Genomic DNA, 57671 nt, shown 5'->3' with positions numbered 1-57671 from the left:
GGTTTCCTCGGTCGATGATAGGCGGGCCGGACGGCGGGGACAAGAAAGTAGTACCGGGCTGCAGGAGAACTGCAACATCTGTAGCTGGGGGCTGCGGCCCCGGAAGCGGCACGAAGATATTCCGGCTTCGAAGAGGCCGGCTACGGAAGATGCTGAGCGCGATCGTGAGGAGGGCTGAATCTGCCCGACGGATCAGCGGTGATTGGCAAACGCTGCATAAATGAGAACGCCGGCAATGAGCGTCCACAATAACGTCAACGTCGGGAATCCAAAGCGATGCCCGAGATTGAGCGTCGTCGGGCTCAATAACCCGTTCCAATACTGGGGAACCCAGATCCGCGAATCGCGCTTGCTGAAGTAAGCCTTGAACGGACCGACTCCGGCCCAATTATCTGGGTTATGCCATTCCGCCTTGTTGATTTCGCGTTGGGGTTGATCCATGTTGCAACTCTAGCATTTGGCGGGAAAAGGTCCGAACTAGCTTTGCAACGGGGGATTTATTCGCGATATGCTAAGGGGGAGCCGAAGAGGTTGCCGGTTGCTAACACTCGATTAACTGTGAAATGCGAGGGGCGAATATGAAAACACTGCCGGCTTGGATGTTGGCGACGGTTGCGCTGTTGCTGATCAAACCGTGCCTCGCGGCGCCCCCCGAGGTGAAGTGGATACCGCGGATCGACCTCGGGCAGCGGTTGGCTGCTGACGAGAAGCGGGATCTGATGATCGTCTTTACCGGGGAAACCTGGTGTCACTATTGCACCTTGCTGGACCGGCAGGTATTTCAACAACCAGAGTTTGCCGAGGCGAAGCAGGATTTCGTCCTGGTGCGATTGAACTTTCTGGGGGGCGATCTCGATAAGTTGCCCGACGTGCAACGGCAGCAGCAAGAACAATACGAGAAATGGAAATCGCAATATCTCATCGACGGCGTGCCGGTGGTCGTACTGGCTGACCAGCAGGCGCGACCGTTTGCTTACCTGGGCTATGAGGATGAAATCACGGCGGAATCGTTTCTGGCGGAAGCTCGACAAGCAGTGGCCGCGCGAAAGAAGCGCGACGAGTTCCTGGCCGCGGCCGAGGGGGCCAAGAGCGATGGCGATCGGGCGAAACATCTGAGCGATGCACTCCAGGCGATCGCGCCTTCGCTGAGCGCGCTCGATGAACGGAAGAACGACCCGTTGTTGGTGTTTTACGCCGACATTGTCGAGCGGATACGCCAGCTTGATCCCGACAATGCAGCCGGTGTGCGCGCGATTTATGATGCCCGCGTCGCGGCGCTCGCGACGTGGCGCGAAAAGAATGAAATTTGGACGCAGCTCGAAAAAGATCGCGATGCCAAAGACTACACCGGCGCGATCGCCCGGATCGAGAGGGCGCTGTCGAGCACGGAGGACGCGTCGGAACGTTGGCGTCTGGAACTTGTACGGCAGAAGCATCTGGAATGGGATCGGCAGTACGAGCGGGCGCTCCTGAACAGTCGGCGGTTGCTCGATGATCCGAATCTAACCGCCGAAAACCGCCAGTGGTTGTTGACGCGTGAGGCCCACGATCTGATCAACTCGAATCGAATCGACGAGTATTTGTTGCAGTGGCAGAAACGCTTCGACGCGGCAGGGGGCGATGAGAATTCTCGCATTAAGCTGCTTGGCGAGCGGGCTCGTTACTTGCGGGGGCGGCCGGAAATCTCGAAATCCGTGATTGCCTGGCAGGCATTTTATGACGGAGCCAAGGCCGGCAGCGATGATTGGCTGACAGCCACGTTCTTTCTGGCCAGCGAACAGGTTCGAGCAGGAGAGTTGGAGCAAGCAGTTCGCCTGTGGAACGAGTTGTTCGATTTCTGCCAGGCGCTCGATCCGCCGGCGGGATCGCACGTGATGCTCTCGATCGCCGAAGCGCAGCAGGCCGCCGGTCTGTATGAGGCGGCGCAGGAGTCGTTGACCAAGGCCGAATCGTCGCTAGCGGCCGAGGCGCCGCAGTTCGAAGATCCACGCGATTTGGAGCGTTTGAACGCCCGCGTGGCGAAGTTGCGCAAACTTTTGCCGTAGCGATTCGTGATCGCCGCTTGGCTCCTCGATGCGTTGCGAACCGGCCGCGTCGCGTCCCTGTCTACAGGGTATGCCGAGTGGCGATTGACAACCGGGGCCAAGGATTTTACGATTGCCCTTTGCTTTCTCGCGGGCTGCAAGCAGGCTGCGGCGTAGAGTTTGCGGCGAATCGGTCGGATGACCGGATCGTTGCAACCGGCAGCAGTTGCGGTCTCGATCGTGGTCGGCAGGTTCACGAGGCCGGCCTGAGCTACGATTACGATGCCCGATGAGGAACGTTTTGGACAGGTAGCTCAGTTGGTAGAGCAGTGGACTGAAAATCCACGTGTCGGGAGTTCAACTCTCCCCCTGTCCACTGAGGCTGTGCAAGGACTTACGTCGATTCGCTTCTTCGCACGAAAAAGCAAATCCAACATAAATCCAACATTACGCACCGGAAGCTGTCTTCAGCTCCGGAACGAAGAGAGCGGCCACAGCAGGATTCACCTGCCTGCTCATCGCGATGTACCGCTGAGTGGTCGTATAACTCTTATGACGCATTAGCAACTGCGATGCGTCAACAGTCATGTTGGCCGCGTTCATTGTTGCGAAGGCTCTCCGCAGATCGTGGAAGCCGTAGTGCGCCTTTCCATCCGGCTTGACTTTGGCTGCCGTCTGCAGGCGGTAGAACTCGACCCATAGCGTTCGCTGGTCGTGTGGCCAAGCGAAGATCAGCCGAGAGAATCCCGCTAGCGGTTTAAGGTGATCGACAACGATCGGATGCAGGAGCGTCAGCGAGTCTCGCCGCCCCTTATTGTCTGCGGCCCTGTTCAAAGCAGTGGCGTTCTCGAAGTTGACGTCTTCACGACGAAGCTTCAGAAGTTCCGAGATTCGCCAGCCGGTCATATAGGCCATGACGAGCAGGCCACGCCACCAATCGGCAGCAGCGACACCCGGCAAGTCTAGCATTGGTCCGTCGTCGCACGCCGCGTAGAGCTTCGCGAAGGTCTCAGGATCGACGTATGTTGGCAACTTGACCGGCTCGCGAAGCAGTCGCACCTTTGGCCGCTTCGGTAGCCAGCCCCATTCGTTCGCGATATTCCGTGTAGCGCGGATGGTGCGCAGCTCCCGGTTGACGGTTGCTGGCGAGACCGCTGGCGCGTCTTCCCGCTTCGTTCGCTTTTCAAGTCGGCGCGCAGCCGCGTAATCGGCAATACGATCGGTCGTCAAAGAGACGAGCTTGCCAGGCCTCACGATCCGCTCGAAATGCTTCAGCGAAGTTTGGGTTGTGCGCTTCGTGTTGGGCTCCATCGCCGCGAGGATCTTCGCGTCGAACGCCTTGCGGAAGTCCTTCCAGGTTCGCCGGCTGTTCTGCACGTACGACCCTGCCTCTAATTGGCCCTCGGTGCGTCGTGCGAATCGCTCGGCCGCCGTCTTACTTCCGACGATCTTTCGCCGCTGCTTTCCGTCTGCGTACCAGCCCACGGACCAGGGGCATTTATCGCCCAGTTCGGCGAGTTGTCGCTTGTCTTGGAACAGCCAGGCTTTCAAAAATCGTCACCCTTTCTCAGCCGCTCAGCGGCCGCGCACTTAACCCTGTACAATGAACTCATGCACCACCACCACAAGCCTGTCCCCGCGTCACGCTCCGCCACACAACCTCTCTGCCCGGTCTGTCACCTACCGTCGTATTCGCGCGGCGGAGTTCATCCCCAGTGCTCAGAAAAAGTAAACGGCCAAGGTCCTGAAAAGGTCGTGGACGTCCCAGCTGAGCCCCTTGCCAAGAAACGCTTCAATGTTCGCTGACTTATTTGAACGCTGGTTTCCTCATGCCCTGATCGCCGGGGTGGTGATTGCCTGCCTAATTGGCGTGACGCTCGTCGCGATGCTCTGACGTCGCTCTCAGACGTGGCACTTAACCGACGGCCACATTGAATTTCTCGCCCTCCGCCCATAGCCGCGCCGCCAAACCGCGCGCCTCCTGCACCGTCCGCCGTTCGGCGGCCAAGTTCGTCCAGGTCCCTCCGCCCGGCTCGATCACCGCGCCGAATACCCAGTACTTCTCGCCACCGTGCCTGGCGTTGTGTTTGACGACCACTTCGAAGTCTTCACGCTTCGCACGAAGCACGATCTGCCCGTCGTGGTGCGGAAGGTTGGCTAGGTTGTTGATTAGGACGGTCATGCAATGCCCTCTGCGCAAAAAATGACCCGACGGGGCGCCGAATTCTGGTACGCCCCGTCGGGCTGCTAGTACTCTCTCGGAAGAGCGGATCCGCATTCCACAGAATTCGCCGCATGGCTTCTAGAATCATTTTTCGGACCATTCAGGAATAAAAGGCGGATGTCGCCGCTAGAGTTGTGCGCTGCAACGATTTATCGCTTTTCAAAAACTCCCCAACTGGCGCCGCCCGGACGGCGCAAGCGGGGTTGATTGAAACTGCCTAGCGATCACTTACGGCTTGCGTCCTGGAGACTGCCCAGGCTTGGCGCCGAACAAATTGTCGCTGAATTTGGCGGACTCGATCCCTCAATGGCCATATATCCTTTGAGTCCCCATTTGGACTTCGCACGATCATTACTCCACGATTCCCCTAAGTCTCGAAAGACGGCACTCGTGGACAAGAAGACCGAGGCGCTGATCGCGATAGGGTCCGTGTCGTTCGTTGTTGCGGTCGGACTCATTTGTTTTTTCGTCATGCTCCTAACGTAAAAGCCCCTGCTGCCCCGCAGGGGAATCGAACCGATCGGCCAGCCGCAATGCCAGCCTTGTGAAACTCGCTGGCCAGCTTCTGCACGAACCGCAACGATTCAGCCACCTCTTCCGGCGAGGCATCGTCACCGTTCAACCGCATCGACGTCCGGGTGAACTCGAACGAACAGCCGGTGCTGCCATCCGCATTGCGGAAAAGCTTAAAACTCACGCAGTCTGCACGCTCGAGCAGGGAATCCATCACGTTGTTTTTGGCGATGCAAATCATTCTGCACCCCCTTCTTCGTTATCCCAGGGCTGGCCATCACGCTCAGCACGGATCGCAGCAGCACGCGCTGCAATTTCTTCCTGTGTCGGATCGCCCGCCGTTGTGCCGAGGCGTTTTTCGCGCTTCCAGATCTTGGAGACGCCATTAACGGACACCAGTTGCAGATCGTTGGCACGGCGCAGTTGAGCGAAGCCGCCTTGCAGACCGATCGACGTAGCGACGTCGCAGATCTTCGACCCAAGCCAGCGCGGATTGACCGCCTTGTCGCCGAATAGGCAACGACCGACAGGCAATCGGCGAATCGCGGCCACAGCTTCGGTGGGAAGAGCATGGACCGCAACCTGATCGTCAGGCGACGGGGGCGTTCGCAGAACTATCGGACGGGAGGGAACGGAAGCCATGATGGCAACCATTCTGTGCGCTGACTAGACGCACAATAAACGGAGCCCCAGAGAGCGCATTCGCCAACGCGCGGAAGTCACGCCGCGCTGCTAATGCGCAGCCCGAAGGCCACGCGGTTCGCAAGATGCAACTCTCTGGGGTTCCCTTTTGACTTGGTGTTTGTTGGAAACACAAAAGACGCGACTTTTGCGGGTTGATTGACTAGATCGCCCCTGATCCTCGTTGGTAGCGTCGGGTGACTCCGACGGTGCGAGCATTCTGCCATCAACGCCCCTCGGTTTTCAACGAAACCTGACTCCCCTGGTCATCGAGCGATTTTGCGGGCATCATTCCGCATAACCCACGTTCCACTCCGTTCGTGGGCCAGGGTCGCCGGTACGCATCGCCCGCCGTGTATGCTGCCGGCGGCCCGTTTGTGGTTCGAAGCCCGCGGGCAGCGGATCAGCGTTAGGCGCGACCAGCAAGCACGAAATTAATCATCGCGTGCATGGCTTCCAGCGTTGGTCCTACCAGCTTGCGAATTCTCGGGGAGGACATCGCGCACGAGAATTCGACTTGCCCCGCTATTCGTCGGCCGCTGATCTTAATCCCGCGATACTCTTCGACCAGCTTTGGCGATTCGTCCGGTTCTGGGAGAGATTGCCCGGACTCAAGATCTTTGGGCATGCGAGTAACCCAGCTAGAGGGAGATCGCCCTTCGACATCGTAAACAACATCGCCCCTATAACAACAGAGTGCTAGGGCATACATGACGACAATTACAGCCTGAAAGGCGGATTCTCTCGTGTACGGCATATTTCGACCTCGCCACACCGCCCCCTTCCGCGTTCCAGCGGGCTTGCATGACTCTCGGGTCGAGGGGTGCGTCAGGGCGTTAGACAGGCTGCTGGGTGTTCGTATTGTTGCAACACGCACTAAGGCCGTTTACACTTTCGGTCATCGACCTCTTCAAACCCTGGTAAAGCTAGCCACATATCTCTCGCGTTCTGCGACTCGGCTAGCATCGTTTAACCAAGGGGTAAACCATGTTTCGAATTGGTATCATCGTCGCGCTTTCTTGTACTGCATCTTTAGCGACCGTAGCGAAGGCTGTCCCCATCGAGTTTATCCAAACGGGCAGCGGATCAGGGACGCTCGATGGTATTCCGTTCGCCAACTCTGCATTTATCATCAAGTCATTCGGCGACACTGATAACCGCGTGCTGTTTGGCAGTGCCTTTTCGATCAACAACGGACAATCCACTTTCGACATCGATGGCCTCGGGTCGCTGACCCTCATTACTGGCACGCGAACATTTCTTGACCCGAATAACGGCTTGGTCGGCTATTCGCTGATCGATAATGAGGGGCCTGACTTGTTTGATGGCCCCACGAACGCGGCGCTTGAGTCCTGGGCCATGCTCGATTCGATTGGCCTTGTCACCGGCACTGGCAGATTATTGCAGTGGTCGCAATCGGAAACGGGCGTCTCAGTGCAAACTGACCGCGGCGCGCTGTTTTTTAACAACGGTACCCCCGCTGCCACATTTCAGGCTGTCCTTCTCCCAGAGCCCTCCACCCTCATCCTCGCCGCGCTCGGCGGTTTGGCTTTGGCGGCGATGCGGGGGAGAAAATGAGTGCTCTCTGCAGGCCGGGCGAACGCGCTGCGCAGGCGACCCGCAGTTGAACAACGGCTATGCCGATCGGCATATCTCACGTCAAGTGCATTGTGCTTTCGAGTTCGGCCCGCGTCACAAGCCCTCGGTCAAGCAGATGAAAATCGTTTGCAATTCGCGGAGCGCAGTTAACGTCGACGGATTCCGTGATTGCCGTGTCGTTACGGTTTCCTATTGTTAAAGGCGTCTTTAGGAACACGCATCTTATGTATCGCACTTACTCGTGGTTAATCCTAGCCGGTGGTATTGGAATACTCGTCGCTACCTCGAACTCGGTACAAGCGGTCACAACAGCTTTGTCTTTGGTAGCAGACCCAGGAAATGCGGCCGACGGTAATGGGCACGGCGCCGTCGATCACTCCTACTACATTGGAACTTATGATGTGACGGTCAGTCAGTATGTAGAATTCCTTAAATGCCAAGGATCCCACCGGCGCGAATACGCTTGGACTCACCAATGGCGATATGCAGTCCACGCCTAACGGCTACGTTAGATTCAACGCTGCCAATCCAGCGGGAAGCAAATACAGCTTCGTCAATGGCGCGGGCAATTTGCCGGAAGATGACGTGACGTTTTTCGATGCTCTTCGCTATGTGAATTGGCTCAATAACGGACAAGGAAACGGAGACACCGAGACCGGTGCCTATACGCTCCTTGGCGGTACCCCGATTCCCAGCAACGGTAACACCGTCGCGAGAAATCCAAGAGCCACGATCTTCCTTCCTTCGTTGGATGAATGGTACAAGGCCGCCTATTACGACGCGGCAACGCACGCGTACTTTCAATATGCCACGTCGAGCAATACCGCCCCCGTAGCGGACCTGCCCACCTCCAACATGAACTCGGCGAATTATAATCACGTGGCACGCGGGCCCACGGACGTGGGGGCTTATACTGGCACGACGAGCCCCTGCGGTGCTTATGACATGAGCGGCAATTTGAGGCAATGGAACGAAACTCCCTACGAGCAACTCTTTCGAGGAGTTGCCGGCGGATCATGGGCGACGGGTGCAAATGACCTATCGTCGTCAGGGTATTTTTTCGACACTCCGAACACGACTGGCAATCTCACCGGTTTCCGTGTAGCAATGATCCCCGAGCCCGCCACGCTCGTCCTCGCCGCACTCGGCGCCTTGGCGTTGCTGGCGATGCGGCGGCGGAGGTGATAACCGTCGCCAGTTTCAGTGTAAGCCTCGTATCATGGCGCACATGCCGATGCAGAGCGTTAGTCCCGAGAATATGAAGCGGTGATCCGGCAATCGATATGGGAAAATCCTACCGGCCGCGAAGCGATCGATGAGTGGTGTCGCATGACGGGTTATCCAAGGGATCACGGCCGAATGGCGGTCGGTAAGCTACTTGAAAGAATGCGGGAGGAAGGCTACCAGGAGCGGAAGCCATGAAGGGCTGGCCGTGGACGCCCGCGGTGATCGCCAAATCAACTGGCGCATCGTCCCGACGCTGACGCACGACGATGCTCGAGGGCGCATGGAATACCTGGGGCCAGAGAATGAAACGGTGATTCGACAATTGATCCTTGATGGGAAACTCCGCGAGGCCGTTGACGAGTATTGCCGGCTCACGTGGCGTCTGCCATCTCGCAGGACTGAGGCCGCGAAGGAGGTCCTTCGGAGAGCTGTGGCGCTACTTGACGAACCAGATCAGTCACTGGATTCGTTGTCATGATCGACGCCCAGCCCACCCTCCGACGATGGTTCCGCTTCGCCGCTGGTCTTTTCGCCTTATTTACGATCGGAACCGTGACCGTCCTGCTTGCTAGTGTTGCACTCCTCGGTGCCATCACACTGCGATATGCCAAACAACCATTCGATCCCCAGCGCCGGCCATAAAAGCACCGCCGACGGAAGCGGAGATTGCCGCCGAGGTTGAACAACTAATAGCGGCAGTCAAGGTAAAACGTCAAGGGTCTTTTGTCGACGGTTTTCGTCCTGCCGCTGCGCGCCGGCTCGGCGAAATCGGCCCTCAAGCTCGCGATGCTCTTCCTTGCCTCAGGAAGCTAGCTCTCGACAAGGACCCGGACGTACGATCAGCCGCGAACTATGCGATTTCAAGGATCGACAGGCCGGCAATGGCGGCATCCTCGATTCGTCATGACGGAGTCGCGCGCGTCGCATGTCAAATTCGCCGCGCGGCCGAATTAGGCCGTCGACATCACGCTGAAGGCCTTGCCATGTCCACTCTTTAAGGCGACGGGATGCGTCGAGGAATACTTGCAAAGCAGAAATCAGCCGAGCGTTCTTGGCGATGAGAAGTTCTCCATGTAAGGCCGAGCCGGAGACCGGCGGCACTGAGGTACATGAAGGAGACCGCGGCGCCGCCAGGCTCCAATTTCGCGGGGATCAGCCGCAGGCCCGACGCTGCATTTTACCGGTGCCCCCTACTTCCGGGGAGCGCGCAAAAAGCCGCCCCATAGTGAGGGGGCCGCGAAGCGCTATTGGCGACTTGCCGGCGATGAAAATCCAACATAAATCCAACACAGCCCTACTATCCCACGCTACTTGGCCCGACAGTCCGTCTGAGTCTCACTCGGGAAAACAGAGGGTCTTCTTCGGTACATGTAGCTGGGCATCGGGTCGAACACACACTGAAAATCCACGTGTCGGGAGTTCAACTCTCCCCCTGTCCACTCTTGCTGCGTAACGTGTTGCGTCGGTTCGCCTTGTCGAGCAAAACTGCGAATCGAGCATGAATTCAAAACTGCGCGCCGGAAGTTGTCTTCACTTCCGGCAGGGCGCTGCTGCGGCGGGGTTTCCCCTGCCTATTCATGGCGATGTACCTCTGAGCCGTCGCATCGCTCCTGTGCCGCCTCGATAGCGCAGCGCCTGTTGCCTAGGAAAAGCCAAGGCTTTTCCTGCATTTCTTGCTTGGCCATCGGTCAATCGGCCGCTGGCGATTAATTTCTTGCAAGGTCATTTGCCGCGTTTTTGCTCTTGGAGAATAATTGGCGGTTTCAGAAATTCGCAGGCAAGTAGGCGAGTGGGAAGGTGTGTTTGATGCGCAGACGGGTCCGACACAAAACGCTGCATAAGCAGACGGCAATCGATCGAATCGGGTGTAGGTATACTTCGCCATCTTGTGCTTCTCGCGGCGTATCCTGGCGCTGTCTTTCGTATGCTCGACGACCGTGCGGCTTGAGAGGGAAATCCAAGGGCGATGCTGAGATGACCCCCGCAGTGTTCGGCGCTCAGAATGATCGCTGGATCCCGTTTATCGTGATTGCCCTGTTCGGTTTCGCTACCGCCCTGGGCATCCTCGTCGCGCAAAGTGCTTAAAGTCGGCTGAAATGCTCCGCTTGATTGCCGCGGAAGTTGATGGCGGCTAATCTTGAACGCCGGCTGTGGTGAGTGCTTAGCCGGGGACGCTCGGTTTGGTCACGCTGTCGTGTGGCACTATTCCGTGCGTCCGTCACGAGCCGCCACGTCTGCCGCATCCGAACGGGCTTGCATGACTACCGGTCATTGGCGTGCCGGGGCGTCTATTAGGGCGAGGCGCATTTTTTTGCAATGCTCCGGCGGCGCGATTAACCTATTAGCGGATTGAAGAATTCTCCCCGGGGCGCGCTAGTGGTCCTTCTCTAAAGCCGAATATTCTGCGATCGCAGTTTGGCTTTCTACACATCGTTCACTGCATTGCCGGATCATTACAACCGGTTCGTTGCAGGGTGCCATCCACTAGCATCCACAAGGCCACTCTCTTGAATACTATGCGCGCTGCCACGATTTGTATCGCACTCATTGCCGTTATTCCGTCGACAACGATGGCCGTTACTCTCAACGCCGGCGACATTGTCGTCGCTACGGGAATCGGTCCAGCGTCAGCCAAGGATCACGGACTGGTACTCGTCGACCCTGCGACCGGAAACCGCACGATAATTTCTGACAACAGCACGGGAACCGGTCCTACATTCAACACAACCGAGGGGGTCGCCATCGAGCCTGACGGCGATTTACTCGTTACGGATCTGACCGCGGGCGGATTGGGATCTCGAGTGATTCGCGTCAATCCAACCACGGGGGACCGAACGGTAATTTCCGGTCCCGGAACCGGCGCGGGCGTGAGGCCCGACAGATGGTACGGTATCGTCGAGTTGAACGGAACGATTCTTGTCGCAAACTCTTATTCACAGGATACGGCAGCAATTCTCTCAATTGATCCTGCGACCGGAAATCGCACCGCTCTGTCGGGAGACGGCGTTGGCACAGGGCCGTCGTTCTTAAGCCCAGTAGGACTCGTCGTACAGGGAAATCACCTTCTACTCAGCGATTACTACGGTTTGGTTTTCCAAGTCGACTTGGCGACCGGCAATCGGTCGCGCGTTGGCGCGGGAGACTTCCCCGCATATCCCGAAGCTGCGGCCGGTCTGGCCGTGAGTTCAAACGGTACGATACTGGTCTCGGGTCAGGTGTATGACAACTTTCCGAACAACTATCCCGGCGTTTTCACGCAGGATCCGACAACGCACTTTTATTCAATTGTCTCGGGATACAACGTAGGTACCGGCCCGACGATGGGCAATCTGGGGCCAACAGGGATCGCAACGGCCGCCAGTGGAACGATCCTGCTGGATGAGTCAACTCTGAACGCGGTCCTGTCAATCGACCCGATCACCGGCAATCGCACGATTCTTTAGGATGCCACGCACGGCATCGGACCGACCATTACCAGCCCACAGGGCATCCTAGTCGTGACAAGTGTTCCCGAGCCTTCCGCGCTCGTCCTGGCCGCACTCGGTGGACTGGCGTTACTGGCAATGCGACCTCGATCGAACTAATGTTCTGCCGGCGAACAACCGATAATACGGGATGGAGTCCGCCTGCTCCGCAAATACTCCAGGCCGCAGGAAGCACTCCGCCGTCTGCGGCCTTTTTTATGCGCCGAGAAGAAATCCGAGGATCGCATGCCCTTTGGTCTTGATATGAGGGCTATTAATCGTGTCAGCGGACCAGCGTGGAAGGCCATCAAGCCGCACTTCGATGTTGTGAACGCGGCGCTTCTGGGAGTCTCGCCGACTTCGCAGGGCGAATTGACGAGGATCTACATCAAATACACCACCGCCGAGACGGGAAGCCAGCCGTTCGCTGTGATGTGGGTCAGATCCTCGAGCGAACTCGTGATTGGGCTCGCGCTCCCGCCCGACTTTCCTGTCGGGCAAATTAGAGCGCCACTGAGACCGATCGCTTATAGTGGTCTGACAACATACTTCTGCTTATCTGCCGTAGATTCACTGCCTGCCGGGATTGAAACTTGGTCGGCGGCGGCATACGCCAACTGTCTGTCGGCTTGCGAGTCGCTGCGCGCCGAGTCAGTGCTGAACCAGCCGGTCGCAGCCGACTGAGCCGCGTGTTCGCCGAGCCCTAGGCAGCGACCGTTGGCCATGGAATAAAGGAACGACGTGAGCATCATTAGGTGGCTGAAGAGCTTGGTGTCACGTCGCGGAAAGGCCCTCTCCTACTATCGCGCCGGAATGGCGAAGGCGAATCAGCGCAACTATGCAGGCGCCATCGCGGATTACTCGGCCGCGATTCAGGTGCCTGATGTTCCAGCCGACGTGAAAGCCATGGCGACCTACAATCGAGCGCTCGCGTATTCCTCGATACATAACGATGTAAAAGCCGCTGAGGACCTGGCGGCCGTCCTTGAGATGCCCGGGCTGTCGCAATCCATTAAGCGAGAGGCCCAGGAACGTCGCGAACGAATCCGACGGCGCGACGAGAAGTGAGAATAACCGCCGCATAGCAGAGCGGCCTGGGCTTAGGCGTCGCCGAGCGCGATCGTTGATTGGTTCCTGCAATCGACGATTTTTGCCTGACACTTCTATGCGTGGTGCGACTAGCTTGGCGGGCTGGCGCTTGTGACGATGCGTCGGTCGAGATGAGAACGGCCAATCATCAACTTAACCGGCAGTACGAGCTAGGTAAGTTGATAGTTGGCGGCGTGGAGTGTGTTTTGATAGGAATTGGTCTGCCGAATGGCGAATTCTTCCACCTCTCCTTGTCGGCCCGTACCGCGATAGTTCTTGGTGGGTTCACACTCGCGATTATGTTTGTACGAGAGCTGAAGTCGAATCTTGCTGCGCATCCAGCGGACGACCATGTAGAAGGTCCGCGCATGGCGCCCCCGGCTTCCAAGACGCGTTACCCGTAGTCGTCGCTTGGCAGTTCGTCAAAGAGTTCGGCCGGGTTCTTTGACCGAGCGTGGATTGGCCTCGCGCAACCCCACTGCTGGGCAAGCCAGCAGTGGCACACCCGCGAGGTGGGCGTGCATGCGCGACGGCAACCACGAGAAAGTCCGCAGCAAGCGCAGACCGCCGCCGCGGCTATCTAGATTGGATTGGGTCCGACGACTTTGGGAACGCGTTCAGGTCGTGAACTGGAACGTATTCAAGTGGAGTCGTGCGAGGACTTCCTCGACGGCGTTCGACCAGATATCGCGGATGGCTTCGTCGGTAAGCTGGACAAGGAGGGCCGATTTGTGCAATTCCTCGGTGAACTTCTTCAAATTGCGGAAGGTGGCCGGCGCCATGGCAACGGAGATGACCTTTTCCTGCTCTTCCATCCAAATGAAGACCGTGACTCGCTGCTCCAATACGACCTTGTCGAGTGAGCTTGCCATCTCTGATTTACCCTGAAAAGTTGCCGGTTTGATTGTCCTAAGGCGTGCGAGCTGAAATATAGACTCTAACCGAGAAGCGAAAAGAGTCCATACGGGCTTTGCCCGGGGGGGCCGGAGCCGGGGCCCGAGTTTTTCGACGGCGACGCGATGGATCGGGGGAACCGTTAGGGTTGTGCAGGCGTTTGCGCGTTGAGCCGGTCGAGGAAGTCTTGCGCGGCACGGCGGCCGGGCCAGCCCGGCGGGGCATGCAACAGGGCCTGCTGGAAGTCGTTCTTGGCGGCGGCCGTTTCGCCCCGATCGGCACGAATCACACCGCGCAACAAAAGGGGCGTCGGGGCATCGGCTTTGATCTTTAGAGCCTCCTCGAGATCGGACTCGGCCGCCGCGGTTTCGTCGCGCGCCATGCGCAGCGAGGCCCGCTTGACGAAGGCGATGGCGTAGCGCCGGTCCAGCTCGATGGCCTGATTCAGCTTGGCTTCGCCCGCCTGGGAGTCGCCCGCGTTGATCAACTGTTCGGCCTCGGCGATGAGCCGTGCTGCGACGAAGACAGAAGGCGGGTTCCGATACCGCGCGATTTCGACCGGCAGCCAATCGATGGGAATCTGTTGATCCCACATGACGTGCGCCGCGGGCAGAAGCATATTCGCCACCACGACGCACGGCAGCAGCAAACGAAGTCGCGCCGGCCGCTGCCATTCCCACAGAAAGATGCCCAGGAGTAGTACGGGGCACAGGGTCATCAATGTCCGCGAAATATCCTGGGCGATGAACAGGCTCGTCAGCGCCGTAATAGTCGTGAGAAGGCCGAAAAGTGTTCCCCCGAGCCAGCCCAGGCGACGGATCGCGAGTGCGCAGCCCAGCACCACGAATACCCACCCGGCGCGAAAGCCGGACCAGAGCCCAGCGGCGTATCGAGATAGCGGGACGAGCGGCGCTTCGGCCCAATGATTCCGCACGTAAGCGCGCGTCTGGGGATCTTCGTTAAGCCAGGCGAGGGCGCGGATCAGCAGATAGGGGAACGTCGCCAAAGCCACGACCAACAGAATAAGGACGGCCTGTCGGCGCCCGCTGGGACCGTTCCCTGCGAACATCGCGGCGCGCACGCCAAGGCAGATCGGTAGCGCCAGGATAAATCGTTCGTCGATCCAGGGGGCGGCGAGGCAGGCGGCGCCGACACCCCAATAGCCCGGCACGAAGGCGACCGCCAATTCGGCCAGCACACACCAGGAATCGAAATAAAGAAGCCAGCCCGTGGAAACGAAAAACCAGGGGAGCATCGCGAACAGCAGGGTCGCGAGCAGGGTGGCACTTACGCTATGCAATCTCGTATAGGTCAGCCAGGCAACCAACCACAGCACGAGAACACAACCGACCGGCGGCATCGACAAAAGTAGCCAGCGCGGCAGCTTGAGATAATGCCACATCATGGGGAACAGCGCTCGCCAGCGAATCACGGTGTGCAGCTTGGCTGGTATCGGCGCCCAGGGGTCTTCGACTTGCGCGAGTGTCGCCTTTGCGCGGCCATACTGCGGGCTTTCGAGCACACCGACCAGATCGAGCCCCACCCAATACGAGAAGCGGGGCGTGAATCGCAGCAGCACACCGGAAAAAACTACGAGCGCCAGGGCCAGGCACCAAGCGGCGGAACGCAGCGTCGAATTGGTCGGGGCGGCCGCGACCGGGCCAGCCGAGGCTGCTGTGTTCTTCTCGCTGTGGATCGGGGGCTTGGGCATGTACCAACCTGGTCGCGGACCCTGCTCGGATCGATGTTGTCGCCCAACGAATCTCGGGGCGCCGAATTGTTGTTTATTGTAAAAGCTTACCTGCTCGACGGAGGCACTTCACGGGGCATGAATTCCTTGCAATGGGTGGGCAGCGACATTACCTTCTAATGCACTGGCCGGTGCGGTAATCCGCCTGGTACGCATGGTCCGAGGTTAAGCTACTGCGACTCTCTTAAGCCGAATCACGCCACGCTGCCTCTATGGCGGCGATGCCGCGTCTTTCTGTCGGCACACTCCTTCTTCTTTTTTTGATGGCGTCGCTGCATGCGCTGCGCGATGGACGCCAAGAGATAGGCAACCACGGGGGAAGTTCACTATGTTTAGCCGAAGCTATCGCATCAGTCCGTTGCGCGGTGTCAGCGTATGTCTGTTGGCTTTTCTCATTGCAAGCTGTGCCGCCGCCACGGCTCGGGCTCAGATCGATTTCTACCGGTTCTTCAAAACCGACAATTATCAGCAGACGAGCGATGCACAGCCCACGGTTGCAGAATCGTTTGTAGGAAACGTCGACATCTTGTTCGACGACGGTTTGAACTTGACGCCAGCGCAAGTCAGTTCGACGAGTCCGTTATCACCGATGCCGCTCGGCCTGGTTGCGCCAGGCAACCTTCGCTTCTCGCAGTTGTATGCGAGTGCCGCAGCCCGAGACGTCGATTTTCCAGCCGGCACGTCGTACGACTATCAGGTTACCGACGGTCCAGTGGGGCCGGTGGATGCCGTACTGAATGTGCCGGTTAAGGACTTGTTCGCGCCACAGGTGCCGTACTTCACGGGCACCACGTACGATCAACTGCAGGGGCTGAATCCCACCAACGATTTCACGCTCCCCTTCAATGGATATGCGACGCCTGACGGCATCAACACTCCGTTGATTTTCATCGGGATCAATCGCGTCTCGGACGGGCAAAGTGTGTATGGGAATTCCGGCCCGAGCACATCGACGTCGTTCACGATTCCGGGTAACACGCTCGAACCGGGCACGCAGTACGACGTGAGCCTGGTCTATAGCGCGCGGATCGATACAGCGCGGGCGGGTTTTGGCGGGGCCACTTCCGAAGTGGGTTTCGACCTTCACACGGACCTGATCTTTACGACTGCCGTGCCCGAGCCGGCGACGTGGCTGCTGGCCGTGATGGGAGGGGCGGGATTCTTAGGCTGGCGACAGCGCTCTGGTTGCGGTTCCCAGCGGCACGGGTAAACGCCCTGATTTCATTGCAGGCGGGCAAACCATCCGCCGCGTACCAGCGGCCTGCTGGAAAAAGTTGTCAGGAAATGGTCCCCGGCGGTGCATTGATTGCAGAGCCGGAGTTGCGAGAAAACGGGGTTCGCAACAGCGCCAGGTTCCCTGCGATCGATAGGGGGAGTATTTCTCATGAATCGAGCCACCAGAGTGCTGTTTGCCGCGACGCTGGTTGTCCTAGTTGCCGGGCTGTCAGAAACGGCACAAGGGGCGATCGCCTTCGACAACAGCGCGGGGGTGCCGGGTGTGGGGCTGCAGAATTGGGCCGGAAATTTGGGGCTGGACTTCATCGTGAACAGTCCGGTCACGGTGACCCAGTTGGGAGTTTTCGACAACGGTGATCCGTCGCAACTGGACGGCGTTGCCGGCGCTGGCGTGACGGTCGGGATTTTCGACGTGACGTCAGGTTTGCTCGTCGCGCCGGGCCTGGTGATCAATCCCTCGACGCCGGGAACGCAGGTCAACGGCGACTACATGGTCGACGTGGCGCCGTTCAATCTCGCGCCAGGCCTTTACAGCATCGTGACGCTCGACGACCGGAACTACAACACGGGGTTTGGCGGGGGCGTGGAAGCCACGCTGAACGACGGTGGCGGATTATTGAACTTCAGTGCGAATCCGACGCTCACCGCGCGCTGGGATGGTTCGGGCACGTTTGGCTTCCCAACGTCCAACGTGGCGAATCCCCAGGGGGCCGATTCCGGGCAAGCCGTGCCTGTGCCACGATTCGACGCCGGCACGTTTGCCTTTCAGGCTACGGTCCCCGAGGCGAGCCCGGCCCTCATTTGGACCCTGCTCGGCGGAATGGGCTGCTGCGCGACCTGGTTGCGGGGCAAACGGCGGGGCTAGACGCGGGTCTGGCCGGGGTTCGCAATCCTAGGGCGGGACGGTGACGCCCCGGCCTCGAAGTGTCCAGCGACAGACCACGCTTCCCGGAACAGCAAATTCTTGGGGTAGCGGCTGCCGCGCGTGCGTATCATAGAGGTATGGGATCGACAAACCTGCCTCCTCGCCGCGATCTTACCGTCTGGCTACGGCAGAAACGCTGGGTGGCGCTGGCCATTGTCCTGCAATGTGCTCTGGCTGTTGGCGTGGTGCTGCTGATGGGATATTTATTCCCAGCGCACTGAGCTGCAGACGTGAGTCGCGGCGATGCGAAAGTGATTAAGAGGCGCCGTTGCGCATGCGAAGGAGCGCCTGTTCGGCTTGCGCGCGGGGAGGCCAATTCGGCGGCGCGTGTTCCAGGGCACGCTCCAAGTCAGCGATGCTGGCCCGGCGGTCGCGGCTATTGTTCGGGAACAAGGCCCGCATCAAGAGCGCGTCGTACGAGTCGGGATTCACGCGCAGCACGGCGTCGATGTCTTTTCGGGCGCTCGAAACATCGCCGAGCCAGGCACTGGCGGCGGCGCGCTGGATGTGCGGCGCGAGCCAATGGCTCTCCAAGCGAATGGCTTGCGAGTACTCACCGCGCGCTTCGTCGGCGCGCCCTTCGCTGAGCAACTGGTTGCCGCGACGGAAATGTTCTGGGGCGAAGACCCAGCCGGGCGGGTCGTTGTAATAGCCGACCTCGTGCGCGAGCGAGTGAATCGGGAATGTGCGTGTCCAGACGACGTGGGAAGCCGGCAACGACAGGTTCGCGATCAGCACCGCTGTTAACGCCTGGGGGCCATAGGCTCCTAACAAGTTCGTCAATTGCCACGCGCCCAGCAGCATGACCGGCGCCAGCACCATCAGCGTGCGCGACATGTCGGCCACGATCATCAGGCTGGCAAGTGCGGTGAGCGCGCTCACCGTGGCCAGGCCGACAGCCATCGCTCTGCGACCGCTAAGCCAGACGGCCACGATCGCGGCCGCGAACAGAACCCAGGCCGCGCGGAAGCCGCTCCATAGTCCCAGCGCGTAAGTGCCGAGACTCACGTCCTGCATTTTTTCGAGGTGGAAGTTCACGTGGCGCACGGCCTCGGCGTCGCCCGCGAGCCATTCGATCGCACGCAACGCGACGTAGGGGGAGCAAATCGCGCCGCCGATCAGCAGGTCTTTCAAGAAAGTTCGCACCGCCAGGTCCGGCAGCAAGACCACGGCCCGCACGGTGATGATCACCGGCAGCGCGAAAATAAAACGTTCGTCAATCCAGGGGACCAAGGCCCAGGCGGCGAGCGAAATCGGCCGCGACGGCACAAAGCTGGCAGCCAATAGTCCCAGCACCAACCACGAATCAAAATACGCCAGCCATCCGGTCGAAACGAAAAACCAGGAGAGCGCCGCGAAGAGCGCCGTGGCCAGCCACGTGAGGAACCAGTCATTCAATTGCCGGCGCGTTAGCCAGGCCACGAGCCATAAACATAACAGGCAGCCCAGATGCGGAATCGCCAGGTACATCGCGTGCGAAAGACGCAGCGCATGGCTAAGCACCGGAAATAGCAATCGGTACTTGATGCCGTAATGAGCGGTGTTCGGTATCTGTGCAGCGGGATCATCAAGCTGCACGAGCGCAAAGCGAGCGCGCTCCCATTCCGGAGCTGTGGGCTCGAGTTCGGGGAACCGAAGTCCCTGCCAGTTTGTGAAACAGGGAAAGAAAAAGACCAGCGTCAGCGCAGCCGTCGAGACGGCGACGCCCAGGCAAAGCCCTGCATCCCTGACGGCGACGAGGTCGCCGCGCCTCTTCTGTTGATTCATTCCGATCCGACGTAGCTCTGTTCCACGCGAACCAAATCATAGCGTCTCCTAGGGAGACGACTAGCCATGTAAAGATGAAACAACGGCGGCGCGACAAAGTGCCGCTAACGAAAATGGTGAAATGCTAATGCGTCGCTCATGAAATTATCATGAAGCCCACTAGTTAGTTGCATAATGATTCGCGCGTCGAATGCTTAATCGAGATTTACAGCGCTCGACTTGCAAACGGCATGCTGCGAAAACGTCGCGCGTTTACGGGGGGAATTCGTACTTCGCGCACGCGATGCTTGCTTAAGCCCTGCGAATGGCTGGTGCGAGCGTTTGAGCCGAGGTAAGCCATGCGGCATACCACGTGTTGTGGCCGTTCGCAGTGCTGCAGAGGGGAAGCAAGCGTTGAAAAAAATCTTTGCGAGCGAGAAGAAGAGACGCTCTCAGGCGTTGGTCACTTCCTCTCATAAATGCAAATGTGTTTCGAGAGACGGATCACTTGCGTCTTCGTCGCTGTCGTGGGGGTTGCTGTGGTGAGCGATCGGTGCTCATTAGGTGCCCGCGGGAGAGTCGTCGTCGGCGGCGATAACTAACGATGGCGCGAAAGCGGCGCGCTTCGGCAGGTCGTAATCGTCGGGCCTAAGCGTCTAGAGTTGGGTCGCCTATCGCCTTCGAATTGCTAGCGATTTGTCGACATCGTCGGTCTGCGCGGTAGAATCGGCGCAGTCTAGAGACCATCCTTGGAGAAACTGGGATGAAAAAGTCGAAGCGCCTTTGGTTGCAAGTGGGCGTCCTGCTTCTGCTGTCGTTCTACGCCACGTATGGAGTGGTGCTGCGCGTTCCGTCGCCGATCGTGAATCCGTCGGCGACTCAATCGCAGCTTCCGTGACTACTTCACGTGTCACGGCCGACCGTATTATGCTGACCCGCAGCAGTTTGAGCCGCCGTGACTACCGCTGAGCGATCCTCTGTGGGGCTCTGAGCGCCAGTTGATCTAACTCGTGGCGGACTGCTTCCTAATCACTCGCTGCCGGCGGGGCGTCTGACAATTCGGCCAAGGGATCGGCCAGCGTGGCCAATTGATCGCTCGCTGTGAAATTGAGCGCGGCCGAGTTCAGGCAGTAGCGCTGCCCGGTCGGCGCAGGACCGTCGTCAAAGACGTGTCCCAGATGCCCTGCACATCGCGCGCAAAGAACTTCCGTGCGTGCCATGCCGATGCCGATATCCATGTGCTCTTCGATATTATCGGGCGCGATGGGCTTCAAGAAACTTGGCCAGCCCGTGCCTGAGTCGAACTTGGCGTCCGACGAGAAGAGTGGCAGTGCGCAGCCTGCGCAGGCGTAGACGCCGTCTAGCTTGTTGTCGTGGAACCGGCCGCAGAACGCTCGCTCTGTCCCTTTGCTGCGCAGCACTTGAAATTGTTCGGCGGTGAGCCGGCGTTGCCATTGCCGGTCGCTGAGCACCAGCACCGGTGACTCGACAGGCCCAACCAATTCGCCAGCGGTATTGAAGACGTGAACGTAAACGGTGCGATTCGGATCGGCATCGGGATCGGTTTGCCAGGGCCAGATTTCGGCCCGTGTCGCGATCAAGGCGACTACGATCAAGGTCGCCACGAATGGGCCCAGGTAATCTCGCCAGCGCTTTGGCATGCAGGTTTTCCTTCAGGCGGTGTGCCGGTTACTTCGTGAGCGCGGCAGTGTTGACGACTCGGCCCGTCGTGGTAAAGGCGATGCCCAGGTTCGACGAAGCGTTGATCATCACGGCTTCGACCAGCGGACTGGCAGCGTCGGACTCGGCTTTCCATTCGATCAGGAAATTCGCGCCGGTACCGCCGGCGGTGTCGGCCTTGTCGACGACCAGGTTCGAGGTTTGCAGAGCAGCAAGCGCGAGGGGCTTATCCAGGTACTTCTTGATGAGTCGCCCTTTTGTGTCGTAGTAGTCGGCGCGCGTCACGGTGATGGCGTGGGTGGGATTGATGTTGTGAATCGAGACCGTCGCGGCCAGTTCCAGCGTGTGCTTGCCGTTCTCGTAAAAGATGCTGGAGTAGATCGGTAGATAGATCAGTTCTACACTTGGCACAGCGGCAGGTTTGTCGATCGGCGTTTTTTCGGCCGCGGCGAGGCGAGCTTGCAGCGAGTAGCTTACCGCCGCGCAGACCAAGATCGTCACGGTGATCCCCAGGGAAATCTTCGCCGCCGGTCCTGTGGTAGTGCTTCGCATGGAATATCCTCTCGAGAGAAGTGATACAGCAAACCGGGGCGGCGGTGCGAGTCAATCGTAGCCGGTGGACGCAATGTTTCCAGGCCGAGGTGCGTTGGCGAGCCTTCTAACGAGGCGCTTTTGCGAGCGCAGTGGCGGGATTTGTGGTCGGATGCCGTACGGGCCTTGGGAGATGAGACAGTGTCCGATCCGCCGGTCGGCAGCTAAGATGCGGATGGCAAACGGCATGCGTCCGTTTTTGAAACTGGCGCGCAAACGTCGGCCTCTGCGCCATAGAGGCGGACTGCGGTCTGGCGAATGGTCGATTGAGAGAATCGAATGAGCGAGCCACGTTCGAGCGGCCGCCGGCGGTTTCAATTCAGCTTGGGCACGATGCTCGTCCTGCTCACGCTGTTCGCCGTGTGGCTCGGTTGGGAGCTGGATTTCATTCGTGATCGGCAAGCCTGGATTCACGCGAACGGGCCACTGCTCGAGAACACGACGCCCAACCCGTTGCCGGCACCGAAGTTCGCACTTCCTGTCTGGCGGCACTGGCTGGGGGATACGGAAGTGCCGCGCATCTGGAATCGCGACGAGTGGAGCGACAAGGATCGCGCCTATGTCACGATGCTTTTCCTCGAGGCGAACTTCGAAGATCCGCCGAAGGTCAACGGCGTGACGTGGGTTTTTCAGCCGGGCCCGGTGAACGTCACTCCGGTTCCCAGTACGCCAGTGCCTGACAATCCCTAAGAGATGAATCTCGCCCGTTGCGGGTGCGCCGGCACGCAACTCGTCGGCCTCTTGCGGTCGCGATGATCGCAGTCTGATTGCGATCGCAAATCGGTCCTTGTCAGGATTGCCCCGTCCACTCGCGTATCTGTTACGGTCGGGGCGCAGGAAGCGTTTCGGGCTCGGCCGTCGGAAATGTTTTTTCCGACGGCCGTTTTTTTACCTTGCGGCGGCAACAGGCCGCTTCCCGTGACCTTGTGGGGAGATATGAGCACTGATTTCGAAATGACCCCGTCGCCGGTGCTGTTTGTATTCGGCACCGTTTGCGTGCTGGTTTCCCTAGCTCCTTTCGCGGCCCTGATTTGGGCTGTGGCGAGGAAGGGACGCGAAAGCCGACGTCCTTGAGGGAATTATGGCACGCCGTTCGCAAGGGAGTTCGGTCGGAACCGTGTGCCTTGAATGTCAAAGCCCAAGGCCACGGTTTGCCGCGGGCGCCGATGCCATATCCCAGTGATGTCGCGCATCGTGCGCGCCCGTGGTATTTATCGCATAGAGTGCTCGGCCAGGGGCGTGATGGAGTCCAGTCATGACCGAGGTTTGCTGTCCCCGATGCCATCGCGTTGCGCATCGTGACGCTTATCTGCCAAGGTTTGAAATCGATCCAAGCGGAGGCATGTCGATCAGCGGGGTCGACGTTTCGTACCGCTGCACGGGGGCGCAATGCGGTTATGTCTTTCACGAACGGGCGGCGATGCTCAGCGAGCCGGTTCCGTTGGAAACGGCCGGGTTTCCCGATTGAGGGTGCGGGCCGATTTACGGTGGGGGACACTCGCGCCGCCTCGGCCGCGCGATCGCAACGAAAACGTTGTCGCTCCTATAGCGTATTCGGCGCGGCGTTTGCTCTGGAGCAGGGTGCGTTGTTACCTGCAGTTTTAAGACGACTGGCTGTCTTACGTGGAGCACGGGCGGAACAGCTTGGCCCCGCCTGATTAGTGGAAAACTGTCATGAATCGATTGGCACCATACTTTCAAGGCTATTACCCCTCGGTGGAAGAAGCGCGGAAGCACGCGCAAGAGGTGTTGCTGTTCTGCATGGCGATCCGTCGCATCCATAGCGAATCGGGTCGCGAATTTGCCGAGGGGTTGCCGGAGATGGAGGCGTGGGCCGCCGACATGGTGCTGCGGCTGGGGCCGTCTTGCCAATAGGGCCCACCGGTCGATTCGCGGCCGGTACAGCTTTGGCAATCTCCCGTCATCGCGTCGCCGACGCCTGCCGCCCCCAACCGGAAAACTGGTAAAGCAGAATTTAGCCAGTCCTGATACGATATGGTCACCAATTCAGGGGTCGTGTACGGGACGAACAGTTGATGTCAGGGATGACTTTCGTGGGCCGGCGTGGGCGATCCTGCTGGACAGTGCTGGCCGTTATGGCGTTTGTGGGTGGGCACAGTGTTTCCACTAGTGCCATTACGATCGTGCCGACGTTCGACAGCACGATCAAAAGCGACCCGAACGCCGCGACGATCGAGGCGACGATCAACTCGGCGATCGCGATCTATGAACATATCATTACCGACTCGATCACGGTGAACATCACCTATCGGGAGATGACGACCGGCTTGGGAGAGAACAGCACCTATTATGATCCCATGCCTTATCAAAGTTACGTCGCGGCGCTAGCGACTCACGCGACGAGCACCAACGATGGCATTGCGGTCAGCCATTTGCCCAACACGGCGACGAACCCGGTCAATAGCAATGGTACGGTGAACGTGCAATTGCCCAACGCGCGGGCTTTAGGCATCAGTATCGTTCCGCCTGCTGGCATGCCGGACGGCACGATCTCGTTGAACACGTCGATCATGAATCTGTCGCGATCGGCGACCGATCCCACGAAATTCGATCTGATGTCGACGACGATGCACGAGATGGACGAAGTGCTGGGCTTTGGCTCGGCACTATCGAACGTGGCCAAAAATGGTGACCCGGCGCCGAGCACCGCTATCTGGCCGCTGGACCTGTTTCGTTACGATCAAAGCGGCGCCCGCAGCTTCTCGACGTCTCTGACCACCACCGCCTTTTTCTCCCTCAATGGCACGACCGACCTGGCGCAATTCAACCAGCATGCCGGCGGAGACTTCAGCGATTGGTATAGCTTTCCTAACGGCGCCGCGATTCCGCACGTGCAGGATGCCTACGCAACGCGTGGCGTGGCGCCGAATCTGGGCGTGGAATTCACAGGGCTCGACATTCTGGGATATCACCTGGTGCCGCTCAGCGGTGACGCTAACGGCGACGGCGTGGTGAATGCGCAGGACTTGGCCCTGGTGGCGAGCGGATGGCTGCGAACAGTCGCGAACCCCGGCGACGTGAATCACGATGGCATCGTCAACGGCCAGGATCTGGCGATCATCTCATCGGATTGGCTAGGAACCTACGGCAGCGCTGGGACGGGGGGGGGCACAGGCATGTCCGGTGGATCGCAAGTGCCTGAACCGTCGGCCTGGCTGCTGACGATCTTGGCTTCATGCGCGCTGTTGGGAACTGGTAGACGGCGGCGCGGCGATTGCCGTATTGCAGCCTAACGGTGCTTTCTCAATTCGTGATTGTGCAGCCGCGAGTTTCTCTCTTGCGCCGCGAATCATGATGCATACCGCGATGCCAGCACGCGTTGATCGGATGTGAATGGAAAAGTGAAGGCCGTGGGCGCTCGATCGTCATGCGATGTTACGGCGTAACACGGCATGCACTGGTTGAAATTCGCGCGACGCTTTTTTCTTGCGTTTCGCCGCACATCGTCCTAAGGTAACGATTAAGCCTGCGGTCCCTTTCCAGGGAGCGCGGGCGTCGAGCCGCCGGTGGCTTTCCTAGTTGAAAGCCTGATCCTGGCGGCTCGCTTTGTTTTCCAGGGGCGCTTCGGCGTGCGCTTGATCGGCGCGAGGCTGGAGATTCTGTCGCCGCGGCGGCTTCGATGAGCCGCATTGCTTCGCATCGATTAGCGCGGAGGCATTTGGCTGATCGGGCTTGGCTGCATTTTCGGCATTAGGCCGCCGGGGTGCAGCGTCGAAAGTCCGACGGCGCTCAGGTCGCCTGCCGACGTCGCCGGCTGAGGCGGCACTCCCAGATAGACGGCCCGGCCCGAGATGGCGAGCGAACCCGGCAGGACGCGGGCCACGGCGGTCGGCGATCGGCTGCCCGGTGCTTCGCGGCTGATGTGAGCGGGCAACCCGGGGCGCGCCGGTCCGCGCGACGATGCCGAGAAGACGGTCGTCAGCGGCGGCAGTCGGCGCATCGGAACGACGCTCGCCGCGGGTGCCACGAGGGCGCTCGTCAATTGAATATCGCCACCGGTGTGATTGGCGACCGTAGAGTAGGGCTGGATGCCCTGCGCTGCGCTTCCGCGTGGAAAGGTTTGCACCTGGCCGACGGTAATGCCCGGCAGTGCGGAGTGCGGCGATGTCGCGCGGACAACATCGGCCGGGGAAGTGCGCCGCGATGAAGTCGTGACGCTGGTCAAAGGTGGCAGACGGCGCATCGCGTCTGGCGCGACGGACGACTGCGCGCGAGCGAATTGCGAATGAATGAATAGCAGCGCAATGATGGGCAGAAGGCCAGCGCCGCGAAAGATGCCGCGTGTGCGGCTGCCGGATGACTGTGGATTCGATTTCATCTGCCACCGCCCGGCGGAATGCGGGCGGTTCCCCCTGATTCTTACCGAATGCGTGTGCCGAGTGCGGGTCGACAACTTTGCCGGTCGTGTGCGAGCGTACCCAGTGGGTAAAACGTTCGCGTCCTAAGAGCAATATCGGACGCAAGGGTTTTGCGGCTGGAATCGCCGCACAGAACTTTAATGCGCCGTGTATATTGCGCAAGATCGGTTGACATTAACGCGGCCCGCTGCGCGCCAGCACGCACAATGGGTGAGAGGTCTTAGGCCGTAAGATTTGTCCATCCTGCCTGGTCGCTCTTGGGCGATAGCAGGGCGCAGTTCACTCGCCTTCTGCGCCTATGCCGAACGGCAGAGCGATCAACAACCGCTCCGCCGCTAGTTCTGCGGTGCCGGAGCTGGTGCTGGAGCTGACGGCGGCGTGGCTGAAGGAGTGGTGGCTTCCGCCGCAGGAGCCTCGCCGGCAGGTGCTTCCGCAGCGCTTGGATTCGGATCGCTTGGTTCTGTTGTGCTCGGTACCGCAGCGGGCGGTTCGGCTGGGGAAGCGGCCGGTTTTTCTTCGCCTTCCTTCGTTGCTTCGCCTGATGGTACTGGCGCGCCGGGAACGTTCGCGGCGGGCGCGCCGTTTGCCGGCACGGCAGCCGCGGCGGCCGCCTTCTGCTGGGCCAGGAATTCGCGCAGTTTTTCGAGATTGCTTTTTGCCGCAACATGCGCGGGATCGAGCATTAGCGCTGTCTCGAATTCCTTTTCCGCCAGATCGAGCTTTCCTTCCTGGGCGCGAATCATACCGGCCAGGTTGTGGGCCGGCGCGCTTTTGTCGTCCAGCATCAGTGACATCTGCAATTGATTGGCGGCGTTCGGCACGTCCCCCTTCAGCAGCAGAACCGTGGCCAGTTCTTCGCGCGTTTTGGCATTGTTGGGGCCCAACTGTGCGGCAAGTGCGAGGGCTTGGATCGCGTCGTCCAGTTTGCCTTGCTTGCGCAGCGCGATGCCCAGGTTCTGTTGGGCGAGCGCATTGTGCGGACTCAATTCGAGCGACTCGTGCAGCTTTTCGATCCCTTCGTCGACCTGCTGCTTGTCGATCAGCAATTGCCCAAGACTGGCGAGCGCCAAGGGACTCTTCTCGTTCAATTCCAATGCGGCTTCGTAGTGCTTAATGGCATCATCGTCACGATTAGCAAGATGCAAGACATCCGCCAGGTGACGGTGCAGTTCGGCGCTTTCCAGATCGGAGTGCTCGGCCGTTAAATCCTCTTCGAACTGCGCGATGCCCGCATCAAGCTGGTCGGTCAGTGACAAGGCCCGGCTCAGATCGCCCAGATGCCAGTTGCTCTTGGTCATCGTCTCCAGGCCGGCGCGGTAATGTGGAATCGCCTCGTCGGTACGGCCGCGATGGTCGAGGAAATCCGCCAGGTTGATCTGCGCCATCCAACTGTCAGGATTTTCGGCGATCACGGCGGTGTAGAGCGTTTCGAGATTCTCGTAGACGTGTGTTTGCTGATGAGCGGCCACCACCAACGGGACGAGCAACAGGCCCCCAGCTGCGGCGGCCACGACGCGCGGCAAGTTGCGGCCGATCAAGGTCAACGCGGCGGCAGTCAAAGTTAGGAGCGCAATCGAGGCCTGGTATTGGAAATGGTCAGCCACGAGCGCGTAGCGGAACGGATAAACGTTGAAGAAGCCCAGCGCCGGCGCCACGCCAATGGTGAAAATCAGCGCCGCCGCGGCCGGACCACGGCCGATCGTACCGCGCGCTAACCACAGCGCGACGAGCGTGGCAACAGCCCCCACCGGGAACAGGTATTGCCACCACACCCGGGCGTCGATGTCAAAGCGGGGATAGAAAAAGACGAGCGGATGAGGCCAGACGAGTTTGCCGGCATAGAACCACAGCGCGCGTCCGGCGATCAACATGCGTTCGACCAGTGAGTAATTCCATTCGGCGCCTGCCGCACCGACGTACGTCGTTTCCAGCCAGACCGTGATGCTGCCCAGCACCGCGCCGAAGATAAAGAACGGGATCAACTCACCCACGTCGCGACTGGTTATACGGCCCCGTTTCCACCAGTAGATCACCAACAGCACCGCCGGCACGACGGCCGTGACGGTCTTGCTCAGTAGCGCGGCGACGAACAAACCAAGCGCGAGTTCGTAGTCCCAGCCCTCGGTGGGACGCTTGGCATCGGCCGGCTCGTCAGGAGGCGCATAGCGCAGATAAACCAAGATCGAAGCGAGCGCAAAAGCACACGACTGCACGTTCTTCAGTTCCGAGACCCAGGCCACGCTTTCGACGCACACCGGATGCACGGCGAATATCGCGGCTGCCAACCAGGCGCCAGGCACGTTCAGACGCAGTAGCACGCGCCATAGCAGGATTACGCCCGCCGCATGCCACAGCATGTTCACCAGGTGGTAGCCGTGGGGGTCGAAGCCCCAGATCTGATATTCGACCCACAGCGTGGTATGCACCAGTGGGTAGTACTGCGGGATGGTGCCCCACTTGAACCACATGTTGTAGAGCCCGGCCGGTTCGCGCAGCGCCAGGTTACTCAGGACGTGTGCGTCGTCGTCCCAGATGTAGCCATTGCTCAGGGCCGGCCAGTAAACCAGCAGGACCAAGAAGGCGAGCAATCCCCCCCACAACCACGGCTGCCAATCGAACGGTTCGCTGGCAACCTCGGGGACGTTGTCGAGGACTTCGGTCTCGGGCTCAGACTCGGGCGTGGTCGGCGAACTCATCGGGGCGGCGTCCTCGGATGTCGGGCGGCGAGAGGAGTTGGGAATCCCCCAGTATTGTTTGTCGCTCCCAGCCTTGCAACGATATCCAAGGGGGGCATAACGGTCTGTTCCGATGCAGGTTGAACCGTACGGCTTGCACCGCATTTGCCGGTGCGACGGGTGGTTGTGTAACCGCCGTCTTGGGCCAAAATAGCTCCCTGCCTCGCGCCCGTTCGAGCCAGACGCTTTCGGGGTGGTGTGCGAACCTTCAGTCCTTTGGTGTTACCGACGATGCTGCGACTTCTGCCCGCTCTGCTGCTGTTGCTCTTGCCCGGATTCTGCCGAGCCGCCGAGACGGCGGCCCAAACTGCGGATGTGAAAAACACGCAGGCCGAGACGATTCGGCTGCTGACGCCCGACGAGGCGCTGCGCAGCATCACGCTGCCCGAGGGTTTTCACGCCACATTGTTTGCGTCGGAGCCGGTCGTTTCGCAACCAATCGGCATCGCGACCGATCCGCGTGGACGACTATGGGTTGCGGAGAACAATTCGTATGCCGAATCGGCCATCGGGTTCGACGACTCGCAACGTGATCGGATCGTGATTCTCGAAGATGCCGATCACGACGGCCGCGCCGAACGGCACAAGGTCTTCTGGGACCAGGGGCGCCGGCTGACGAGTGTCGAGCTGGGGCAGGGGGGCGTGTGGGCGTTGTCGCCGCCGCAGTTGCTTTTCATTCCTGATCACAACGGCGACGACGTGCCGGACGGTCCGCCCGAGGTGGTGCTGGACGGGTTCAACGACAAGGAAGTGCGGCACAACATCGCCAACGGCTTGCGCTGGGGACCGGACGGTTGGTTGTACGGTCGGCAAGGAATTCTCGTGACTTCGATGGTCGGGCGGCCTGGCACACCACCGGCCGAGCGGACGCCGACCAGTTGCTCGATCTGGCGTTACCATCCGACGCGCAAGGTTTACGAAGTGTATTGCCGGGGCACGACGAATTCTTGGGGCATGGATTGGGACGAGTTCGGCGAGCCGTTTTTCATCAACACCGTGATCGGCCACTTATGGCATGCTCTGCCCGGCGCGCATTACCGCCGCATGTATGGCGAGGACGACAATCCGCACATCTATCAACTGATCGAGCAGACGGCCGATCACTTTCATTGGGATACGGCCGAATCGTGGCACGACATCCGGCAAATCGGTGTCTCGCCCACCACGGATCAGGCAGGCGGCGGTCACGCGCATAGTGGGCTGATGATCTATCAGGGCTTGAACTGGCCCGAGCGTTATCGCGGCACGCTGTTCACGATCAACTTTCACGGTCGGCGGTTGAACAACGACATGCTCGAGCGACAGGGGGCGGGTTACGTCGCGCATCATGCGGCGGACTTCATGAAGACCTCGGACCCGTGGTTTCGTGGTCTCGATCTGATCACCGGTGCCGATGGTGGCGTGTACATCGCCGACTGGAGTGATATCGGCGAATGCCATGACAACGACGGAATTCATCGTTCGTCGGGGCGTATCTACAAGATCGTGTACGGCCAGCCGGAACGACCGGCCATTGCGGACGTGTCGAAGCTTTCCGACGAGAAACTGATCGACTTGCAATTTCAGGGCAATGAGTGGCTAGTGCGGCAGGCGCGGCGCGTGCTGGCGGATCGGATTCGCAAAGACGCCAACGTCGAAAAGCGACTGGCCGAATCGCTGCAAGCACGGTTCGCTGCCGCCGCTGAACCGCGCGACCGGGTGCGCGCCTTGTGGTGCCTCGAGTCGATGCGTCGGATCGACGACGGGTGGCTGCGTACATTGCTGTCGGATCCGGACGAGCATGTGCGGGCCACGGTGGTCCGGATCATGACCGACCGCGGAGTAAACGCAGCAACGGCCAACGACCTGGCCAGGCGAGTTAGCGCTGAACCCTCGGGCCTGGTCGTGGTTTACATGGCCTCGGCCCTGCAGCGGTTCGGCAATGACGATCGTTGGAATTTGGCGCGAGCACTGGTGACGCGCGGCGATTTGGCGACCGATCCCGTTTTTCCGCTAATGCTGTGGTATGGCATCGAGCCGGTTGTGCCCGAGAAACCCGGCGAGGCGGTCGCGCTTGCCGCCGTGTGCAAGATACCGCTGGTGACGCAATTCATCGCGCGGCGTTTGACGGAAAACCTGAAGGCGGTCCCGGCGCCGGTCGACGCACTGGTGGCCTTGGCGAGCGATCCGCAATCGCCCGATCGAACGAAAGCGATTCTGACGGGTATGTCCGAGGCGCTGCGGGGATGGCGGCAGGCGCCGATTCCTAAGAAATGGGACGCGTTGCAACAAATCGCGACTGCGAAGAGTGACAAGGACATCGAGCGCCTGGTGCGCGACCTGTCGGTCGTGTTCGGTGATGGTCGGGCACTCGATAGTTTGCTGGTGATCGCGGCAAACCATGACGCTGACCCGGCCGCGCGACGCGATGCGCTACGCGTGCTCGTCGAAGCCCGGGCCACGGCTCTGGTGCCGCTGCTGTTGAAGATGGCTGACGAACGCAATTTAGGGGCGGATGCGGTCCGTGCGATGGCCGCGTTCGACGATGCCTCGATACCTGGGTTCTTGTTGACCAGCTATGGGAACCTGAAAGAGCCGGCCCGCGAAGCCACGATCATCACGCTCGCGTCCCGGCCCGCCTGGGCGCGGCAACTGCTAACGGCAGTAGCGGCAGGCGTGATCGATCGTGGGCAGGTGCCGGCGTTTCAGGTGCGGCAGATGGCGGCATTTCCGGATGAAACGGTTCGTGGCCAGGTGAACGGACTATGGCCCGAACTCCGTTCCGTGCCCGAGGTGAAAAAGCAGCGCATCGCGCAACTGAAAGCTTCGCTGCCCGTGGCGGACCTGGCCACGGCCAATCTTTCGCAGGGTCGGGCCCGATTCGTCAAAGCGTGCGCGACGTGCCACATGTTGTTTGGCCAGGGGGCGAAGATTGGCCCCGATCTGACCGGCGCGCAGCGCGTGAACATTGATTATCTGCTCGAAAACATCGTCGATCCCGCGGCCACGGTGACGCCGGTTTACCGGCTATCGAACGTGGCACTGGCCGATGGTCGGTTGTTGAGCGGCATCGTGTCGGACCAGGCCGGCGAGACGATCGCGATTCAAACCCCCACAGAGCGAATTGTGGTGAGCCGGAAGGATGTGGATGAAGTCCACCCCTCGACGCAGTCGCTGATGCCTGAGGGCGTGCTCGACACGCTCACGCCGGAGCAGCAGCGCGACCTGATCGCTTATCTGATGTCGCCCCAGCAGGTGCCACTACCGGCGACGGCCGGCGAGTGAATCGACTCCGACCAGACGCGACGCCTACAGGTTATTTCGCAGCGTGCGTTCCAGGTGCTGGATGCTGGCGCGGACGCCTTCCAGACCAGGGTTCAGACGCAGGGCGCGGCGGAAGCATTCCAGGGCCGAGGCGGCATTGCCCAGTTGCAAATAGCACTGGCCCATGCCGGCGGCCGCGGCGAAATGGTACGGGTTGATCTCGAGCGCCTCGCGGCAATCGCCGATCGATTCGACGAAGTGCCGCAGCCCGAAATTGGCCACGGCCCGCTGGTTCCAGACCTCGGCGAAGAGTCGGGCCTCGAGCAATAGCTCGGTAGCGCGCGAGGCGGCGATCTCGTACTGCTTTTTGGTATTCAGGCGGATAATCGAGCGTAGACGCTGCTGATGCGTTTCGCTGCCGGCGCGGCACCAGACCGAGCGAATAGCGTCCTCGGCCAGAGTTCGCACGCCGCGGTCGGTGTCGGTCAACGCCCGACCGAGCACGGCGTTCGATTCATAACCACCCAGCGAACCCAGACCCAGTGCGGCGGCACGGCGCAGCATGCGCGGGCCGGCGGCCAGCAATCGTTCGAGGGTCCCGGGGGTGTAACGTCGCGAGATGCGACGGGCAAAAACGGCGCTATCCTTCGTATCGAGGTAGTCCGTGTAGTAAGTCAATAATACGGCTGCACGCTGTGATCCCATGCTGCAAACTCCGCGGTGCGAATCAGAAGAGAACTACCGGCGACGCAGCGGCACGACCGTGCCCCAGGCATTGTTTCTCAAGCAATCAAACACGCGAATCACGCTTGTCGGTTTGCCGCGACGAGTCGCCCCCCGAAAAGCAATCGCAAAGCAAACGGACAACTCGCGAGTCTGACTAACCCCAAGTTCCTTTGAGTGTAGCCACAGACTACAGAGAGCTAAAGTGGATTTATCGCGATCGCGACAAATTCTCTTCTTTCGCTGCATTGTCGGTATGGGCAAAATATGACCAGGAGGTTTTTTCTTGTAGCGCGAGCCGGCGGGGGGGGCCAATAACCGCCCGGAAAATCCGCAGATGACCGCGAGTCAAGAAAAAAATCGTTGCGTATTTTGTCGAGAGGCATTCGCGGGTTCGTATGTCGGTCGAGGAAGGTTAGTTTCGAATGAGTAACACCGCGTTATGCCAAGGCAGGAGTTGCGAACGTGTCATGTCGACCACGCGCGCAGCGTCAATTTCGTTTTGGCTGATGCTGGCAGTGGTCTTGCTGATGTCGTGGCTGACGGTCGTGCGTTCGACGGTCGCGGCACAGCTCGACAGCAACATAAAAGCACTAGCCCGAAACCGTGCCGGCGACCGACAGGCCCGCGCAACCGCTCATCGAGGCCGGGTGGGCCGGCTGCCGCAAGAGGCGGCGCCGCCCAAAAATTTTTTGACAGCCGATCAGCTCGCCCGGCTGGGGCCGATTTCGTATACCGCGATCAACTCGCCGCTGCGGCAGGCGCTGCGCAGTCTCTCGCAAGCCCTGCGGGTGGCGATCGTCGTCGATCGGCGCATCGACCCTGACCAGTCGGTCGATATCGAGCTGGTTGACGTGCCGCTGGACGAGGCGCTGGCGGTCATCGCGAAACGGGCCGGCGGCGGGGCCAGTATCCTGGGGCCCGTGGTCTATATCGGTCCGCAGGAAACGGCCGGGCAGCTGCGCACCTTGTCGGCCTTGGCGACGCAAGAAGTGCAAAAATTGCCGGCCCGGCAGAAGAGCGCTGCGCTACTAAGCCGGCCGCTCGACTGGCAGGCGCTAACCACACCGCAACAGGTTTTCGAACGCCTGGCGAAAGAGGCGTCGATCCCGATCCGTGGGCAGGAACGGCTGCCGCACGATCTGTTGGCAGCGACCGACTTGCCGGCGCTGTCGTGGATCGACCGCGTAACGCTCACGGCGGCGCAATTCGGCCTGCGGCCCAAGCCGGACGCGGCTGGCGGGTCGCTGGAACTGATGCCGATCGACGAGGACGTGCGACTGGAACGCAGTTATCCGGCTGGGCGCGATGGGGCGAAGACCGTGGCTGACTGGCAGAAGCGAGCTTCGGAAGCCACCGTGAAGTTATCGGGTGGGCGGATCATCGTTCGAGCGACGGTCGAGGATCACGAACGGCTGTCGCCTACGCGCACGGAGCGGACCCCCAACACTACGCCCGGCCAGCAGGTTTACACGCTATCGCTGGAGGGGATGAAGCTGGAAACGTTCCTGGCGCAACTCGAACAGAAGCTGTCGCTGTCGTTCGAGCTGGCAGGCGAAGGGATCAAGCTCGACGCGCCGGTAAACGTGGACGTCAAGAACGCGTCGCTGGACGAACTGTTGCGCGCGGCGTTCGAGCCATTGGGACTGGAATTCCGACGGAGGGACAAGGCGGTAACCGTGCGCGCGAAGGAGAAATCGTGAGGATTGCTGGCGCGTTGACAATCTTGCGTTTGCCCTCTCCCCCGCGGGGGAGAGGGGTTTGCTTGGCAGACGCAGCTGTAGCACGCACACAACTACTTGGCGCACGCAGCTGCGTTGCGGGTGTCACTGCAGCGCGCAGAAAGGTGCTTCGCGCGTGTCGCTGCAACGCGCGCAAAGGTACATTGCACGTGTCGCTGCAGCGCGCATAGGAACACTTGATGAGAGAGGTAAGACCGAGTTCGGCGCGCCCCGCGACGCTCGCTTTAGGCGAGCAGCCGGGTGAGGGCGTCCTTGAATTCTTGCTCGATCTTTCCCTTGAACATCATGGCGGCGAACGGCAGGTCGCCGTCGAGCTTGACTTCCGACGGTTCCACGGCGATGGCGCCCTTGATCGGGAAGCCGAACGTGGTGAAGCCGAAGTTCAAGACGTTGTCGGCCCAGGTCTCTTCCAGGTTGCTGACCTGGCCCTGGTACTTTTCCTTAATCTTGGGGATGAAGCCCTTCAGCTTCTCGATGGCCTGCTCGAGACCAAGACCGTGGGGGACGGTGACGCTCATCTTCGGCATGGTGGACCTTCCTTTTTGCATGCGCCGCGAAACGGGCGCGATGTCGTGAAACGGGACGAACGAACGCAACGGCCGCCACGCCGTCGAACTCGTTAATGGACTAGGAAAGAATCTTGGCCTTCAACTCTTCGAGCAGGCGGACCGCGCGGCCGATTTCGGCTTTTTGCCGCTCGGGTTCCTGCGGGATCTCGCGCTCGATGGTCAGCGGACCTTGATAGCCAATCTTATAAAGGGTGCGCAGGTAATTTTCCATGCCCACGTCCCCCTCTCCCAGCGGAACCTCGGCGCCCCACTCCTGGCCCGGCCGGGCGGCCCAGGTGCCGTCCTTGCAATGAATGCTGCGGACGAACTTGCCGAGTTGCTCGAGGGCCGCGATCGGCTCGCCCGACCCATACAGGATCATGTTGGCGGGATCGAAGTTGATGAACAGGTTCGATCGGTCGACATCTGCGATGAATTTTAGCAGCGTGTCGGCCGGCTCTTGTCCCGTTTCCAGGTGCAACGCCTGGCCGTTAGCCCGAGCGTGATCGCACACCTGGCGAGTGACTTCGAGGACTTCCCGATAGAGCGGGTCGCTGGCGTCGTGCGGCACAAAGCCCAGGTGCAGGGCGATCACGTCGCAGCCCAACAGCTTGGCGAAGTCCGAGATTTCGAGCATCTCGCGGGTCCGCGCGGTGCGGGTTTCGCGCGGCACCAGGCCAACGGTGCGAACCACGGTGGGAATGTCGGCGTAGCTTTCGCCGTCGAAGCCGCCGAACACGGCGGTCAGGCGGATGTTGGCCGCGGCCAGCCGGTCGAGAAATTCGCGAGCCCGCTCGGGCGTGCGCGTGGCGGCGGCCGGCGCGTGTAGTTGAATTGTGGGAACGCCCAGGTCGCGCGCCACCTCGAGCTTGACCCCCAGCCCCGCATCAATACTGGCAAACACGCCAATCGGCCAACGATCCACGGATGATCCCTTTCAGGAAAAAAATGACGGGAGCCATGCCACCAGTCCGAGCGTGGGCATTGTAGCAAGTTCCGACACAGGGAAGGGGAGGGCCATGGGTGAGGCATTTAGTCGACCGTCGTTCGAATGATCGCTATAAATGTTCTCAACCCGGGGCGTCGAAGACACTTTTCATCGTTGTTGCTAGGGCAAGTCACGGCTAATGAGTCTACCGGTACGCATCCACCGCTTGCTAATCGTGTTTGTTGCGTGTGTGTTGATTTTTGGATCGCAAGCAGGTGCCGAGCAAACGATTGTCGATGATGTACAGGGCTTCACCTTAACATTGCCCGATGACTTCGTCGCCAAAATGGTTGACGCTGTCCCTGGGATCGTGCATGGTTTTGTCCTTGGCGATCATGCCGACGATCAATTGGACGTGGTTCTGCTCATCGAGAAAATGAACGGGACGATCGGTCGCGAGCATCTCAAGCAAGCGGATATGCCGCCCGACTTCAAAGGGCGATTGTTCACAATGCCGTGGCAAGGATTCGAGGTCGACGGCTTCGAAGTCCCCGGGCTCGTCGGTCAAACGCAGACCGTTACATACAACGTGCAAATTCCGCTGAAGCGGGCTGCTATTCAAATAAAGCCTTTCGGCGCGGCCGATCGGGAAGCAGAACTGAAATCATTGCTCACTACCATACTCGCGGGACTGAAGGGGGAGTCGAATTGGTTCACCTCGGTCGCGCCTGCGTTGCCGGTAACCTCCTCGCCGAGTTATGGCTATGTCCTCTTGGCGTTCGCACTGCTGCTGGTGCTTGCTGGCATGGTGCTGCTTTGGCTTTTATCTCGCAACGCCCCCAAGGGCACTGTTCTGTTGATTGCCATCGCAGTCTACTGCGGCGGGTTGGCGCTCGCTGGTATCAGCGTTCGTGAAATTGTCATGCTGAGCGGGGCGCTGAAGATGCTCGGATTTGCGGGGGGCATTTTGGGAATTGTTGACATACTGCGGAGGCGCGCAAAGTCGCGCTGAATTCCACACGCGGGTTGTCGCGAATGGCAGCCTGGCGCGACGGCGACCGGCGTTGCTTTACGGCGTCTCTTTAGATGCCATCAGAACGGCGATCAGGGCGCCGGCTAGGGTGCCGAGGCCAGCGATGGCGGGCATGGTGAAGCCGTGCGTAGCGATCCAGGCTGTGACGCATCCCATGAACAGGACGATCGTCACGGTGAGGAATTTCAGTCCCTGGCGGCGAATCGATGATGTGTGAGCCATGACTCAAACATAGGTCGCGGATCGCCGGGTGAATTATCCCGGTATTTTTGGGGTTATTACGAATTCCCATGTGCGATATGCGGATTGCGCGCAGCCCTGGGATTTGCCGGATACGCACGCGTTTTTTTTGCCGGAAAGGGCGGGGGCTTTTGCGCGCGTCGCTTCGAATGTTGCTCGCCCTCTCCCGGATGGAGGGGGGTGTTTGCACTAGCTTGCTGATATCGGCGAGGGGCAGACGACTTGTTCGCGCGAGTTTAGACCTGCACGTTGGGCTTGATGCCTTCGGGGGTTTCATCGCTGTCGATGTCGAACCACTCGGGCTTGAACTCGATGCGGCGGTTTTCGCGCATCGCGATGTTCGTCGTCAGGGCGATGATCGCGTCGGCCATGGCGACCTTAGGATGGCACTTCGGCTTGTTGTTCTCGAAGTCGAAGTTGCGGATGCACCAGGCGAAGTGTTCCATCTCTTCGGTGTAGCCGCGGCTGGGAGGGCCGGAATCGAGGGCCTTCTTCGCGGCGGCCGCGGCCGGCGAACCGCTGGCCGTGGTATCGAGCGTCGGGGCGCCGTCTTTTCCTTTCGAGACCACGATATTGGTCGTCGTAGCGGCATCCTTGAAGAGCATCACTTCCTGTTCGCGGTCCAGGATCAGGGTGCCCTTGGTGCCCATCACGGTTTCGCCGTAGCCGCCGAAACCGTTGCCGTTGATGGACGAGTAGGTGACGACGATTTTCTTGTTCGGGTCTTCGTCGTACTTCGGCCCCGGATACTCGTACGTGCAATAGACATGGTCGTCGCAATCGCGATCCATCGGGAAGATGTAGCGCCCGCCCACGGCCGTGACCGACAGTGGCAGGGCTTTATGCCCATCGTTCCTCATCGCGGTGCAGAAAATGCCTGATGCGTCGAGCTGGTGGCTGCCGAGCTCGGCCATTAGTCCGCCGCCGGTGCGATTCCACAGACGCCAGTGGATCAGCTCCTCGAGCGGCGAGCATTCGTACGCGGCGCTGCCGCCGCCGGTGAGGGTCTTCTGCTGATAGCCGTACTTCGTGGCGTCGACGTCCTTGTCCAATAGTTGTAGTGCGAGCAGCTCGCGGCGCTTTTCCAGGGCATCGATGCGCGAGCCGCGGGCTGATTCCAGCTCTTTGGTGACCTTCATCAGGTCAGTGAATTTCTTGACCTCGGCCGAGGCGTCGCCCCCGAGGGATTCGATCTCTTTTACAACCTTGGCCAGATCCGCTTCCATCTTGCTGTCAGGCAACGGCGGAGCCCAACTGTCTTTGCCGGGCATGTTGCCACGGTGCCACTGGGCGCGGATGAAATGAATGTCGCCGATCAGGCCGCGCTTGATCGTGTCGACAGCGTTATCGTACAGAATGCTGTAGTGACGCTGATGGCCGGTGGCCAAGTGCAGACGCTTTTGATTGGCGACGCGCCCCATCTCTTTGCATTGATGGACGCTGTGGGCCATCAATTTTTCGGTCAGCACGTGCTTGCCGTGGTTCATGGCCTCGATGGCCACGACGTCGTGCAAGAACAAGGGGAGGGCGATGATCACGGCCTCGATCTGGTCGTCCTTGAGCAGGTCTTGATAGTCGGTGTAGACCTTGACCTTGCTCTTCGCCTCGTCCTCGCTCTTCCAACCGTACTTGGCCATCAGGCCTGGCCGCACGACGCGAATCGATTCGCTGGACTGATCGCCGTGGAACGCGCGATGCACGTTGTAGGGGCGAATGTCCGAGATGGCGACGATGTTTACATAGTCGGGCGTATGGGCGCCGATCAATACGCTTCCTTCGTCGCCGGTGCCGATCATGCCGACGCGGACTGGATCCCCCTTCAGCTTTTCATAGCCGAAATAGAATCCGCCCAGCCCGATGCCGGTTGCGGCGGCCGCGGCGATGCTGCGTTCGAGAAATTCGCGGCGCGTCAGTTCGCTGCCGATGGCGGCGTTGAAATTGTCTTTGCCAATGGCGCGTTCTTCGGGACTGAGGTTCATACGGCTCCCTTTTTCCCCAACAGCGGACGCACAATTAAATTGTGTACGAAAAAGTCGAGACCGGCCCAGCGCCCCGTCGGCAAAAAGCCGAGCGCTATGAGGGCCGTCATTTCTACGAATTCCTTATTCACGATCAGCGAACGGCCGGCCGACGGATGCGGGGCCGGGTACATGCCGGGCCAGTCAGGCTGGGCCGCCACGATCTGGGCCAGGAACAGCGCCCCGGCCAGGGCCGAGAACCGCGTGAACAGCCCCGCGATCAGGCAGGCGCCGACGGCTATGTTGCTGTACGTCACCAGGCGGTCAACTAGTTCAAGCTCGACAGCGTCGGCCGGTACGGGCCGGGCCGGCCGGCCTTCGACGACCGAAGCCAGGTCAGCCTTGAATTGGTCCCAAATCCGGTCGACGTCCTTCGACCATGAAGCGGCCTGGCCACGCAGCTTGGTTTGCTCGTCCCAGTTACGTTTCTGCTGGAAGGGGATGTCGCGTGTGGCGGTCTCTTTCTGGTCGGCCAGGCGGTCCAGCTTGTGCAGATGCTCGTCGAATTGTTCTTTCAGCTCACGCTTCTTTTTGACTTCGTCGGTCAAATAATCGAGCAGCTCGACCTCATGAGCGGCCAGAATTTCACGCGCCGCGGCCGTCTCGGCCTCGTTCAATTGATTGCGCGCGACGAAAGCGTCGGCGTACTTTTTCATCGCCTCTTGCTGGGCCTCGAAGTCGAGGTGCTTTCGGCCGTCGACGTCGGGCAGCATGGCGTAAAAGTGCTCGGCCAGCGGACCTTTCGCCTGGCTGAGAAAGCCCGAGGCCGAAAAGCTGGGCGTCTGCACTTTCCAGATGCCGGAATAGAGGAAGTGCCAACCGATGACGATGCGCAACAGCACAAGACCGGTCACGCCCAAGAAACCAATCTGAAAACCGCGGCGTTGCAGAGGAATCCTCCCGCTCTCGTCGGGGCGAGAACCGTTCGATGCATGAGGTGCCGGGGACAAGGTGGGACGCCTGCGCTGGCGTGGTAGCCCCGGCTCGCTCGTAGCCTAGCAGTTTAACCCGAGTTTACAGCGGGAACAACACCCAGGCGAAGAGCTGCTGACCGTGGTGGCTGGCCGCGTTTTATGGGTTGAGAAGATGGGCGTGCGGCGGCGGGCATGCTTGTTGGATCCCGGACGCAGGCCGCGACGACCCTTACGCCTACTTACTCGGCGCTGGCCGTGGCCGTTTCGCGAGGGGCCGGCAGTTCGTCGTCCACGTCGATCGTGGTTGTTTTTTCGATCACGCGCATCGTGCGCCAGCGGCCTTGCTGGAAGCGGATCAGGTAGATCACTCCTAGCGTGCAGAGCCAGGCCGTGATCGCGGTCCATGACCAATACAGCCCCAGGCCGAAGTATTGCACCCCGATCACGGTGGCCAGTACCGGCAGCGGCGACATGCACAACGTCGTAATCAGGACGAAGCGCGTATCGCCGGCCCCTTTGATGGCGCTGCTGAAGATGATGACCATCGCGTCGAACATGCAATAGAACGCCACGAAGCGCAACAAAACGATCGTGAGCGCGCGCAGGCTTTCGAACTCCGCCGGATCGATCTTCGAACCGTGGGCCATCAGCAGCAGATCGGGCGTGAAGATATAGATGGCCGAGATCGCCGCCATGTAGCACGACGCCAGCGCGAATGCCGTCCAGGCGCCGCGCGCGGCCAGGCGAGGCCGGCCTTGGCCGATGCGTTGACCGACAAGTGTCGTCGTGGCGATGCCGATGCCATAGACCGGCATGAACGCCAGGCTATTGACGTTAAAGGCCAGGCTCGTGGCGGCCAGTTCCAGGGCGCCCAGCCGGCCCACGACCAGCAGGAACAGGGTGAAGGCTCCGACCTCGCAGACAAGCTGCACACCACTGGGCGAACCGAATCGCAACAAGCGCAGAAACAACGCTTTATCAAACCGGCAGCCGGTCAGCGTGCCGAACTCGTCGCGATACCGATGTCGCAGGAAAAGCGCGAAGTACACAAGTGCCTTCCACCACAGGGCCGCCACCGTGGCGAGCGCCGCGCCGGTGACGCCGAGAGCCGGCAGGCCGAGATTTCCAAAGATCAGGGCATAATCGAGCACCACGTTTAATATCGCGGCCGACGTATCGACGACCATTACCGTGCGAACGCCGCCGCGGCCGGTGAAGAAGGTCGACAGAGCCTCGGCGATAACCATCGCGCCCGATCCCCAACAGATCGTGCGATAAAACTCGACTTCATAATCCGCGACCTGCGCGGGATGCCCTACGCCGTGGAACATGGCCGAGGCCAGTGGAATCGTGGCTGCGGCAACGGGAACGGTAATGAGTCCGATCCACACGCCTTGCCAGACGATCAGGCCGATGCGATTGTTTCGGCCCGCGCCGTAGTATTGCGAGACGAAGGCATTGACGTACGATGCTACACCCAGCGGAAAACACATCACGGCGAATTGCAGCGCACCGGCCGGCAGCGCGGCAGCGACCGCATCCGCGGAGTACCAGAGCAGGAATACGCGATCGGTGAAGTGCATCACCGTCCATGACAACGTCGAGACCATCAGCGGCAGTGCCAGCATCAGCACTTCGCGCATGCCGCTCGGTCCTCGCCAGAATCGTGACATCCTGTCGAACATCGCTCCACCGCCCTTGAATCCGTCTCGCCTGTTCCTTACCCCGATCACTCTAGGGACACGCCGGCCGAGCTTGGGGTTCGGGGGTACCGCGGCCTTGTCATGGCCGGACTTGTCGATCGCCGCGGATTGCCGACAATCACGCGTAAGTGCTAACCATGACGTGCAAGTGACGTCAACTCGACAATTTCCCTGAACCTTTCGAAGAGCCTTTCCCCGTGCGCATTGTACTCTGCTATCCTGTCGAGCCACGCCATGTCGCGCAGATTGCCGCCGCGGCACCTGAGGCCGAGGTCGTCGATGCCGGTCAAGAAGGAGTCGCGCGCGAGCTGCTGACGGCAGATATTTTTTGCGGTCATGCCAAGGTGCCTGGGCCGTGGGAGGAGGTGGTCGCGCGCGGGCGATTGCAATGGATTCAATCTTCGGCGGCCGGTTTGGACCATTGCCTGGTGCCGTCGGTCGTGGGCTCGGAGATCGTCGTCACCAGTGCCTCGGGCGTGTTGGCTGATCAGGTGGCCGAGCATGCGATTGCGTTAACGACGGGGCTGACCCGCAGTCTGCCCGTGTTTTTTCGCGCCCAGGCAAAGCGTGAGTTCATTCGTCGGCCGACGCGTGATCTGACTAATGCCACGGTTGGCATTATCGGCTTCGGTGGCAATGGGCGGCGGTTGGCCGAAGTGTTGCGTGTCTTCAAAACGCGCATCCTAGCTACCGACATGTATCCGATCGACAAGCCTGACTATGTCGAAGCGCTATGGCCGGCCGATCGGTTGGATGATGTGCTGCGCGCCGTGGATTTCTTGTTCCTCGCGGCGCCGCTGACGGAACTGACACGCAACATGATCGATCGGCGCGCCTTCGAGATGATGCGGCCCGGTTCGATTTTGATCAACGTCGCTCGCGGCCCATTGGTAGTAGAAAGGGACCTGGTCGCGGCGCTGGAATCGGGACATCTGGCCGGCGCGGGTCTCGACGTTACCGCCGAAGAACCTTTGCCTGTCGATAGCCCACTATGGTCGCAACCGAATGTCATCATCACACCGCATGTGGGTGGTCAGTGTGCGCGGCGCATTGACGATATGACGAATTTCTTCTGTGGGAATCTCGCACGCTGGCACGCTGGTCAGCCGCTGGCCAATTTGGTCGATAAACGTTTGGGATATCCAATGCCGGTGGCCAGTAGGTAGTAGGCAGTAGGAAGATCGGAGAATGCCAGCGCTTTTGATTGCGGCTTTTTTCGGATTCATCGCTCTGCATTTTTTTCTGTGGTAGCAGTGCAGCTAACTCGAGATCTCGGGCGCATGCGCGCTCATTGACTCATGTGATGGTCAATATTGCGTCAATTTGTCTGGACCCATCGGGGGCGATAGTCATAAGATGGGCCTAACACGAATTGCCTGCCCAGGCGGCGCACCCCGCATCGAGATTTGAGCCCACCATGTCAAGCACCACGTATTTGCAACCGCTGGCCACGCTGACGATCGATGGCCAACAAACAAAACGCTGCCCCGACGTGTTGCTGGAGAAGTACCGGCAACTGGTCGAAGAGCAGCGCATGAGCTGGACCGAGCATTTGCACTTGTTGCGATTGCTGGGAGCCGGCGGGCAAGGAGTGGTTTATCTCTCCGAGCGGCGCGGCACCGATAATTTCACGCTGCCGGTGGCGCTGAAGATTTTTTCGCCGCTGCACTATCCCGACGATCGCAGTTACGACGAAGCGATGGGGCGGATCGCCGAGGTCTCGGCGCGCGTCGCGCAGATTCAGCAGGATAATCTGCTGGACGTACACAACTTCGTCGAGCGCAATCGCATCCGCTTGATGGAAATGGAATGGGTCGACGGTTACGACCTGGATCGGCTGCTGTCGCACGAGATGTTGCAACGGACGCGCGATCGGGTCAGCAATCGTCGCTGGGATTATTTGAACAACGTCATCGTCACGACCGGTCCGCTGCAGCCGCGGTTGAAGCCCGGCATCGCGATCGCGGTGTTACGCGAGTGCCTGGCGGCCCTGGCCGCGCTGCATCGCGAGGGGATTGTCCACGGCGATATCAAGCCGTCGAACATCATGCTCAAGCGGACCGGCAACGCCAAGATCATCGACATCGGCTCCGCGTTCGACATGGAGAAGCCTCCTACGCGGCGCAGTTGCACGCCGACTTACGCCGCGCCTGAGGTGCTGGAAGGGGGCGAATCGTCGCCGCGTTCCGACTTGTGCAGCCTGGGATACGTGCTGATCGAAATGCTCTCGGGCACTCCGCCATTTGTCGGGCAAACGACCTACGCAGAATTGCTGGAAGCCAAACGGATCCTTGTGCAACGTCTGCACGAACGCTTGCCGCGCGAAGTGGTTTGCAACGAGTTGTTGATGACTTTGATTCGCAGCCTCGTGGCTCCGGACCCGACGTTGCGATTCCCCAGCGCCGAGGCAGCCGACCTGGTGAAGGAAGGGGCGGCGAACTTCCACCGCCAACTGATCAAGGGGGACCTGGCCAGCGAATACGAGAACGAGCTTCGCCTGTGGCTGGGGGAACTGGACTGAAGCGCGCACGCTTTTGCGGTCAGCGAGCGCGCTCAGAGCGGCTCTTTGCGCGGCGGCGAACCTCTGCCGGCAAGCTCTTGTCCCAAGGCGTAGTGCTTACGACATCCACCGAGCGAAGTGATATCCAACAAGATGTCGGGCAATTCGGCAACAGGCGATTTTCGCGACACCGATTTTCTGCCGGCGGCAGGGCTGCACTTTCTCACGCCCGCCTACGAACTCTTGGCGTGGCCCATGTTGGCCGGCGTGTGGCGCGGCGTGGTCGATGACGTATGCCAGCGCGCGGGGCAAGCGGCCTCGATCGTCGATCTAGGGTGTGGACCGGGGACCGTGTTGCGCCGCCTGGCCCGACGTAGGCCTGACCTATCCCTGACGGGCGTGGACATTGACGAGCGGGTGCTTCGTATTACTCGTCGGCGCGTGCCGCGCGCAAAGCTGCTGCAAGGCTCGGCCGATAACTTGCCGGTTACCGACGCGTCGGCGGACATCGTCGTGAGCTCGATGGTGTTTCATCATCTCCCTCGAGAGATCAAGTTGCGCGCCTTGGCCGAGGTAAATCGCATCCTGAAGCCAGGGAGCGTCTTTCTGCTTTGCGATTTTGCCCGCCCTACGACCCGCTTGGGGGCGTGGTTCGTTCGCTCGTTTGCTATGTTGGAAAGCGGCGTTGGCCGGCAAGCGGCGGGCGAGCTGCAGGAACTGGCCGCAAGCTCAGCTATGGCACTTACTCCGCTGTGGACGCGGCTAGGATGCATTACCCAGCACGAGGTCCGCGCAGCATCCTGACAGGCCTGAGGATCAGTCGCGTCAAGCGTGAGGATCGTTAGATGTTCGCGCTTCGCGACGCCAGCGCCGGAGACTTGCCCGCGATCAGCGAGATCTATAACTATTACGTGCTGCATTCAACATGCACGTATCAGCTCGAGCCCGAGACCTTGGCGGACCGGCAAGCGTGGTTCGGTCTGCATTCTGCGGAGAGGTATCCGGTTGTTGTCGTTGAGATCGACGGCGCGTTGGTCGGTTGGGGATCGTTATCGAAGTTTCACGCCCGGGCTGGTTACGATGGAACGGTGGAAGCCTCGGTCTATATCGCGCAAGGTTTTCATCGCCGCGGCCTGGGACGCCGAATGCTCGAACATTTGATCGAGCGGGCACGGCAGATCGGATATCACGTGTTGATTGGCGGCGCAAGCGCCGACCAAACGGCCAGCATTGCCCTGCAAGAAAGCCTGGGCTTTACACGCGTTGGCCAGTTACGCGAGGTGGGGCGAAAGTTCGATCGCTGGCTGGACGTGGTCTATTTGCAGGTGATGTTGTAAGGACCAGCTCTGGCCGAGATGCTCGTCGCTTATCGTCGCGCCTCGCGCACCAGATGTCCCAGCTCGGGCAGGATTAGCTTGTCCATGGCCAGGCGGACGCCGGCCGGTGAACCCGGCATGGTGAGCACGACGACGCGGCCGATCACCCCGCCCACGGCGCGGCTGAGCATGCCGGCGGCGCCGATTTCCTGATAGCTCAACATGCGAAACAGCTCGCCGTATCCGGGAAGCGGTTTGGTGAGCAGGCGCGAGATGGTTTCGTAGGTCTGGTCTCGGCTGCTGATGCCGGTGCCGCCGGTGAGTAGGATCGCGTCGATATCGTCGTGCGAACAAAGCTCGTCGACCAGACCGGCCATGCGTTCGGGGGCGTCGGGAATGATGTCCCGGGCCTGGACCTGGTGGCCGGCCGCCTGCAGCCTGTCGACGACCAGTTGCCCGCCCGTGTCGGTCTCCTGCGTGCGGGTGTCGCTGACCGTGATGACGGCGCACCGCAAGGCGCTCGGCGATTGGGCCCGATGCTGGGCGACGCTGTCGCTCATACTGACCACCTGTCCTGGGCGAAATAGCCGGAAAAACCGGTCCGCGACCGGTATTCCGTTGTGGGGCTCGGCCGGCCATCCGTATACTTGAGGAAAGCCAGGGCGCGCACGGATTTTAACGTGCCGGTGTCCCTCTCGGAACTCGCGTGGCTAGAGGCAGCCATGAAGCAACAAATTGCTACCGCGGTGGTTTTGATTCTTTTGCCATCGACCCTGAGGACGGTGCGCGCCGATACGTTCGTGTTGGAGAACGGCGGGCAGGTCGAGGGGACTTTGCAGAATACCACCGAGAACCCCCGGACAAGTTACGTCATCAAGACGAGCACGGGGGGGCAGATCACGCTCGCACGGGACCAGGTCGCCGAGATGCGGCGCACGAAATCGACCGAGATCGAGTACATCAAGCATCGCCCTGATTATCCCGATACGGTCGAGGGGCAAATGGCCTTGGCCGAATTGTGCCGCACCATGCAATTGCCCGAGCAGCGCGTTCGCCACCTGGAGCGGGTCATCGAACTCGATCCCGACAATGCCAAGGCCCGGCGTGCGCTGGGTTATCAGCAAGTGAACGGCGAATGGAAAACTCAGGAGGAGGTTTTCCAGGAACGCGGCATGGTCAAGGACGACTCGGGCCATTACCGCGTGCCGCAGCAGATCGAAGAGATCAAGCGCAAGCGCGACCAGGAAAAGGCCCGCAAGGAGTGGTTCAAGAAGGTTAACATGTGGCGGCGCTGGATCGACAGCGAGCGTAACCAGGAAGCCCTCGCGCAGTTCCAAAAGCTGAACGATCCGATGGCCGTGCCGGCATTGCAGAAGGAGTTGCGCGACGAGACGAACGAAACAATTCGCAAGATGTACATCGAAACGCTGGCTCGCATCGGGTCGCCCGACGCCTGGCAGACGTTGATTATCTTTTCACTCGATGACGCGGACGAGGAAATCCGCATGACCTGCCTTGATTACCTCGAAAAACAGACGGGCACCGTGGCCGTGACGACGTATATCCGGCGGTTGAAGTCGAAAGAAAACTACATGATCAATCGGGCGGCGGACGCGCTTGGGCGGATGAAGGACAAAAGCGCGGTCCGACCGTTGATCGATTCCCTGGTTACGCTCCACTCGGTGCAGGTTGCGCCCCCCAGCGGCAATATGAATCCGACGTTCGGCGGAGGTGGGGGAAACGGCGGCGGCACGTTTAGCTTTGGCGGCGGTGGTCCGAAGACCGAGGATCGGAATTTCAACAATCAGAACGTGCGCAACGCGCTGGCCTCGCTGACTGGGCAAGACTTTGGCTACGATCAGCAGGCGTGGAAACGCTGGTTGGCCAGCCAGAAACGCACGCCGATGGTGGATGCGCGGCGCGAGCGCGAGTGACCGGCTGAGCGAAGCGCGGCCTGAATCCCGCGCGACAATGGTTCAATGATCTTTGGAGGGAGCCAACATGTCAAAACCCACGATCGCTGTTCTCGGAGCCAGTCCCGATCGAACGAAATTCGGCAACAAGGCCGTGCGGGCGTATCTGCAACAGGGGTATGACGTTTACCCGGTGAATCCCAAGGGGGGCGAGATCGAAGGGCTCTCGGTTTCGCACACCTTGGCCGAGGTGCCGGGCGGAAAACTCAACCGCATCAGCGTTTATCTGCCGCCGCCGGTTGTGCTGAAGCTGCTGGACGAAATTGCAGCCCGCGGCTGCGACGAATTGTGGCTCAACCCCGGCACGGAAAGTTCCGAGGTCGTCACGCGTGCCGAACAACTGGGGCTGAACGTCGTGATGGCGTGCTCAATCGTCGATATCGGCGTCAGCCCGGGTACACTGGCTGAATAGCTTGCCGGCGGACGCATCGGCCATCACGTACGTCACGACGGCGCGTATCGCAAAGAACGTCAGCGCCGCCGTATTCCACGCTCTCTCGCCGACAACTATGCGGCCCGGATCGAAGGCGCACGCTTGCGGTACGAGAGCCAGCCATCGCCCAGGACGCTCAGGGCGACCCGGTCTTCGAGGTTTGGCCGGAAGATCGTCAGCAGCAATAGCGGCAGGTACCAGCCCATGAACAGGCCGCCCTCTTGCGGCTGCCAGAATTGCGTTCCCAGCATCACGACGGCCGAACAGCTTAGCAGCGTGCCGAGGTTCTTTTGCGCCGGCCACAATGCGAAGCTGGCACACAGTGCCGCGTAGCCGGCCAGCACCGAGAGGCGATACGGGTTCGTCGATTCGTTGAAGCTCCAGAAGCCGCTGGTGTCCTGCGGCGATAGGCTGGTCCAGCCAAACACCTCGCGGGCTTGCTTCAACAGTGGCTCGATGCCGCCGACGGCGAAGAACTGCAATCCAATTACGACGACCAGCATCGCCAGAAATCCGACCGAGAATCGCAGCAAGCCGCGGTGCCAGTAGAAGCCGACCCATAAGGGCAGCAAGAAAATCGGATAGTAGATCACGCCCGTCGCCAGGCCCAGCAGGATGCCGGCAATCATCGGGCGCCGATAGGCGAACACCGCCCACACAACGAGCGCCGCAGGCAGCACGTGTTCGACACGGCCGGTCATTTGCGCGGTGTAGGGAAGCAGCAAGTACAAGGTCGCCGCCGCAACGCCCGTGCGCGCACTGCCAAAATGCCGCGCGCCGATCAGCACCATGCCTGTCACGACGGCCAGGTGCGAGAGAATGGCCATCAGGCGCACGGTGGTCGAATACTCCAGCTCGCGCAATTGCTCGGGGGCCACGGTGTCGGCGGATTCTTTAACAACTAGCGTTTTGGTGGGAATGCTGGCCAGCAGGTGCATCCAGGGATACGCCGGGCCGTGCGTGGCCAGGCTCGCATCGGCTTCTTCCTGTGTTTCGGTGTTCGAGAGCAGTTCGTCGAGGCGGCGAGGACCATCGAGATCGCTGTCCGTGATTTCGCGCGTCATGGCATTGACCATGAGGAAGACGCACAGCGAAACGGCGGCGAACGTCAATCCACCCGGCGAGAGGTTCGGTTCCAACAGCGGGCGGCGAACCATCATGGGGTCGACCAGCAGCCGGACGAGAAAGAATCCGCCGGTGGCGAACAGCCAGGCGTATCCGACGTGGCCGGCCGTTCCCCCCTGTTGCACCATCAGCAGGCCGGGGGCCAGAGCAATGAGCCCAACCAGATCCAGGTTGCGCACACTCCAGACGCGACTGAACTTGAAATAGATGGCGATCGTCAACAACGACGATAGGTAAACCCACGTCGTTGGATCGATCGGCGTGTATCTATAGAGAAACTGATCCATGTCACCCGCGCTCGCCAAGTCTACAGGCCGCGCGACAGCTCATGCCAGGTCGCGCGCTCGATTTTCGTCACCCTACCTGCGGTCTGGCAGCGACCGTAACTCCCTTGCAAGATACGTTTTGGGGGTCATTTTGCAACCCCCAGATGCCGCGATCAGGCCAAACGAATTGCAATAACTATCGTTGGCATAACACCTTCCAGATCGCGAGCAGGCGCCAGCGCACACAACGCGATTGGCGATTAGATGCCGCCGAGAGCACGGCCGTCACGCGCATCGCACAGGCCAGCTAAAGAGAAAGGCGTTCGCGCGCCGTGGCGGCCCAAGGGCTATCCGGGGCCAGTTCGAGAAACCGCTGCCAGTGCTCGGCAGCTTGATCCGTGCGACCCAGATCATCGAGTACGCGACCGAGGTGATAGTGCGCGTCGGGAAAATCCTGATGGTGGGCCAAGGCACCCTCAAAGGCCGAAACTGCAAGATCGAATTGCCCAGTTTCGGCCAGCACGCAGCCCAGGTTGGCTCGCGCTTCGACGTAATTCTCGTCTAACTCGATGGCCATGTAATAGCGCTCGCGGGCGGCGCCAACTTCTCCCAAGCGATACAACACGTCGGCCAGGGCAAAGCAGGTTTCGGGATGAGGACCGCCGGCTGCCAATGCCGCACGATACATCTCGGCGGCCAGGTCGAGCTGTCCCCCTTCTTCCAAGGTGTGCGCGATTTCCACCATCTCGCCTGGGCCGGCCAGGGGGACTTCGACCGGGGCGCCCAGCGGCACAACGGGGGTTGTGGCAGGTTCACCGTCGGCCGAATCGCGGCTATCGAAATCGAGCCGCTGCTGGCCGTGTGCCTCGACCAGACCGTCGCCGGATCGCACCAACAAGCGTTTTCCTTCGACCACCAGCGGCGCCTGGGCCGGCGCATCCTGCGAGTCGGGGAACCAGCGGGCTAGGGCCGTGAATTGCTTTTCGATCTGCCGTTGCGAAACGCCGGCCGCGGCGAGCGCCGCAAGCTGCCTCGCTGTGGCGACCTGCGCGAAATCGAAATACGCCAGTTGCCCGAACTGGCGTCCTGCCACGAGCAAGCCGCGCTGATGCCAGCGACGCACGGTGGCGACCGGCACGCCGACGAGTTCCGCCAGAATGGCCGGCGTGTATCGACGGCTGACGTTTTGATCCTGCTCGATCAGACCGAGTCGCTGCCAGAGTTGCGTTTCGTTAAGGGCCACAAGCTTGCCATCTTCGAGCGCTTGCCGCGCTTCGCCCCCCAGCAATTCGCCAATCGCCGGGCTTGGTGCGCCTTCGCCGAGCACCACCAGGTCGGCCCCGGCCAGATCGTCGACAGGCGTCGCGCCATGCGCGCGCAGCAGTTGCTGGGCTTCGCGTTTGCTCAATCCGGCCAATTTGCCGGCAAAAGCCACGCGCAACCCGGAGAGCGTATCCTTCGGTGTGCTGGAAGCGGCGCTCGACATGCGACGTAGATTATCGCCGAGCGGGCCAGAAAACCAAGCGGGGCGATCGACAAACCTTCGCCGTAGTGAAAGATTTCGCGGCTGCCGGTAACTCATTATCCGAAGTTCCTATTCCGGCGATGCCCAGTGCTAAGGAGCAAATAATGCGGCAGACGACGTGCGGCAGACTCGTCACGGCGATCGTGGCATGTGCTTATTTGAACGTTGCTTTTGCGGCTGGCGCGGCAGAACCCGAGGGAGCCAACAGTGCCGCCACCTCACCGATCGAGTTACCGAAGCCCACGGGCCGCTACAGCGTTGGACGAGCTAGCTACGCCTTGATCGATCGATCGCGGAAGGAGATTTTCACCGCGGATGACGACGATGTGCGCGAATTTGTGGTCATCGTTCACTATCCGGCCCAGGTGGCGGCCGATGCGGTTTCTTCGCCCTACGCCGAGGAGAGACTGGCGACTGCCATTGCCGAGGCGTACCACAAGCCCGCCTCGTATGCGCAGCGGCTGCGCTGTCACGCTGTGGAAAACGCCGCGCCCTTGCTGTCGACAGCCGGCTTCCCGGTTGTGATATTCTCGCCGGGCTTCCAAACTCATCCTCTCTTTTACACCGCGACGTTGGAGGACTTGGCCAGCCAAGGTTTCGTGGTTGTCAGCATTTGCCACACGTATAGCACTGGCGTAACCGTGTTTCCCGATGGCCGCACGGTGCGTGCAAATGATGCGGGCACACAATTCGAGCGCGATAAGCGAGACCCTGCCATCTCGCCACGCACGATTCAAGACCATCGTGATGCGATCGGCGAAGTATGGATTGCCGACGTGCGCTTTGTGGCCGATTGGTTAGCGACGCTGAATAGTAATGACGGTCGACTGCAGGGATCGCTGCGGCTGGATCGATTGGGCGCCTTCGGACATTCCTTTGGGGGTGCGGCGGCGGCCGCGACCGTCGCGCGTGACGAACGCTTTCGTGCCGGCATGAATCTCGACGGTTCGGACTTCAGCAGCACCGACGGCGAAAAGATTCGCGAGAAATTCCTATGGCTCTGTTCCGAGCCTCCGGATCTTTCAAAGCTCCCCCCGGGCAACGTACATGTCCGGCGCGAGGGAGATAAATCTCCCGAGGAATCCGGGAAGACGATCGACAAAGGCGCGGAAGATAAAAAGCGTGGCGCGGGCGCGCCGAAGACGGTGATCCGCCGCGGCGATGACGGTTCTGCTCCGCCGGATCTGACGAAGCGCCGTCTCTCGACCTATAATGGCCTGCGCGCCCCGACGGATCGCTTGATAACCATCCACGGCGCGCGGCATCAAACCTTTGCCAGCGACGTCGTGCTGCTCGCGGCGTCATCACCGCTCTCGAAAGCAACTGCCAGCCAAGACGTTGGCACGATCGAGGGGACACGCGCCGTGAAGATCGTCAACGCGCTGGTCAGCGGATTCTTTCGGCAACAGTTGTTGGGGGAAAACGTGCCTGTGATCGATGATCCGGCGGTCTATCCAGAAGTCCATCGCGGACCGGCCCGCTAGTGATTGGGGCGTTGCGCACTGGGGCACTCGCGGTTGATAAAACAAGCCACGCTGCGGCTAGTAGCCGGCGTGCGCCGCGGCGTGCAGCTTGGCTAGATCGGAATCGTCCAAGCCCGTGATCTTTCCGGCGTCGAACGAGTGGTCGCGCGTCAGATGCTCGAAGAAGGTCATCCCTTCGACGCCCGCCTCGGGCGGGTCGATCGTGCGCAGCCAGGTGTGCAGTTCGTTGGCGTTGAGGCTGCGCAGCCACCGGCTAGGGGGACGGCCGTGTCGTGCGATGCGCAGGGCGCTGGACTTGCCCGCGTCGCTATCGAGCCCGGCGTTCGGGATTGGTTCGCTATGGCTGGCCGGCGTAACGCCGCGAAATTGCGCCGGGACCAGGCTTTCGTCGAGGTATCCGGTTCGGCCTGTGTAGCGCTCGCCGGTGATGCGATCGACCGGAGTCGTGATGCCGGTGATTTTCCAGCGACCGTCGATCAGGTTTTCGCGTTCGTACCAACGCCAGGTGTTATTGCCGGCCATGCTCCAATGCTCGGGCGTCACGGCTGACGCAGTCGTGGGCGTCTTCGGTTCTGTGGTGCGCATCAGCGCCGCGGCCAGATCGTCGAGAGAATTGGCGCGCAGCTTTTCGGATAGACCGAACAGGCCGAAACCGACCCAGAACATGAATTTTCGGCGGAGCATGGCAAACACCTCGCGGTTCGAATCGTCGGTCCGTCGCGCCTTTCTGACGACGGGCAAAATCGTGTTTCCACTTTCAGAAGGCTGCCGCCTGGCCATCCCTGGGGCAATTATAGGTCACGGCCCGGTGGGTCTATATTCGCTACGACCGGCAATTTGAGCGCCGTGACGAGGCCGCCTATAGTGCAGCGGCTGCGGACTTTGCGCCGCACCGGTCTTGGAACGTGCCGAGGAAAACATTTATGAGATGCGTGCTGTACACGTTGTTAATGACGCTTGCCGCGACGGGCATTCCCGCGCGTGCGGTCGCGCTCGAGATCGGCGCGGCGGCCGGTCCGGTGAAACTGTCGACGCTGGCCGGCGACACGATCGAAATGAATAACTACGCCGAACGCCCGGCCACGGCCGTGCTGTTTCTCTCGAGCCGCTGCCCGGCTACTGAACGGGCGATCGGCGAGGTCAACAAACTGTACAGCAAATTTCGCTACCGGCACGTGCTGGTCGTAGGCGTGTCATCGAACGCGGCGGAATCGAGCGACGAGTTGCGCAATTTTGCGCAGCGGCGCGGATCAATCTTTCCGATCTACCGCGACCCAGACGGCGCGGTGGCGCGTCATTTAGGTGCCACGACAACGCCTGAGCTATTTCTGCTCGACGGAACTGGCAAGCTGGTGTTTCACGGCGGAGTCGCTGACGAAAAAGGACGCGAGGCATACGAAGCGGCCGTGATGAGCGTGCTGCGCAAGCAAGCGGTCGCTGCGCCGTCGGCTCCCGTAAGGGGAACACCGATCGCCGAGGCTGGGCAGAAACAGGAGCTCAACGATCCTTACGGCACGATCGCGTTTTCGTCCGAGTTGGTATTCGAAAAGATTCCGTTCGCGCCGGCCCATCACTGCTCGACCATCTGCGAAGCGGGCAATGGCGAGCTGCTTTGTTTATGGTACGGCGGGACGTATGAATCGGCGCATGACCAGGCATTGTTCCTGGCGCGCAAGAAGCCTGGCGAGAAGAATTGGAGCACGCCGCAGGTTCTGATCCCTGGTGGTCCGACGCCGCCGGGCAATGGCGTGATCTTTCGCGACGCCGAAAAGCGCGTGTGGATCGTCTGGTGCCGCATGGACGGTACACATCCGATGGGACGCGGCAGCGGTTGGGATCGATGCCGGCTGTTCTATCGCACGTCAGCCGATGACGGCGTGACGTGGAGCGACGATCAGCCGATGTTTGCGGAAACGATGTGGTGCGTGCCGCGCAATCCGCCGATCACGCTCGGGAATGGCACGCTCCTGTTGCCGGTCGAAGGATTGCAGGGCGAAGTCGAAGGTTCGTATTTCCTGACGCACAAACCGGGAGCCATGTCGTGGGAACGGGCCGGCTTTACCGATGGCGGTAGCCAGCCGGCCGTGATTGAGCGCCGCGACGGCAGCTTGCTCGCGATGCTGCGGCACGCCCGGTTTTTAACACGCATCGAGTCGCGCGACGCAGGCCAAACCTGGAGCAAAGCCGAAGCCACGCCGCTGCAAAACCCGGACGCCGGCATCACGATGACCAAGCTTGCGAACGGTCACTTGCTGCTGGTGTACAACGATTCGCAGACCAAGCGGACGCCGCTATCGATCGTGCGCTCGCTCGACGAAGGAAAATCGTGGGAGAAGCCGCTCAGCCTGGAATGCAACCCGGGCGAGTATTCCTACCCATGCATCATTCAAGCGGCCGACGGAAAGATACACGTCACGTATACGTTCCGGCGTTACGCGATCAAGCACGTGGAGTTCAACGAAGACTGGCTGACGCAATTCGAGCGGCCGGATTGAGCAGGCGGCGGCACCGCGCGTGATCGGCTTGGCTGGGAAGTTATATCGTCGGGCCGAGCAGGTCGAGCGTGCCTTGCCATAGTTCCTTCACCAGTTCGCCGGCCGGAATGGCGCGTGCCAGCGCCGCGCTCTGGCCGGCCCAGGCTTGCATCCGCTGGACATTGTGAGTTTGCTGCGCGGCTGTGCGCATGGCGGCCGTCAATCCGCGCTGGACGGGGTAGGGGGCGGGGCGGGGAGCATCGTCGGCGGCCGCGGCGCGAACATACTCGGTCGCGATGCCACGACCGGCGCGGCCGCTGAAGGCGCGTGTGATCTGCGTCCCTTCCGGCGGCGTTTTGGAAATCGCATCGGCCCAGGCCGGGTCGATGCCGGCCTCGGGGCAGCGCAGAAAACCGGTGCCGATCTGTGCGGCCGATGCCCCCAGCACCAGGGCCGCGGCCACGCCGCGCGCGTCGGCGATTCCTCCTGTGGCAACCACGGGCACGCGCACCGCATCGACCACGGCGGGCAACAGGGCGAACAGGCCGACCATCGTCCGCTCGGCGGCGGCCGCATCGAACGAGCCGCGATGCCCGCCGGCTTCCATGCCTTGTACCGCCACGACGTCGGCGCCGGCCTCTTCGGCGGCACGCGCTTCGGCCAAGGTCGAGACGTTGGCAATCCAGGCGATACCGCGCTCTTTCAGCTGCGCGACGAATGGTGCGGGGAACAGGCCCATCACTGACGATATGGCGCGTGGCGCCGTTTCCAGCAAGGCATCGCATTGCGCGGCAAAGTCGGGCAGCGTCGTCGTACCGGCCTCGGGGGGCACGGTCGGGCCCCATTTCGCCAGGAATTCGCGCAGGCGCGCCTCGTGCGCTGCGTCGCGATGCGGCGGGGGATCGGGAATCCACAAGTTGAATTGAAAAGGGCCGGTGGTGCCGGCACGCACATTGGCCGCCCATTGCAGAATTGCCGGCGGCTCGAGCATCAGCGCTCCACACGAACCAAGTCCGCCGGCCTGTGCCACGGCGATCGACAACGCGGGGGGCGAGACGCCGGACATCGGCGCCAGCAGAATCGGCAACTGCAGTCCGAAGCGTTCGCAAAACGCCTGACTGCGGGCAAGGATAGTGCGACGAGTGGGCATCGCGCCAATATAACGGCGCCGGAGTGTGCGGGCGAGAATGCGGTCCGACAGTCGTTGCTGAACTGGCTGCACGAAGCGCGCGATGGACCGGGTTCATAGAACCCGGCTACAGAAGATGGTCTACTTGCACGCCTTTAAGAACGTCATTAGATCGATCAGTTCTGCGGCTGAAAGCTGCTTGTCCAAACCCGTCGGCATGACCGAGATCGTGCCGGGGATCATTTCGTCGATTTCTTCGCGGCCGACGCGGACGGTGTCTTTCGCGTTTAGGACCAAAATCACTTCATCTGGCGCGTCCTTGCGTACGATGCCGTTGTGGACCTGGCCGCCGTGGGTCGTGACCGTCATCGGCTCGTAGCTGCGCACGAAGCTGGCGCTGGGGAAAACGATCGCTTCGAGCAGGTCGCGCTCGCTGCGAATCCTGCCGATCTGGGTCAGGTCCGGCCCGACGCTTCCGCCGAGATAGCCGATCGCATGGCAACTGGCGCAGGCCGCCTTCTGGCTGTTGAATACCAACTGTCCGCGCTTGATATCTCCTTGCGACGAGAGCGTAAGCAGCTCTTCGATCTTGGCCTTTCGCTCGGCGGCACTGGCGGCAAGCAGATCGAATAGCGTCTTGGTTTCGTCCTGCACGGCCGGCTGATAGTCCTTGAACACTTCTTGGAGTGTTTCGGGGCGCACATTGGATAGCGCCTGGGAACTGGCCAGCGCCGCGATCACGCTGTGACCGACTTTGTCGCTTTTGCTTTTGGCGAAGGGGGCGACGAGGCGTTCGATTTCGAGCGGCCCGGCCGAACGGACCGAATCGGCAAGCGCCAGTAGCTGCGCGTCGTCGAGTTGCGCTTTTGAGAGAACATCGGCCGCGGCCAAACGCACCGAAACCTGCGCGTCGGTCGCCAGGTTCTTGCGAACGAAGTCGAACACGGTCGGCTGCACGTCCGCCAACCCGCCGGGCACCGCGGCCAGAGCATCGAGCCGGACGCCAACGTTCAATTTTTCATCGGCGGCAGCCGCGATCAGTGCGGCGCGGAGCTCGGCCGCTTGATCGGCAGCCGCCGGCATCGCGCGGGCCACGGCCACGGCGGCAGGGAGCAGGGCATCGTCGCCAGAATTGAGCACGGCAACCAGCGGCGTAACCCAAGCGCCAGGCAGATTCTTGCGGCCGGCCTGAGCCATTGCCGCCAGCAGTCGACTACGTTCCGCGGCCGAGGTGCTATTGTCCGCTAGGCGTGCGGCGACGAGTTGTTGAATCTGATCGTCCGCGGCGTACCAGGCGAGCAGATTCGAAAATAGCTCGGCGTTGTCATCGGTGAGTGCGCCTGCGATTAATTGCCGCGAAAGCCAAGGAGTGAGGGCGGCCGCCCAGTTCGTGTGCCGCTCGAGGATCGACGTCGCGACTGCCTTGACCGACGCATCCGTGGACGTGACGAGCGCGGCCACGACCTCGGGTTGTAAGCCGCCCCCTGACATCTGATCCATTGCCAACAGCGCTGAGCGTCGCGTGCGCGAGTTGGTGCTCGCCAGGCCAACAGCGGTTTCTTTCGGCGCCGCGAGTTCGATCAGAGCGTACGTCACG

Annotated in this window: 51 protein-coding genes and 1 tRNA gene (1 of these 52 cut by a window edge); 25 read left to right on the top strand and 27 right to left on the bottom strand. The window is 60.7% G+C overall.

Features of this window, described 5'->3' with window-relative positions; translation table 11 throughout:
* Window positions 1-192: 192 nt before the first annotated feature.
* Window positions 193-441 carry a hypothetical protein gene (locus VGN12_22770; protein ID HEY4312289.1) on the bottom strand — a complete coding sequence of 83 codons (249 nt, stop codon included), beginning with the start codon at window positions 439-441 and terminating at the stop codon, window positions 193-195.
* 137 nt (window positions 442-578) lie between these two features.
* Between VGN12_22770 and VGN12_22765 the strand changes: the two genes are divergently transcribed.
* On the top strand, window positions 579-2045 hold the full coding sequence (locus tag VGN12_22765) for a thioredoxin family protein (GenBank protein ID HEY4312288.1): 1467 nt from the start codon (window positions 579-581) through the stop codon (window positions 2043-2045).
* A 282-nt stretch (window positions 2046-2327) separates the two neighbouring features.
* Window positions 2328-2400, top strand: a tRNA-Phe gene (locus VGN12_22760).
* 71 nt (window positions 2401-2471) lie between these two features.
* Here VGN12_22760 and VGN12_22755 read toward each other — a convergent pair.
* From VGN12_22755 to VGN12_22735, 5 genes are all read right to left on the bottom strand, one after another.
* Entirely contained in the window at window positions 2472-3575 is a 1104-nt protein-coding gene (locus tag VGN12_22755) for a tyrosine-type recombinase/integrase (GenBank protein ID HEY4312287.1), read from the bottom strand.
* Window positions 3576-3939: 364 nt separating this feature from the next.
* A complete protein-coding gene (locus VGN12_22750; GenBank protein HEY4312286.1) occupies window positions 3940-4206 on the bottom strand; it encodes a hypothetical protein in 267 nt (88 codons plus the stop codon).
* Between the two features lie 511 nt (window positions 4207-4717).
* On the bottom strand, window positions 4718-4945 hold the full coding sequence (locus VGN12_22745) for a hypothetical protein (GenBank protein ID HEY4312285.1): 228 nt from the start codon (window positions 4943-4945) through the stop codon (window positions 4718-4720).
* A 53-nt stretch (window positions 4946-4998) separates the two neighbouring features.
* Entirely contained in the window at window positions 4999-5403 is a 405-nt protein-coding gene (locus VGN12_22740) for a hypothetical protein (GenBank protein ID HEY4312284.1), read from the bottom strand.
* 448 nt (window positions 5404-5851) lie between these two features.
* Complete coding sequence (locus tag VGN12_22735; GenBank protein ID HEY4312283.1) at window positions 5852-6070, bottom strand: hypothetical protein; 219 nt, start codon at window positions 6068-6070, stop codon at window positions 5852-5854.
* A gap of 359 nt (window positions 6071-6429) precedes the next feature.
* On the opposite strand from VGN12_22735, the gene VGN12_22730 reads away from it, so the two are divergent.
* The 5 genes from VGN12_22730 (at window position 6430) to VGN12_22710 (ending at window position 12800) form a co-directional block, all read left to right on the top strand.
* A complete protein-coding gene (locus tag VGN12_22730) occupies window positions 6430-7020 on the top strand; it encodes a PEP-CTERM sorting domain-containing protein (GenBank protein ID HEY4312282.1) in 591 nt (196 codons plus the stop codon).
* 504 nt (window positions 7021-7524) lie between these two features.
* The gene (locus VGN12_22725; protein HEY4312281.1) at window positions 7525-8226 is read left to right on the top strand and encodes an SUMF1/EgtB/PvdO family nonheme iron enzyme; all 702 of its coding nucleotides are present in this window, start codon (window positions 7525-7527) and stop codon (window positions 8224-8226) included.
* Between the two features lie 2549 nt (window positions 8227-10775).
* On the top strand, window positions 10776-11711 hold the full coding sequence (locus VGN12_22720) for a hypothetical protein (protein HEY4312280.1): 936 nt from the start codon (window positions 10776-10778) through the stop codon (window positions 11709-11711).
* 267 nt (window positions 11712-11978) lie between these two features.
* Entirely contained in the window at window positions 11979-12416 is a 438-nt protein-coding gene (locus VGN12_22715) for a hypothetical protein (GenBank protein HEY4312279.1), read from the top strand.
* Window positions 12417-12473: 57 nt separating this feature from the next.
* Window positions 12474-12800, top strand: coding sequence for a hypothetical protein (locus VGN12_22710; protein HEY4312278.1), 327 nt, complete (start codon window positions 12474-12476; stop codon window positions 12798-12800).
* 191 nt (window positions 12801-12991) lie between these two features.
* Here the strand turns inward: VGN12_22710 and VGN12_22705 are convergent, their stop codons facing one another.
* The 3 genes from VGN12_22705 to VGN12_22695 all read right to left on the bottom strand — a co-directional run bounded on the left by VGN12_22705 (window position 12992) and on the right by VGN12_22695 (window position 15426).
* Entirely contained in the window at window positions 12992-13174 is a 183-nt protein-coding gene (locus VGN12_22705) for a hypothetical protein (protein ID HEY4312277.1), read from the bottom strand.
* Window positions 13175-13438: 264 nt separating this feature from the next.
* The gene (locus VGN12_22700) at window positions 13439-13693 is read right to left on the bottom strand and encodes a hypothetical protein (GenBank protein ID HEY4312276.1); all 255 of its coding nucleotides are present in this window, start codon (window positions 13691-13693) and stop codon (window positions 13439-13441) included.
* A 164-nt stretch (window positions 13694-13857) separates the two neighbouring features.
* A complete protein-coding gene (locus VGN12_22695; protein ID HEY4312275.1) occupies window positions 13858-15426 on the bottom strand; it encodes a hypothetical protein in 1569 nt (522 codons plus the stop codon).
* A gap of 367 nt (window positions 15427-15793) precedes the next feature.
* Here VGN12_22695 and VGN12_22690 point away from each other — a divergent pair, with 367 nt between their 5' ends.
* Both VGN12_22690 and VGN12_22685 read left to right on the top strand, forming a co-directional pair.
* Entirely contained in the window at window positions 15794-16675 is an 882-nt protein-coding gene (locus tag VGN12_22690; protein ID HEY4312274.1) for a PEP-CTERM sorting domain-containing protein, read from the top strand.
* 174 nt (window positions 16676-16849) lie between these two features.
* Window positions 16850-17566 (top strand): hypothetical protein, encoded by a 717-nt coding sequence (locus VGN12_22685; protein HEY4312273.1) that lies wholly within the window; start codon window positions 16850-16852, stop codon window positions 17564-17566.
* A gap of 315 nt (window positions 17567-17881) precedes the next feature.
* On the opposite strand, the gene VGN12_22680 is transcribed toward VGN12_22685, so the two are convergent.
* Window positions 17882-19393 (bottom strand): hypothetical protein, encoded by a 1512-nt coding sequence (locus VGN12_22680; protein ID HEY4312272.1) that lies wholly within the window; start codon window positions 19391-19393, stop codon window positions 17882-17884.
* Between the two features lie 742 nt (window positions 19394-20135).
* Here VGN12_22680 and VGN12_22675 point away from each other — a divergent pair.
* Entirely contained in the window at window positions 20136-20270 is a 135-nt protein-coding gene (locus VGN12_22675) for a hypothetical protein (GenBank protein ID HEY4312271.1), read from the top strand.
* Window positions 20271-20397: 127 nt separating this feature from the next.
* Here the strand turns inward: VGN12_22675 and msrB are convergent, their stop codons facing one another.
* Both msrB and VGN12_22665 read right to left on the bottom strand, forming a co-directional pair.
* Window positions 20398-21033: a peptide-methionine (R)-S-oxide reductase MsrB gene (msrB, locus tag VGN12_22670; GenBank protein HEY4312270.1), complete on the bottom strand. Its 636-nt coding sequence runs from the start codon at window positions 21031-21033 to the stop codon at window positions 20398-20400.
* Window positions 21034-21061: 28 nt separating this feature from the next.
* Window positions 21062-21604: a DUF3124 domain-containing protein gene (locus VGN12_22665; GenBank protein ID HEY4312269.1), complete on the bottom strand. Its 543-nt coding sequence runs from the start codon at window positions 21602-21604 to the stop codon at window positions 21062-21064.
* 318 nt (window positions 21605-21922) lie between these two features.
* On the opposite strand from VGN12_22665, the gene VGN12_22660 reads away from it, so the two are divergent.
* From VGN12_22660 to VGN12_22645, 4 genes are all read left to right on the top strand, one after another.
* The gene (locus VGN12_22660) at window positions 21923-22333 is read left to right on the top strand and encodes a hypothetical protein (GenBank protein HEY4312268.1); all 411 of its coding nucleotides are present in this window, start codon (window positions 21923-21925) and stop codon (window positions 22331-22333) included.
* A 565-nt stretch (window positions 22334-22898) separates the two neighbouring features.
* A complete protein-coding gene (locus VGN12_22655) occupies window positions 22899-23111 on the top strand; it encodes a hypothetical protein (GenBank protein ID HEY4312267.1) in 213 nt (70 codons plus the stop codon).
* A gap of 206 nt (window positions 23112-23317) precedes the next feature.
* A complete protein-coding gene (locus VGN12_22650) occupies window positions 23318-23518 on the top strand; it encodes a hypothetical protein (GenBank protein ID HEY4312266.1) in 201 nt (66 codons plus the stop codon).
* A 161-nt stretch (window positions 23519-23679) separates the two neighbouring features.
* Window positions 23680-24897 (top strand): NF038122 family metalloprotease, encoded by a 1218-nt coding sequence (locus tag VGN12_22645; protein ID HEY4312265.1) that lies wholly within the window; start codon window positions 23680-23682, stop codon window positions 24895-24897.
* Window positions 24898-25307: 410 nt separating this feature from the next.
* On the opposite strand, the gene VGN12_22640 is transcribed toward VGN12_22645, so the two are convergent.
* Both VGN12_22640 and VGN12_22635 read right to left on the bottom strand, forming a co-directional pair.
* Entirely contained in the window at window positions 25308-25982 is a 675-nt protein-coding gene (locus VGN12_22640; protein ID HEY4312264.1) for a hypothetical protein, read from the bottom strand.
* 375 nt (window positions 25983-26357) lie between these two features.
* A complete protein-coding gene (locus tag VGN12_22635) occupies window positions 26358-28718 on the bottom strand; it encodes a tetratricopeptide repeat protein (GenBank protein HEY4312263.1) in 2361 nt (786 codons plus the stop codon).
* Between the two features lie 270 nt (window positions 28719-28988).
* Here VGN12_22635 and VGN12_22630 point away from each other — a divergent pair, with 270 nt between their 5' ends.
* Window positions 28989-32021, top strand: coding sequence for a PVC-type heme-binding CxxCH protein (locus VGN12_22630; GenBank protein ID HEY4312262.1), 3033 nt, complete (start codon window positions 28989-28991; stop codon window positions 32019-32021).
* Window positions 32022-32045: 24 nt separating this feature from the next.
* Here VGN12_22630 and VGN12_22625 read toward each other — a convergent pair whose 3' ends face one another.
* A complete protein-coding gene (locus VGN12_22625) occupies window positions 32046-32705 on the bottom strand; it encodes a tetratricopeptide repeat protein (protein ID HEY4312261.1) in 660 nt (219 codons plus the stop codon).
* A gap of 488 nt (window positions 32706-33193) precedes the next feature.
* Here VGN12_22625 and VGN12_22620 point away from each other — a divergent pair, with 488 nt between their 5' ends.
* Window positions 33194-34426, top strand: a complete 1233-nt coding sequence (locus VGN12_22620; protein ID HEY4312260.1) for an STN domain-containing protein — start codon at window positions 33194-33196, stop codon at window positions 34424-34426.
* A gap of 263 nt (window positions 34427-34689) precedes the next feature.
* On the opposite strand, the gene VGN12_22615 is transcribed toward VGN12_22620, so the two are convergent.
* Together VGN12_22615 and VGN12_22610 are read right to left on the bottom strand one after the other, a co-directional pair.
* Window positions 34690-34992 (bottom strand): polyhydroxyalkanoic acid system family protein, encoded by a 303-nt coding sequence (locus tag VGN12_22615; GenBank protein HEY4312259.1) that lies wholly within the window; start codon window positions 34990-34992, stop codon window positions 34690-34692.
* A gap of 100 nt (window positions 34993-35092) precedes the next feature.
* Entirely contained in the window at window positions 35093-35938 is an 846-nt protein-coding gene (locus VGN12_22610; GenBank protein HEY4312258.1) for a sugar phosphate isomerase/epimerase family protein, read from the bottom strand.
* A 202-nt stretch (window positions 35939-36140) separates the two neighbouring features.
* On the opposite strand from VGN12_22610, the gene VGN12_22605 reads away from it, so the two are divergent.
* Entirely contained in the window at window positions 36141-36953 is an 813-nt protein-coding gene (locus VGN12_22605) for a hypothetical protein (protein HEY4312257.1), read from the top strand.
* Window positions 36954-37010: 57 nt separating this feature from the next.
* Here VGN12_22605 and VGN12_22600 read toward each other — a convergent pair whose 3' ends face one another.
* From VGN12_22600 to VGN12_22585, 4 genes are all read right to left on the bottom strand, one after another.
* On the bottom strand, window positions 37011-37196 hold the full coding sequence (locus VGN12_22600; GenBank protein ID HEY4312256.1) for a hypothetical protein: 186 nt from the start codon (window positions 37194-37196) through the stop codon (window positions 37011-37013).
* 254 nt (window positions 37197-37450) lie between these two features.
* Window positions 37451-39193 (bottom strand): Gfo/Idh/MocA family oxidoreductase, encoded by a 1743-nt coding sequence (locus VGN12_22595; protein ID HEY4312255.1) that lies wholly within the window; start codon window positions 39191-39193, stop codon window positions 37451-37453.
* Window positions 39190-40086: a hypothetical protein gene (locus VGN12_22590; GenBank protein HEY4312254.1), complete on the bottom strand. Its 897-nt coding sequence runs from the start codon at window positions 40084-40086 to the stop codon at window positions 39190-39192. Before VGN12_22590 ends, VGN12_22595 begins: the two co-directional genes overlap by 4 nt.
* Before the next feature lie 299 nt (window positions 40087-40385).
* Complete coding sequence (locus VGN12_22585; GenBank protein ID HEY4312253.1) at window positions 40386-41819, bottom strand: MATE family efflux transporter; 1434 nt, start codon at window positions 41817-41819, stop codon at window positions 40386-40388.
* Window positions 41820-42046: 227 nt separating this feature from the next.
* Here VGN12_22585 and VGN12_22580 point away from each other — a divergent pair, with 227 nt between their 5' ends.
* The 4 genes from VGN12_22580 (at window position 42047) to VGN12_22565 (ending at window position 45686) form a co-directional block, all read left to right on the top strand.
* Complete coding sequence (locus VGN12_22580) at window positions 42047-43015, top strand: D-2-hydroxyacid dehydrogenase (GenBank protein HEY4312252.1); 969 nt, start codon at window positions 42047-42049, stop codon at window positions 43013-43015.
* 251 nt (window positions 43016-43266) lie between these two features.
* Window positions 43267-44370, top strand: coding sequence for a serine/threonine-protein kinase (locus VGN12_22575; GenBank protein ID HEY4312251.1), 1104 nt, complete (start codon window positions 43267-43269; stop codon window positions 44368-44370).
* 117 nt (window positions 44371-44487) lie between these two features.
* The gene (locus VGN12_22570; protein HEY4312250.1) at window positions 44488-45153 is read left to right on the top strand and encodes a class I SAM-dependent methyltransferase; all 666 of its coding nucleotides are present in this window, start codon (window positions 44488-44490) and stop codon (window positions 45151-45153) included.
* Between the two features lie 41 nt (window positions 45154-45194).
* Window positions 45195-45686: a GNAT family N-acetyltransferase gene (locus VGN12_22565; GenBank protein HEY4312249.1), complete on the top strand. Its 492-nt coding sequence runs from the start codon at window positions 45195-45197 to the stop codon at window positions 45684-45686.
* 29 nt (window positions 45687-45715) lie between these two features.
* On the opposite strand, the gene VGN12_22560 is transcribed toward VGN12_22565, so the two are convergent.
* On the bottom strand, window positions 45716-46225 hold the full coding sequence (locus VGN12_22560) for a MogA/MoaB family molybdenum cofactor biosynthesis protein (GenBank protein HEY4312248.1): 510 nt from the start codon (window positions 46223-46225) through the stop codon (window positions 45716-45718).
* Between the two features lie 162 nt (window positions 46226-46387).
* On the opposite strand from VGN12_22560, the gene VGN12_22555 reads away from it, so the two are divergent.
* Together VGN12_22555 and VGN12_22550 are read left to right on the top strand one after the other, a co-directional pair.
* Entirely contained in the window at window positions 46388-47599 is a 1212-nt protein-coding gene (locus VGN12_22555; GenBank protein ID HEY4312247.1) for a HEAT repeat domain-containing protein, read from the top strand.
* 67 nt (window positions 47600-47666) lie between these two features.
* Complete coding sequence (locus tag VGN12_22550; GenBank protein HEY4312246.1) at window positions 47667-48050, top strand: CoA-binding protein; 384 nt, start codon at window positions 47667-47669, stop codon at window positions 48048-48050.
* Window positions 48051-48145: 95 nt separating this feature from the next.
* Here VGN12_22550 and VGN12_22545 read toward each other — a convergent pair whose 3' ends face one another.
* Both VGN12_22545 and VGN12_22540 read right to left on the bottom strand, forming a co-directional pair.
* Window positions 48146-49483: a hypothetical protein gene (locus VGN12_22545; GenBank protein HEY4312245.1), complete on the bottom strand. Its 1338-nt coding sequence runs from the start codon at window positions 49481-49483 to the stop codon at window positions 48146-48148.
* 286 nt (window positions 49484-49769) lie between these two features.
* On the bottom strand, window positions 49770-51044 hold the full coding sequence (locus VGN12_22540; protein ID HEY4312244.1) for a tetratricopeptide repeat protein: 1275 nt from the start codon (window positions 51042-51044) through the stop codon (window positions 49770-49772).
* A gap of 47 nt (window positions 51045-51091) precedes the next feature.
* On the opposite strand from VGN12_22540, the gene VGN12_22535 reads away from it, so the two are divergent.
* Window positions 51092-52471, top strand: coding sequence for a hypothetical protein (locus VGN12_22535; protein HEY4312243.1), 1380 nt, complete (start codon window positions 51092-51094; stop codon window positions 52469-52471).
* A gap of 57 nt (window positions 52472-52528) precedes the next feature.
* Here the strand turns inward: VGN12_22535 and VGN12_22530 are convergent, their stop codons facing one another.
* A complete protein-coding gene (locus tag VGN12_22530; protein HEY4312242.1) occupies window positions 52529-53155 on the bottom strand; it encodes a hypothetical protein in 627 nt (208 codons plus the stop codon).
* 239 nt (window positions 53156-53394) lie between these two features.
* On the opposite strand from VGN12_22530, the gene VGN12_22525 reads away from it, so the two are divergent.
* Entirely contained in the window at window positions 53395-54966 is a 1572-nt protein-coding gene (locus VGN12_22525; GenBank protein ID HEY4312241.1) for an exo-alpha-sialidase, read from the top strand.
* A 40-nt stretch (window positions 54967-55006) separates the two neighbouring features.
* On the opposite strand, the gene VGN12_22520 is transcribed toward VGN12_22525, so the two are convergent.
* Together VGN12_22520 and VGN12_22515 are read right to left on the bottom strand one after the other, a co-directional pair.
* A complete protein-coding gene (locus tag VGN12_22520) occupies window positions 55007-56095 on the bottom strand; it encodes a nitronate monooxygenase (protein HEY4312240.1) in 1089 nt (362 codons plus the stop codon).
* A 120-nt stretch (window positions 56096-56215) separates the two neighbouring features.
* Window positions 56216-57671 carry the final stretch of a PVC-type heme-binding CxxCH protein gene (locus VGN12_22515; protein ID HEY4312239.1) on the bottom strand. It continues 1682 nt past the right edge of the window, so 1456 of the gene's 3138 nt are visible here — the last part of the coding sequence; its start codon lies beyond the right edge, outside the window — the gene reads right to left on this strand; it ends in the stop codon at window positions 56216-56218.

Source organism: Pirellulales bacterium, from assembly GCA_036499395.1.
Lineage (GTDB): Bacteria > Planctomycetota > Planctomycetia > Pirellulales > JACPPG01 > JACPPG01.
The sequence above is the reverse complement of the archived record's forward strand: the minus strand, read 5'-3'. Positions and strand labels throughout refer to the sequence as shown.

What these genes read in the sequence shown, in the direction of transcription:
- VGN12_22770 (HEY4312289.1), bottom strand. Translation starts at nt 441, where the DNA reads ATGGATCAACCCCAACGCGAAATCAACAAGGCGGAATGGCATAACCCA.
- VGN12_22765 (HEY4312288.1), top strand. Translation starts at nt 579, where the DNA reads ATGAAAACACTGCCGGCTTGGATGTTGGCGACGGTTGCGCTGTTGCTG.
- VGN12_22750 (HEY4312286.1), bottom strand. Translation starts at nt 4,206, where the DNA reads ATGACCGTCCTAATCAACAACCTAGCCAACCTTCCGCACCACGACGGG.
- VGN12_22740 (HEY4312284.1), bottom strand. Translation starts at nt 5,403, where the DNA reads ATGGCTTCCGTTCCCTCCCGTCCGATAGTTCTGCGAACGCCCCCGTCG.
- VGN12_22735 (HEY4312283.1), bottom strand. Translation starts at nt 6,070, where the DNA reads ATGCCCAAAGATCTTGAGTCCGGGCAATCTCTCCCAGAACCGGACGAA.
- VGN12_22730 (HEY4312282.1), top strand. Translation starts at nt 6,430, where the DNA reads ATGTTTCGAATTGGTATCATCGTCGCGCTTTCTTGTACTGCATCTTTA.
- VGN12_22725 (HEY4312281.1), top strand. Translation starts at nt 7,525, where the DNA reads ATGCAGTCCACGCCTAACGGCTACGTTAGATTCAACGCTGCCAATCCA.
- VGN12_22715 (HEY4312279.1), top strand. Translation starts at nt 11,979, where the DNA reads ATGCCCTTTGGTCTTGATATGAGGGCTATTAATCGTGTCAGCGGACCA.
- VGN12_22705 (HEY4312277.1), bottom strand. Translation starts at nt 13,174, where the DNA reads ATGGTCGTCCGCTGGATGCGCAGCAAGATTCGACTTCAGCTCTCGTAC.
- VGN12_22700 (HEY4312276.1), bottom strand. Translation starts at nt 13,693, where the DNA reads ATGGCAAGCTCACTCGACAAGGTCGTATTGGAGCAGCGAGTCACGGTC.
- VGN12_22695 (HEY4312275.1), bottom strand. Translation starts at nt 15,426, where the DNA reads ATGCCCAAGCCCCCGATCCACAGCGAGAAGAACACAGCAGCCTCGGCT.
- VGN12_22690 (HEY4312274.1), top strand. Translation starts at nt 15,794, where the DNA reads ATGTTTAGCCGAAGCTATCGCATCAGTCCGTTGCGCGGTGTCAGCGTA.
- VGN12_22685 (HEY4312273.1), top strand. Translation starts at nt 16,850, where the DNA reads ATGAATCGAGCCACCAGAGTGCTGTTTGCCGCGACGCTGGTTGTCCTA.
- VGN12_22680 (HEY4312272.1), bottom strand. Translation starts at nt 19,393, where the DNA reads ATGAATCAACAGAAGAGGCGCGGCGACCTCGTCGCCGTCAGGGATGCA.
- VGN12_22675 (HEY4312271.1), top strand. Translation starts at nt 20,136, where the DNA reads ATGAAAAAGTCGAAGCGCCTTTGGTTGCAAGTGGGCGTCCTGCTTCTG.
- msrB (HEY4312270.1), bottom strand. Translation starts at nt 21,033, where the DNA reads ATGCCAAAGCGCTGGCGAGATTACCTGGGCCCATTCGTGGCGACCTTG.
- VGN12_22665 (HEY4312269.1), bottom strand. Translation starts at nt 21,604, where the DNA reads ATGCGAAGCACTACCACAGGACCGGCGGCGAAGATTTCCCTGGGGATC.
- VGN12_22660 (HEY4312268.1), top strand. Translation starts at nt 21,923, where the DNA reads ATGAGCGAGCCACGTTCGAGCGGCCGCCGGCGGTTTCAATTCAGCTTG.
- VGN12_22655 (HEY4312267.1), top strand. Translation starts at nt 22,899, where the DNA reads ATGACCGAGGTTTGCTGTCCCCGATGCCATCGCGTTGCGCATCGTGAC.
- VGN12_22650 (HEY4312266.1), top strand. Translation starts at nt 23,318, where the DNA reads ATGAATCGATTGGCACCATACTTTCAAGGCTATTACCCCTCGGTGGAA.
- VGN12_22645 (HEY4312265.1), top strand. Translation starts at nt 23,680, where the DNA reads ATGTCAGGGATGACTTTCGTGGGCCGGCGTGGGCGATCCTGCTGGACA.
- VGN12_22640 (HEY4312264.1), bottom strand. Translation starts at nt 25,982, where the DNA reads ATGAAATCGAATCCACAGTCATCCGGCAGCCGCACACGCGGCATCTTT.
- VGN12_22635 (HEY4312263.1), bottom strand. Translation starts at nt 28,718, where the DNA reads ATGAGTTCGCCGACCACGCCCGAGTCTGAGCCCGAGACCGAAGTCCTC.
- VGN12_22630 (HEY4312262.1), top strand. Translation starts at nt 28,989, where the DNA reads ATGCTGCGACTTCTGCCCGCTCTGCTGCTGTTGCTCTTGCCCGGATTC.
- VGN12_22625 (HEY4312261.1), bottom strand. Translation starts at nt 32,705, where the DNA reads ATGGGATCACAGCGTGCAGCCGTATTATTGACTTACTACACGGACTAC.
- VGN12_22620 (HEY4312260.1), top strand. Translation starts at nt 33,194, where the DNA reads ATGTCGACCACGCGCGCAGCGTCAATTTCGTTTTGGCTGATGCTGGCA.
- VGN12_22615 (HEY4312259.1), bottom strand. Translation starts at nt 34,992, where the DNA reads ATGCCGAAGATGAGCGTCACCGTCCCCCACGGTCTTGGTCTCGAGCAG.
- VGN12_22605 (HEY4312257.1), top strand. Translation starts at nt 36,141, where the DNA reads ATGAGTCTACCGGTACGCATCCACCGCTTGCTAATCGTGTTTGTTGCG.
- VGN12_22600 (HEY4312256.1), bottom strand. Translation starts at nt 37,196, where the DNA reads ATGGCTCACACATCATCGATTCGCCGCCAGGGACTGAAATTCCTCACC.
- VGN12_22595 (HEY4312255.1), bottom strand. Translation starts at nt 39,193, where the DNA reads ATGAACCTCAGTCCCGAAGAACGCGCCATTGGCAAAGACAATTTCAAC.
- VGN12_22585 (HEY4312253.1), bottom strand. Translation starts at nt 41,819, where the DNA reads ATGTCACGATTCTGGCGAGGACCGAGCGGCATGCGCGAAGTGCTGATG.
- VGN12_22575 (HEY4312251.1), top strand. Translation starts at nt 43,267, where the DNA reads ATGTCAAGCACCACGTATTTGCAACCGCTGGCCACGCTGACGATCGAT.
- VGN12_22565 (HEY4312249.1), top strand. Translation starts at nt 45,195, where the DNA reads ATGTTCGCGCTTCGCGACGCCAGCGCCGGAGACTTGCCCGCGATCAGC.
- VGN12_22560 (HEY4312248.1), bottom strand. Translation starts at nt 46,225, where the DNA reads ATGAGCGACAGCGTCGCCCAGCATCGGGCCCAATCGCCGAGCGCCTTG.
- VGN12_22555 (HEY4312247.1), top strand. Translation starts at nt 46,388, where the DNA reads ATGAAGCAACAAATTGCTACCGCGGTGGTTTTGATTCTTTTGCCATCG.
- VGN12_22550 (HEY4312246.1), top strand. Translation starts at nt 47,667, where the DNA reads ATGTCAAAACCCACGATCGCTGTTCTCGGAGCCAGTCCCGATCGAACG.
- VGN12_22545 (HEY4312245.1), bottom strand. Translation starts at nt 49,483, where the DNA reads ATGGATCAGTTTCTCTATAGATACACGCCGATCGATCCAACGACGTGG.
- VGN12_22540 (HEY4312244.1), bottom strand. Translation starts at nt 51,044, where the DNA reads ATGAGTTACCGGCAGCCGCGAAATCTTTCACTACGGCGAAGGTTTGTC.
- VGN12_22535 (HEY4312243.1), top strand. Translation starts at nt 51,092, where the DNA reads ATGCGGCAGACGACGTGCGGCAGACTCGTCACGGCGATCGTGGCATGT.
- VGN12_22530 (HEY4312242.1), bottom strand. Translation starts at nt 53,155, where the DNA reads ATGCTCCGCCGAAAATTCATGTTCTGGGTCGGTTTCGGCCTGTTCGGT.
- VGN12_22525 (HEY4312241.1), top strand. Translation starts at nt 53,395, where the DNA reads ATGAGATGCGTGCTGTACACGTTGTTAATGACGCTTGCCGCGACGGGC.
- VGN12_22520 (HEY4312240.1), bottom strand. Translation starts at nt 56,095, where the DNA reads ATGCCCACTCGTCGCACTATCCTTGCCCGCAGTCAGGCGTTTTGCGAA.